The 56080-nt window shown below is 74.0% G+C and carries 53 protein-coding genes (1 of these 53 cut by a window edge); 29 read left to right on the forward strand and 24 right to left on the reverse strand.

Features of this window, described 5'->3' with window-relative positions; genetic code table 11:
• Positions 1–851 precede the first annotated feature (851 nt).
• A complete protein-coding gene (locus CHF16_RS30145) occupies positions 852–1136 on the forward strand; it encodes a helix-turn-helix domain-containing protein (RefSeq protein WP_089329606.1) in 285 nt (94 codons plus the stop codon).
• A gap of 16 nt (positions 1137–1152) precedes the next feature.
• Here the strand turns inward: CHF16_RS30145 and CHF16_RS30150 are convergent, their stop codons facing one another.
• From CHF16_RS30150 to CHF16_RS30160, 3 genes are all read right to left on the reverse strand, one after another.
• Entirely contained in the window at positions 1153–2118 is a 966-nt protein-coding gene (locus CHF16_RS30150) for a YbgA family protein (protein ID WP_089329543.1), read from the reverse strand.
• A gap of 26 nt (positions 2119–2144) precedes the next feature.
• Positions 2145–2642 (reverse strand): RNA polymerase sigma factor, encoded by a 498-nt coding sequence (locus CHF16_RS30155; protein ID WP_089329544.1) that lies wholly within the window; start codon positions 2640–2642, stop codon positions 2145–2147.
• Positions 2643–2750: 108 nt separating this feature from the next.
• On the reverse strand, positions 2751–3686 hold the full coding sequence (locus tag CHF16_RS30160) for a MerR family transcriptional regulator (protein ID WP_245869530.1): 936 nt from the start codon (positions 3684–3686) through the stop codon (positions 2751–2753).
• 126 nt (positions 3687–3812) lie between these two features.
• Here CHF16_RS30160 and CHF16_RS30165 point away from each other — a divergent pair, with 126 nt between their 5' ends.
• The 5 genes from CHF16_RS30165 to CHF16_RS30185 all read left to right on the forward strand — a co-directional run bounded on the left by CHF16_RS30165 (position 3813) and on the right by CHF16_RS30185 (position 9460).
• A complete protein-coding gene (locus CHF16_RS30165) occupies positions 3813–4316 on the forward strand; it encodes a TspO/MBR family protein (protein WP_089329546.1) in 504 nt (167 codons plus the stop codon).
• 72 nt (positions 4317–4388) lie between these two features.
• Positions 4389–5888 carry an SDR family oxidoreductase gene (locus CHF16_RS30170; protein ID WP_245869532.1) on the forward strand — a complete coding sequence of 500 codons (1500 nt, stop codon included), beginning with the start codon at positions 4389–4391 and terminating at the stop codon, positions 5886–5888.
• A gap of 202 nt (positions 5889–6090) precedes the next feature.
• Positions 6091–7560 carry a phytoene desaturase family protein gene (locus CHF16_RS30175; protein ID WP_089329547.1) on the forward strand — a complete coding sequence of 490 codons (1470 nt, stop codon included), beginning with the start codon at positions 6091–6093 and terminating at the stop codon, positions 7558–7560.
• Positions 7557–8468, forward strand: coding sequence for a phytoene/squalene synthase family protein (locus CHF16_RS30180; protein WP_089329548.1), 912 nt, complete (start codon positions 7557–7559; stop codon positions 8466–8468). The genes CHF16_RS30175 and CHF16_RS30180 overlap by 4 nt, the downstream gene beginning before the upstream one ends.
• On the forward strand, positions 8468–9460 hold the full coding sequence (locus CHF16_RS30185) for a phosphate acyltransferase (protein WP_089329549.1): 993 nt from the start codon (positions 8468–8470) through the stop codon (positions 9458–9460). Before CHF16_RS30180 ends, CHF16_RS30185 begins: the two co-directional genes overlap by 1 nt.
• Before the next feature lie 5 nt (positions 9461–9465).
• On the opposite strand, the gene CHF16_RS30190 is transcribed toward CHF16_RS30185, so the two are convergent.
• Positions 9466–10119, reverse strand: coding sequence for a spheroidene monooxygenase (locus CHF16_RS30190; protein ID WP_245869534.1), 654 nt, complete (start codon positions 10117–10119; stop codon positions 9466–9468).
• A gap of 40 nt (positions 10120–10159) precedes the next feature.
• Between CHF16_RS30190 and CHF16_RS30195 the strand changes: the two genes are divergently transcribed.
• Complete coding sequence (locus CHF16_RS30195) at positions 10160–10786, forward strand: glycerol-3-phosphate acyltransferase (RefSeq protein ID WP_245869536.1); 627 nt, start codon at positions 10160–10162, stop codon at positions 10784–10786.
• Here the strand turns inward: CHF16_RS30195 and CHF16_RS30200 are convergent.
• The 5 genes from CHF16_RS30200 to CHF16_RS30220 form a co-directional block, all read right to left on the reverse strand.
• Positions 10737–11861, reverse strand: coding sequence for a glycosyltransferase family 2 protein (locus CHF16_RS30200; protein WP_089329550.1), 1125 nt, complete (start codon positions 11859–11861; stop codon positions 10737–10739). The genes CHF16_RS30195 and CHF16_RS30200 overlap by 50 nt on opposite strands.
• Positions 11858–13309: a phytoene desaturase family protein gene (locus CHF16_RS30205; RefSeq protein ID WP_089329610.1), complete on the reverse strand. Its 1452-nt coding sequence runs from the start codon at positions 13307–13309 to the stop codon at positions 11858–11860. The genes CHF16_RS30200 and CHF16_RS30205 overlap by 4 nt, the downstream gene beginning before the upstream one ends.
• Positions 13297–14139 (reverse strand): carotenoid biosynthesis protein, encoded by an 843-nt coding sequence (locus CHF16_RS30210; RefSeq protein WP_281259413.1) that lies wholly within the window; start codon positions 14137–14139, stop codon positions 13297–13299. Before CHF16_RS30210 ends, CHF16_RS30205 begins: the two co-directional genes overlap by 13 nt.
• A gap of 85 nt (positions 14140–14224) precedes the next feature.
• Positions 14225–14734: a peptide-methionine (S)-S-oxide reductase MsrA gene (gene msrA, locus CHF16_RS30215; RefSeq protein WP_089329552.1), complete on the reverse strand. Its 510-nt coding sequence runs from the start codon at positions 14732–14734 to the stop codon at positions 14225–14227.
• 116 nt (positions 14735–14850) lie between these two features.
• Positions 14851–15537: a YoaK family protein gene (locus tag CHF16_RS30220; protein ID WP_089329553.1), complete on the reverse strand. Its 687-nt coding sequence runs from the start codon at positions 15535–15537 to the stop codon at positions 14851–14853.
• A 245-nt stretch (positions 15538–15782) separates the two neighbouring features.
• On the opposite strand from CHF16_RS30220, the gene CHF16_RS30225 reads away from it, so the two are divergent.
• The 6 genes from CHF16_RS30225 to glgX all read left to right on the forward strand — a co-directional run bounded on the left by CHF16_RS30225 (position 15783) and on the right by glgX (position 23358).
• Positions 15783–16592: an SAM-dependent methyltransferase gene (locus tag CHF16_RS30225; RefSeq protein ID WP_218826911.1), complete on the forward strand. Its 810-nt coding sequence runs from the start codon at positions 15783–15785 to the stop codon at positions 16590–16592.
• 101 nt (positions 16593–16693) lie between these two features.
• The gene (locus CHF16_RS30230) at positions 16694–17242 is read left to right on the forward strand and encodes a DUF4262 domain-containing protein (RefSeq protein WP_089329555.1); all 549 of its coding nucleotides are present in this window, start codon (positions 16694–16696) and stop codon (positions 17240–17242) included.
• Between the two features lie 39 nt (positions 17243–17281).
• Positions 17282–17866: a GNAT family N-acetyltransferase gene (locus CHF16_RS30235; protein ID WP_089329556.1), complete on the forward strand. Its 585-nt coding sequence runs from the start codon at positions 17282–17284 to the stop codon at positions 17864–17866.
• Positions 17867–18125: 259 nt separating this feature from the next.
• A complete protein-coding gene (locus tag CHF16_RS30240; protein ID WP_089329557.1) occupies positions 18126–18803 on the forward strand; it encodes a hypothetical protein in 678 nt (225 codons plus the stop codon).
• A 39-nt stretch (positions 18804–18842) separates the two neighbouring features.
• On the forward strand, positions 18843–21200 hold the full coding sequence (locus tag CHF16_RS30245) for an N-6 DNA methylase (protein ID WP_143228173.1): 2358 nt from the start codon (positions 18843–18845) through the stop codon (positions 21198–21200).
• Between the two features lie 64 nt (positions 21201–21264).
• Positions 21265–23358 carry a glycogen debranching protein GlgX gene (glgX, locus tag CHF16_RS30250; RefSeq protein ID WP_089329559.1) on the forward strand — a complete coding sequence of 698 codons (2094 nt, stop codon included), beginning with the start codon at positions 21265–21267 and terminating at the stop codon, positions 23356–23358.
• Here glgX and CHF16_RS30255 read toward each other — a convergent pair.
• Positions 23355–23756 carry a hypothetical protein gene (locus CHF16_RS30255; RefSeq protein ID WP_089329560.1) on the reverse strand — a complete coding sequence of 134 codons (402 nt, stop codon included), beginning with the start codon at positions 23754–23756 and terminating at the stop codon, positions 23355–23357. The genes glgX and CHF16_RS30255 overlap by 4 nt on opposite strands.
• A 148-nt stretch (positions 23757–23904) precedes the next feature.
• Between CHF16_RS30255 and CHF16_RS30260 the strand changes: the two genes are divergently transcribed.
• On the forward strand, positions 23905–24624 hold the full coding sequence (locus tag CHF16_RS30260; protein WP_089329561.1) for a pyrimidine reductase family protein: 720 nt from the start codon (positions 23905–23907) through the stop codon (positions 24622–24624).
• Here CHF16_RS30260 and CHF16_RS30265 read toward each other — a convergent pair.
• Positions 24606–25304: a dihydrofolate reductase family protein gene (locus tag CHF16_RS30265; RefSeq protein WP_089329611.1), complete on the reverse strand. Its 699-nt coding sequence runs from the start codon at positions 25302–25304 to the stop codon at positions 24606–24608. The two genes, CHF16_RS30260 and CHF16_RS30265, sit on opposite strands and share 19 nt — an antisense overlap.
• Positions 25305–25368: 64 nt before the next feature.
• Between CHF16_RS30265 and CHF16_RS30270 the strand changes: the two genes are divergently transcribed.
• On the forward strand, positions 25369–26460 hold the full coding sequence (locus tag CHF16_RS30270; RefSeq protein WP_089329562.1) for an ATP-dependent DNA ligase: 1092 nt from the start codon (positions 25369–25371) through the stop codon (positions 26458–26460).
• Positions 26461–26511: 51 nt separating this feature from the next.
• On the opposite strand, the gene CHF16_RS30275 is transcribed toward CHF16_RS30270, so the two are convergent.
• Positions 26512–28200, reverse strand: coding sequence for an alkaline phosphatase D family protein (locus CHF16_RS30275; protein WP_089329563.1), 1689 nt, complete (start codon positions 28198–28200; stop codon positions 26512–26514).
• Between the two features lie 217 nt (positions 28201–28417).
• Here CHF16_RS30275 and CHF16_RS30280 point away from each other — a divergent pair, with 217 nt between their 5' ends.
• Positions 28418–30823, forward strand: coding sequence for a HelD family protein (locus tag CHF16_RS30280; RefSeq protein WP_089329564.1), 2406 nt, complete (start codon positions 28418–28420; stop codon positions 30821–30823).
• On the opposite strand, the gene CHF16_RS30285 is transcribed toward CHF16_RS30280, so the two are convergent.
• Positions 30806–31540 carry a FadR/GntR family transcriptional regulator gene (locus CHF16_RS30285; RefSeq protein WP_245869537.1) on the reverse strand — a complete coding sequence of 245 codons (735 nt, stop codon included), beginning with the start codon at positions 31538–31540 and terminating at the stop codon, positions 30806–30808. The genes CHF16_RS30280 and CHF16_RS30285 overlap by 18 nt on opposite strands.
• A gap of 159 nt (positions 31541–31699) precedes the next feature.
• Between CHF16_RS30285 and leuA the strand changes: the two genes are divergently transcribed.
• The gene (gene leuA / locus CHF16_RS30290; RefSeq protein WP_245869539.1) at positions 31700–33454 is read left to right on the forward strand and encodes a 2-isopropylmalate synthase; all 1755 of its coding nucleotides are present in this window, start codon (positions 31700–31702) and stop codon (positions 33452–33454) included.
• 18 nt (positions 33455–33472) lie between these two features.
• Here the strand turns inward: leuA and CHF16_RS30295 are convergent, their stop codons facing one another.
• Positions 33473–33697 (reverse strand): DUF4236 domain-containing protein, encoded by a 225-nt coding sequence (locus tag CHF16_RS30295; protein WP_342750142.1) that lies wholly within the window; start codon positions 33695–33697, stop codon positions 33473–33475.
• Positions 33698–33909: 212 nt separating this feature from the next.
• On the opposite strand from CHF16_RS30295, the gene CHF16_RS30300 reads away from it, so the two are divergent.
• Entirely contained in the window at positions 33910–35844 is a 1935-nt protein-coding gene (locus CHF16_RS30300) for a Xaa-Pro dipeptidyl-peptidase (protein WP_089329565.1), read from the forward strand.
• A 182-nt stretch (positions 35845–36026) separates the two neighbouring features.
• Complete coding sequence (locus tag CHF16_RS30305) at positions 36027–36374, forward strand: hypothetical protein (RefSeq protein WP_143228174.1); 348 nt, start codon at positions 36027–36029, stop codon at positions 36372–36374.
• Positions 36375–36442: 68 nt separating this feature from the next.
• On the opposite strand, the gene CHF16_RS30310 is transcribed toward CHF16_RS30305, so the two are convergent.
• The gene (locus tag CHF16_RS30310) at positions 36443–37525 is read right to left on the reverse strand and encodes a DNA polymerase domain-containing protein (protein WP_089329567.1); all 1083 of its coding nucleotides are present in this window, start codon (positions 37523–37525) and stop codon (positions 36443–36445) included.
• Positions 37526–37590: 65 nt separating this feature from the next.
• Here CHF16_RS30310 and msrB point away from each other — a divergent pair, with 65 nt between their 5' ends.
• Positions 37591–37992, forward strand: coding sequence for a peptide-methionine (R)-S-oxide reductase MsrB (gene msrB, locus CHF16_RS30315; protein WP_089329568.1), 402 nt, complete (start codon positions 37591–37593; stop codon positions 37990–37992).
• A 94-nt stretch (positions 37993–38086) separates the two neighbouring features.
• On the opposite strand, the gene hemQ is transcribed toward msrB, so the two are convergent.
• On the reverse strand, positions 38087–38785 hold the full coding sequence (hemQ, locus tag CHF16_RS30320) for a hydrogen peroxide-dependent heme synthase (protein ID WP_089329569.1): 699 nt from the start codon (positions 38783–38785) through the stop codon (positions 38087–38089).
• Positions 38742–40214 carry a protoporphyrinogen oxidase gene (gene hemG, locus CHF16_RS30325; RefSeq protein WP_089329570.1) on the reverse strand — a complete coding sequence of 491 codons (1473 nt, stop codon included), beginning with the start codon at positions 40212–40214 and terminating at the stop codon, positions 38742–38744. The genes hemQ and hemG overlap by 44 nt, the downstream gene beginning before the upstream one ends.
• Positions 40215–40365: 151 nt before the next feature.
• On the opposite strand from hemG, the gene CHF16_RS30330 reads away from it, so the two are divergent.
• Positions 40366–41463 (forward strand): hypothetical protein, encoded by a 1098-nt coding sequence (locus CHF16_RS30330; protein WP_089329571.1) that lies wholly within the window; start codon positions 40366–40368, stop codon positions 41461–41463.
• A gap of 181 nt (positions 41464–41644) precedes the next feature.
• Complete coding sequence (locus CHF16_RS30335; RefSeq protein ID WP_089329572.1) at positions 41645–42697, forward strand: DUF4349 domain-containing protein; 1053 nt, start codon at positions 41645–41647, stop codon at positions 42695–42697.
• A 30-nt stretch (positions 42698–42727) separates the two neighbouring features.
• On the opposite strand, the gene hemE is transcribed toward CHF16_RS30335, so the two are convergent.
• On the reverse strand, positions 42728–43744 hold the full coding sequence (hemE, locus tag CHF16_RS30340; RefSeq protein ID WP_218826915.1) for a uroporphyrinogen decarboxylase: 1017 nt from the start codon (positions 43742–43744) through the stop codon (positions 42728–42730).
• A 227-nt stretch (positions 43745–43971) separates the two neighbouring features.
• Here hemE and CHF16_RS30345 point away from each other — a divergent pair, with 227 nt between their 5' ends.
• From CHF16_RS30345 to efeU, 4 genes are all read left to right on the forward strand, one after another.
• Complete coding sequence (locus CHF16_RS30345; RefSeq protein ID WP_218826912.1) at positions 43972–44193, forward strand: hypothetical protein; 222 nt, start codon at positions 43972–43974, stop codon at positions 44191–44193.
• Between the two features lie 154 nt (positions 44194–44347).
• Complete coding sequence (locus CHF16_RS30350) at positions 44348–44914, forward strand: DUF3000 domain-containing protein (protein ID WP_089329575.1); 567 nt, start codon at positions 44348–44350, stop codon at positions 44912–44914.
• A 255-nt stretch (positions 44915–45169) separates the two neighbouring features.
• Positions 45170–46369 (forward strand): HRDC domain-containing protein, encoded by a 1200-nt coding sequence (locus tag CHF16_RS30355; RefSeq protein ID WP_218826916.1) that lies wholly within the window; start codon positions 45170–45172, stop codon positions 46367–46369.
• A 99-nt stretch (positions 46370–46468) separates the two neighbouring features.
• The gene (gene efeU / locus CHF16_RS30360; RefSeq protein WP_089329577.1) at positions 46469–47329 is read left to right on the forward strand and encodes an iron uptake transporter permease EfeU; all 861 of its coding nucleotides are present in this window, start codon (positions 46469–46471) and stop codon (positions 47327–47329) included.
• Between the two features lie 23 nt (positions 47330–47352).
• On the opposite strand, the gene CHF16_RS30365 is transcribed toward efeU, so the two are convergent.
• The 5 genes from CHF16_RS30365 to CHF16_RS30385 all read right to left on the reverse strand — a co-directional run bounded on the left by CHF16_RS30365 (position 47353) and on the right by CHF16_RS30385 (position 51234).
• On the reverse strand, positions 47353–47715 hold the full coding sequence (locus CHF16_RS30365) for a hypothetical protein (RefSeq protein ID WP_089329578.1): 363 nt from the start codon (positions 47713–47715) through the stop codon (positions 47353–47355).
• 78 nt (positions 47716–47793) lie between these two features.
• Positions 47794–48987 carry an ABC transporter permease gene (locus tag CHF16_RS30370; RefSeq protein WP_089329579.1) on the reverse strand — a complete coding sequence of 398 codons (1194 nt, stop codon included), beginning with the start codon at positions 48985–48987 and terminating at the stop codon, positions 47794–47796.
• The gene (locus CHF16_RS30375; protein WP_089329580.1) at positions 48984–49691 is read right to left on the reverse strand and encodes an ABC transporter ATP-binding protein; all 708 of its coding nucleotides are present in this window, start codon (positions 49689–49691) and stop codon (positions 48984–48986) included. Before CHF16_RS30375 ends, CHF16_RS30370 begins: the two co-directional genes overlap by 4 nt.
• Positions 49688–50719, reverse strand: a complete 1032-nt coding sequence (locus tag CHF16_RS30380) for a peptidoglycan-binding protein (RefSeq protein ID WP_245869543.1) — start codon at positions 50717–50719, stop codon at positions 49688–49690. The genes CHF16_RS30375 and CHF16_RS30380 overlap by 4 nt, the downstream gene beginning before the upstream one ends.
• Positions 50716–51234: a hypothetical protein gene (locus CHF16_RS30385; protein ID WP_143228175.1), complete on the reverse strand. Its 519-nt coding sequence runs from the start codon at positions 51232–51234 to the stop codon at positions 50716–50718. The genes CHF16_RS30380 and CHF16_RS30385 overlap by 4 nt, the downstream gene beginning before the upstream one ends.
• A 160-nt stretch (positions 51235–51394) precedes the next feature.
• Between CHF16_RS30385 and CHF16_RS30390 the strand changes: the two genes are divergently transcribed.
• Together CHF16_RS30390 and CHF16_RS30395 are read left to right on the forward strand one after the other, a co-directional pair.
• Positions 51395–52057: a response regulator transcription factor gene (locus tag CHF16_RS30390; RefSeq protein WP_089329582.1), complete on the forward strand. Its 663-nt coding sequence runs from the start codon at positions 51395–51397 to the stop codon at positions 52055–52057.
• Entirely contained in the window at positions 52054–53244 is a 1191-nt protein-coding gene (locus tag CHF16_RS30395) for a sensor histidine kinase (protein ID WP_245869545.1), read from the forward strand. The genes CHF16_RS30390 and CHF16_RS30395 overlap by 4 nt, the downstream gene beginning before the upstream one ends.
• Here CHF16_RS30395 and CHF16_RS30400 read toward each other — a convergent pair.
• The gene (locus CHF16_RS30400; RefSeq protein ID WP_342750143.1) at positions 53177–54955 is read right to left on the reverse strand and encodes an AMP-binding protein; all 1779 of its coding nucleotides are present in this window, start codon (positions 54953–54955) and stop codon (positions 53177–53179) included. The two genes, CHF16_RS30395 and CHF16_RS30400, sit on opposite strands and share 68 nt — an antisense overlap.
• A 155-nt stretch (positions 54956–55110) precedes the next feature.
• Between CHF16_RS30400 and rfbB the strand changes: the two genes are divergently transcribed.
• Positions 55111–56080 carry the 5' portion of a dTDP-glucose 4,6-dehydratase gene (gene rfbB, locus CHF16_RS30405; RefSeq protein WP_089329583.1) on the forward strand. The gene runs 14 nt beyond the window's last position, so only the first 970 of its 984 coding nucleotides appear in the window; its start codon is at positions 55111–55113; its stop codon lies beyond the right edge, outside the window.

Consider the following 56080-nt stretch of genomic DNA (forward strand, 5'->3'; position numbering starts at 1 on the left):
CGCTGTTCCTGCCGATGGGCGCCAGCAAGCCCATGCGCATCCAGAACGCCTACGTCTCCGAGAAGGAGATCCACGGGATCGTCGACCACTGCAAGAGGCAGGGGGCGGCCGCGTCCATCTGACGCGCCACCCTCCGAGGTCGGCTGACCTTCCCACGACCGAGGTCACTCGAACACTGCCGCCTTCGCGGTGTCCCGTGAAGCTGGGGGTGTGATCTACGAAACTCTGTAGTGGCCGAGGTAGATTTTCGAAGGAGGAGCGGGTAGCTTAGGTGTCATCGAAGAGAGAAGAGTCCAGAAGGTCCGGCAGAGGACGAACTGCCGGAAGGTACGGAAGACACCGACCCGGCGTGCCGGGGCCAGCGCAGTGAAAGGGGCCCCGGCAGCCGGTCGGCCCGGTGACCCCAGGGTCGCCGGGAGCGGTACACAGCACGAAGAAGTACGCACGAGAACACGTAGTACCGGTAGTGATGTCAAAGAAAGGAGGGTCCGACGCCATCGGGATCGCCCGTTGCAGGCTCCAGTCACGCCGCGCGGGTACCGGAGTTCCACGGATTGGACGGTGGTCTACGGTCACGCTTACGCGATCCCCGCTTCCCCGCCCTCGTCTGGGCGGCCGACGCGGAAGACCGGTTCGCCAGAGCCGGTAGATGGTGTTGTACCTCTGGGCCCCGGCGCCGCGGTAAGGCGCCGGGGCCCCTGTCGTCGTCACTGCCCACCCAAGGCAGTACGGAAGGTTTAGTGAAAGCAACCCAACCGCCTCAGACCGGTGACCGGCAGCACGCGCAGGCCCCGGAGGACGCAGGCGGGCTCGAAGGCAAGCTCGACGATGAGGACTACCCGGCCTACAGCATGGGCCGCGCCGCCGAGATGCTGGACGTCACTCCGGCGTTCCTGCGCAGTCTCGACACCGCCCGCCTGATCGTCCCGCAGCGCTCGCCCGGCGGGCACCGGCGCTACTCGCGCTACCAGCTGCGCCTGGCCCAGCGCGCCCGCGACCTGGTCGACCAGGGCACTCCCCTGGAGGCCGCCTGCCGCATCATCATCCTCGAAGACCAGCTCGCCGAGGCCCAGCGCATCAACGCCCAGCTCCAGCGGGACCGGGCCGAACGGCAGCCGCCTCCGGACACGGCGTAGCGGGGCCGCTCGCCGGTCAGATGTGGTGCCGGAGGCGCAGATCGGCGGGATACGGGTCGAGGTAGGTCTGCTCCGCCAGGTAGGCGAGGTGCTCGCCTTCGGCGTGGTGGCGCAGCAGGGCGATCGGGACGCTGAGCGGCGCCTCGCCGCGCTGGTAGGAGTCGATCGCGGCCAGGATGTCGGCGCGCCGGGTCGGGTCCAGGTGCGCGCTCAGCGGGCTGAAGACGTGGAGGAGCGCGTTGGCGTGCCGGCCGCGTCCGGGACGGACGGCGAACGCCTCGCCGAACGCGCGGCGGTAGTCGTCCTCCAGTTCGGCGCGCGGCCGGGCGCCCGCCTGCGCGACGATGCGGCCCATGTGCCGGTAGGCGGCGGGGTCGTGGGAGAGGACCTGCAGCTTGTGGCGGCTGTGGAAGGCGACCAGGTCGCGGGGCCGCCAGCCGCCGCCGAAGAGTCCGCGGAGCCGTGCCTGGGCGAAGACGCGCTCGACGAAGTGCTCGCGGAGGACGGGGTCGTGGAGCCGGCCGTCCTCTTCGACGGGAAGGTACGGGAGCGCCTCGGTGACGAGGGCGGCGAACACGCCGCGGCCCCGGCGGTCGACCGGCTGCCCGTCGGTGCGCTCCCCCGGCCGCCCGGACGCGTAGCGCGGCAGGCCGAGGAGCCCGCAGCTCGGCGAGCGCGACTTGAACACGTACCCGTCGATGTCCGCGAGGCCGGGGATCCGGTCGCCGGCGAGCGCGGCCATCGCGCCGGTGTGGTCGCGGCCCGGGTCCTTGCCGACGATCCGGCCGTCGCTGAGCAGGTGCAGGCTGTCGCGCGGGGCGCCGAGGCCGATCTCGATCTCCGGGCAGACGGGCACCCAGTCGACGTGGGCGGCGAGGGACCCGGTGAGGAACCGGTCGCGGCTGTGGCCGCCGTTGTAGCGGACGGGCTCGCCCAGCAGGCAGCTCGACACCGCCAGCCGGGGGCGCGGGGCGTCCGGCACCGGGGCGGGCGGCGGTCCGGGAGGGGTCACAGCAGGTCCCTCAGCCGCCGCAGCCCGCGGGTGGTGCGCGCCTTGACGGTGCCGAGCGGGACGGTCAGCCGGTCGGCGATCTCGCGCTGGGTCAGCTGCCCGAAGTGGGCGAGCACGATCGCCTGCCGCTGCGGGGCCGGCAGCCCGGCGAGGGCCTTGCGGACGTCGCACGCGGCGTCCACGGCGGAGGTCGCGTCGGGCACGCCGACGGTGTCCTCCAGCGGCACGGACCGCCGGGAGTGCCGCGCCTCGGCCCGGAGCTGGTCGATGGCCCGCTTCCGGGCGATGGCCAGCACCCACGGTTCCAGCCCGCGCGCCGGGTCGAAGCGGGCGCGCGACCGCCAGACCTCCAGGAAGACCAGCTGGACGACGTCGTCCACGGCGTGGTCGGGCACCAGCCTCCCGGCGTGGCGGCGGACGAGCGGGCCGAGCGCGGTGTAGCACTCGTTCAGCGCCGCCTCGTCGCCTTGGGCGAGCCGCTGTTCCAGGGTCATGCCGCCCCGATGCCCGGGAAAATCGCTTCAAAACTTGTTCATAGTTAAGGCTGGGTGAAGCGGTGACAAGGCAGCGCAAAACGAACGGGCCTCGCGCCGGGTGGCGGCTCAGCGCGTCCCGAGCAGGGACGTCAGCTCCGTGACGGCTTCGGAGAGGGTCGCCACCGGTGCGGCGTGCGGGGGCAGCCGGTCGCGCGACCAGCCGGGTCCACCCGTCATCAGCCGGTAGGGCGGGCGGGAGGCGGGCAGCGCCGCGAGCCATGCGGGGTCGCCGGTCTCGGCGATCCGCGACCAGACGAAGACGGCGTTCGGCCCGGTCCGGCGGATCGCGGCGGCGAGGGCCGCCGGCGGCACGCGCGCTCCCAGGACCAGCGCGTCCACACCCGCCTCGGCCAGGGCGGCGCCCAGCGCGTGCACCGGCAGGCTGTGCTGCTCCTCCGGCGCGCACGCGAGCAGTACCGGGCGGACGTTGAGCGGCCGCTCGGGCGGCGCCGTCTCCGCCAGGCATCCGAGCAGCACCGTGGACAGCAGGTGCTCGACCTCCACGCAGTCGCCGGACGCCTCGTGCTTGCGTCCGATGCCGTCCAGTACGGGCACGATGAGGCCGTCCCACGCCGGGACGACCCCGTCGCGGCGCAGCGCGGTCCGCACGGTGTCGGTCATCGCGGGCCGGTCCAGGGCCATCGCCGCGCGGGCCAGGCCCCGTACCGCCGCCGCCTGCCGCTCGTCCCGCCCGGGGGCGGTCACGGGGACGCGGTTGCCGCCGGCGCCGTGCGCGCGCGGCGGCGGAGGCGCGCCCTCAGGCGTGCCCAGCGCGACCCGGGCGGCCTCCCCCGGCGGCGCGCCGGCGAGGATCCGGCGCTGCATGATCTCCAGCCGCGCCAGGTCGGCGGAGGTGTAGCGGCGGTGGCCGCCGGGGCTGCGCCCGCTCGGGCCGATGCCGTAGCGGCGGTCCCAGGTGCGCAGGGTGGCCGGTGCGACGCCGAGGCGCTGGGCGACCGCGCCCACGCCGAGGCCCGCCTCCCGCTCCGCCGGCCCGCTCATGCGTCCGCTCCCCTTCATCCCGCCCGAGCGTACGATCTGCCAGGTCTTCGCCGGAAGTCGCGGCGCCGGTTGCACCCGGCCGCCCCGGAGGCGTGCAGGCGCCCCCGCCGCGGGAAGGGGCACGCCATGAAACCGACGAAGAGACCGCGGCGGAGGTCCGCCGCCGAAGCAAGGCTGACCTACGCGGCCACGGCGGCGGCCACGGCGGCGGCCGCGGCCATCGGATCCAAGGCCGTCAACGCCAACACCGTCTGGTACCGGTCGCTGTCCAAGCCGGCGTGGCAGCCGCCGTCCTGGGCGTTCGGCCTGGTGTGGACGCCCCTGTACGCCTCGATCGCCTGGGCGGGCGGACATGCCCTGCTACGGGCCGGTGGACGCCGGCACCGGGAACTGGCCGCCGGCCTGGGAGTCAACCTCGCGCTGAACGCCGCTTGGAACCAGCTCTTCTTCGGCAGGCGCAGCACGAAGGCGGGGCTGGTCGGGACGGTGCTGCTCGACCTGAGCAACGCCGACCTGATCCGCCGCACGGCCGCCGTCGACACCGCGGCGGCGGGTGCGCTCGTCCCGTACGCGGCGTGGTGCGCCTTCGCGACGGCGCTGAACGCCGACATCGCCCGCCGCAACCGCTGAGCATGCTTGTGCAGGTCAGGAGGGGGTAGAGCGAACGGACCAAGGGGGGCAAATGATCATTTCGGGGCGATCGTGAACGACCGGGGGCTGTGCCTGGTGACGGGAGCCAGCGGCTACATCGGGGGGCGGCTGGTCCCCGAGCTGCTGGACGCCGGGTACCGCGTGCGGTGCATGGCGCGGTCGGCGCGGCGCCTGCGCGACCACCCGTGGGCCGGGCGGGTGGAGATCGCGGAGGCCGACGCCACCGACCCGGAGGCGACCCGGCGCGCGCTGGACGGCGTCGACGTCGCCTACTACCTGATCCATGCCATCGGCGGCGCGGGCGGCTTCGCCGGCAAGGACCGGGAGGCGGCCCGCGTCTTCGCCCGCGCGGCGCGGGACGCGGGCGTGCGGCGGCTGGTCTACCTCGGCGGCATGGAGCCGGAGGAGGAGCTGTCGCCGCACCTGCGGTCCCGCGCCGAGGTGGGCCGGATCTTGCTCGGCAGCGGGGTGCCGGCGGTGTGGCTGCGGGCCGCGGTGATCATCGGCTCGGGGTCGGCGTCGTTCGAGATGCTGCGCCACCTCACCGAGCGGCTGCCGGTGATGGTCACGCCGAAGTGGGTGCACAGCCGGATCCAGCCGATCGCGATCCGGGACGTCCTGCACTACCTGGTGGCGTCGGCGGGCCTGCCCGCCGAGGTCGACCGCGGGTTCGACATCGGCGGGCCGGACGTGCTCACCTACATCGAGATGATGCGCCGGTACGCCGCCGTGGCCGGGCTGCGGCGGCGGCTGATCGTCCCGGTGCCGGTGCTGAGCCCGGCGCTGTCGAGCCTGTGGGTGGGGGCGATCACCCCGGTCCCGGGCGCCCTCGCGCGCCCGCTGGTGGAGTCGCTGCGCAACGAGGTCGTGTGCCGCGAGAACGACATCGCCCGGTACGTCCCGCCCCCGCCGGACGGGCCGACCGGGTTCGACCGGTCGGTCGCGCTCGCGCTGCGCCGCGTCCGGCAGGCCGACGTCGCCACGCGCTGGTCGTCGGCGAGCGTCCCGGGGGCGCCGAGCGATCCGCTGCCGACGGACCCGGACTGGGCGGGCGGCAGCCTCTACACCGACGACCGGTCGTGCCGGGCGGACGCTCCGCCGGAGCGGCTGTGGGAGGTCGTCGAGGCCATCGGCGGGGATCGCGGCTGGTACTCCTTCCCGCTCGCGTGGCGGGCCCGGGGCGTCATCGACCGGCTGGTGGGCGGCGTCGGGCTGCGGCGGGGGCGCCGGGACCCGCGCCGGCTGCGCATCGGCGAGACCGTGGACTTCTGGCGGGTGGAGGAGATCGAGGCGGGCCGGCTGCTGCGGCTGCGCGCCGAGATGCGGCTGCCGGGCCTGGCCTGGCTGGAGCTGAGAGTGTCGGAGGAGGACGGGCGCGCCGTGCTGGGGCAGCGGGCGCTGTTCCACCCGCGCGGGCTGGCGGGCCACGCGTACTGGTGGGCGTTCCGGCCGTTCCACGACCGGATCTTCGGGACGATGTGCCGCGGCATCGCCCGCGCGGCCGAGCAGGCCCGGCGCGAGAGGCCCGCCGTGGCGGCCGCCCGGTGCTGAAGCCGCCGATCGGCCGCCGATCGGCACGAAACCGGACGACTTACCGCGACAGGGGTGCAACCGGTCGACCGGCGGGTCCCGAAGAAAAGGACAGAACCGTACGGACGACGACGCAGGAGGAGACAGTGCGCTTCCGACATCGTGCGCCGCGGCGCTCCCGGCATCGTGCGCCGCGGGCCGGCGGCCCGCCCGGGCGACGCTGATGGCGGCACGCGGCCCGGTCGTCGTGGTGGGGGCGGGCCTGTCCGGCCTGTCGGCGGCGATCCATCTCGCGGCCGGGGGGCGGGAGGTCGTGGTGGTCGAGGCCCGCGACGGGCCCGGCGGCTGCTGCGGGTCGGCGAACCTGGGGCCCTACCGGTTCGACACCGGCCCGTCGGTGCTGACCATGCCGGACGTGCTGGCCGGCACGTTCGGCGCGGCCGGGCAGGACATCGGCGGCCGGCTGCCCCTCCGGCGCCTGGACCCCTTCTACCGGCTGTCCTTCCATGACGGTTCGCACCTGGACGTCGTGCCGGGCGCGGAGCGGATGGCCGAGAACGTCCGCGGCCTGTGCGGGCCGGACGAGGCGGCCCGGTACCTGCGGTTCCGGCGGCGGCTCGGGGCGATGTTCGAGGCCGAGTGGTCGTCGTTCATCGACGCGGACATGACCCGGCTGCGGAGCATGGCCCGTCCCATGGCGCTGCTCAGGCTGGCGGCGGCGGGCGGGTTCCGGCGCCTGGACCGGTTCGTGGCGGGCCGGCTGACCGACAAGCGGCTGGTCATGGCGCACACGTTCCAGGCGCTGTACGTCGGGCTGCCGCCCGCCAAGGCGCTGGCCATCTACGCGGTCATCGCGCACATGGACACCGTCGGCGGCGTCTACGTCCCGGTCGGCGGCGGCATGAACGCCATCCCGAACGCCTTGGCCGCGACGGCGGAGAAGGCCGGAGCGGCGATCAGGTACGGCGTGCGAGCGGAACGGGTCGAGACCGACACCTCCGGCGTCAGCGCGGTACGGCTCGACACCGGTGAACGTCTCCGCGCCGACCACGCCGTCATCGCCTGCGACCTGATGCACGCGCATCGGGGGCTGCTGCCGGAGGAGGCGGCGGACTGGCGGTTGCGCCGCCCGCACTTCTCGCCGTCGTGCCTGGTGGCGCACATCGGGCTGGACCGGCGGCCGTCCGGCCGGGCGCACCACACCCTGCACTTCGGGCGGGAGTGGAAGGCGGCCTCCGCCGCGCTGGCCGCCGGGCGGCCGCAGCCCGATCCCAGCCTCCTGGTCACCTGCCCCGAGGACGACCCGACCGCGGCACCGTCGGGCCGGGCCACGCTGAGCGTGCTCGAACCCGCCCCGAACACGGCGTCGGGCGCCGACTGGGACCGGCTCGCCCCCCGGCTGGAGCAGCGCCTGCTGGAGCGTCTCGCCGGCCTCGGCTACGGCGATCTCTCGGACCGGCCGCGGCTGCTCTTCGACCCGCCGGCGTGGGAGCGGCTCGGCCACTCCGCCGGGACGCCGTTCGCGCTGGACCACCGGTTCGGCCAGACGGCCTGGCTCCGGCCCTCGGGCCGCAGCCGCCGCGTCCCCGGCCTGCACTTCGCGGGGATGTACACCGCGCCCGGCGTGGGCGTCCCACCGGCTCTGATCTCCGGGCGGCTCGCCGCCGCCCGCATCCTGGAAGGCCGCCGATGACGCTGACCGCGAGCTACGAGCACTGCCGCCGCCTCAACGCCCGCCACGGACGCTCGTTCTACCTGGCGACGCTGCTGCTGCCGGCGTGGAAGCGCAGGCATGTGCACGCGCTGTACGGGTTCACCCGCCACGTGGACGACATCGTGGACGCGAGCGGCGAGACGGCCGCCGGGACCGGCGGACGGGCCGCCGCCCTCGACGAGGTGACGCTGCGGCTGGGCGCGAGCCTGGCGGGCGAGGAGATCGATGACCCGGTCCTGCCCGCGTTCGTGCACACCGTCCGCTCCTTCGGCATCGAACGCACCGACCTCGACGCGTTCCTGCGGTCCATGCGCACCGACCTCACCGTCACCCGGTACGCCACCTACGACGACCTGCTGGTCTACATGGAGGGCTCGGCCGCCGCGATCGGGCTGATGATGCTCCCCGTCCTGGAGACGGTGCCGGGCGCCGCGCGGCAGGCCCGCGAGCCCGCCCGCGAGCTGGGGCGGGCGTTCCAGCTGACGAACTTCCTGCGGGACGTCGCCGAGGACCTGGCGAGGGGCCGGGTGTACCTGCCGCAGGAGGACCTCGCCAAGTTCGGGGTCACCGAGGACGACCTGCGCGGCGGCGGCCGGGAACGGGCGCTGCGCGAACTGGTGGCCTTCGAGGCCGGACGCGCCCGCGACCACTACCGCCGCGCCCTCGACGGCGTGGAACTGCTGACCCCGTCGTCGCGCCCGTGCATCCGGGCCGCGTACGACCTGTACGGCGGCATCCTGGACGAGATCGCCGCGGCCGGCCACGACGTGCTGCGCGCGCGGGCGCGGGTGCCGCGCCGCCGCCGGGCCGCGATCTTCGCGCGGCACCTGCTGGCCGCCTCCGCCGCCGGCCGCGCCGAACGGCGGCGGCCCGCCGGGGTGCGCTGATGGGCGGGTGCGCGCGGCCGGGCGGGACGGCGCATCCGGTGGTCCTGGACGCGATGGGCGGCGACCACGGCCCGGCGGAGACGGTGCCGGCGGCGCTCGCGGCGCACCGCGACCACGGCGTCCCGGTCGTGCTCGTCGGGCGGACCGGTGACGTGCACCGGGAGCTGCGGCGGCACGGCGGCGCCGGCGAGGTCGAGGTGCTGCACGCCGGAGAGGTCGTGCCGATGGCCGAGCGCGGCGCGGGGGCCGCCGCCCGGCGCGATTCGAGCCTGGTGGTCGGGTGCGCCCTCGCCCGGCGGCGGAACGCCGCGCTGGTCTCGGCCGGGTCCACCGGCGCCGTCGTGACCTGCGCGGTCCGCGCCTTCGGGCGGCGGGCGGGCGTGCTGCGCCCGGCGCTGGCCGTGGCGCTGCCGACGCCTGCGGGTTTCACCGTGCTGGTCGACGCCGGCGGGACCGCCGACCCCACCGCGGAGATGCTCGCGCAGTTCGCCGTGCTGGGCGCCTCCTATGCGCGGAACGCCCTGGGCGTACCGGACCCGTCGGTGGGCCTGCTGTCCATCGGCACCGAGCGGGGGAAGGGCAACCGGCTCGCCCGCGAGGCCGCCGAGCTGCTGCCGGGCATGCCGGTCCGCTTCCACGGCAATGTGGAGGGGCACGATGTGCTGTCCGGAAGGGTCGACGTGATCGTGACGGACGGCTTCACCGGCAATGTCGTGCTGAAGAACATCGAGGGCTGCGTCCGGACGACCCTGGACATGGTGGCCGCCGCGGGCATCGCCCCGCCCGGCCGGCTGGCGGAGGTCGCACGGCTCTACACGGCGGACACCCACGGGGGCGCCGCCCTGCTGGGACTGGCGGGCACGGTCGTCGTCGGGCACGGCTCCTCACGCGCCACCGCCATCGCCCGCGCATGCGTGGTCGCGTCCGAGCTGGGCGCGGCGGAGCGGCCCGTGCCGGCGGACGGCCGCGCCTCGGTGGGGCCGGTCGCGTGAGGCGCTCACCCGGGGCGGTGAAGGCTGAGCGGGTCGCGCCCGTCCCAGGTGCCTTCGCTCGCGTACGGGGTGAAGCGGGCGAACAGCTCCTCGGCGTACCAGCCTTCGCCGCGCACCCGGTCGATGACGCTGCGGTGCGCGTCCGTCCGGTAGGCGAACCGGGTCATGGCGGCCTCGTCACGCCACAGCGAGAACGTCGCCTGCCGGGCCAGCGGCCACTCCCCCACCCCGATCGACGCCAGGCAGCCGTCCCGGCGGCGCAGTTCCGCGTCCACCCCCGAGACCGACCGGTAGAAGGCCACCAGCCGGCTGGGACGGATCGACGCCCTGGTCAGCACGGCCACCGGCCCGGCGCGGGGCCGCCGGGCGGGCGGAGCGGCGGCGAACGGGTCGCGGCCGCCCCAGCGGCCGCGGGAACCGAGCGGCGCGAGCCGGACGTGCCACGACTCCTCGGCCTCCTCCCGCCACCGCGCGGCCACCGGCGAGGCCGCGAGGAACTCCTCCAGCGCGGACTCCCCGTCCCACACGGCGAACAGCGCCCAGCGGCGCAGGTCCGCGCCCAGGCTCATGGACCGGCCCCGGCCCGTGCCCAGCAGCCGCCAGAACGGCAGGCCGCGGGTGCGGCGCAGCAGCGGCCGGTCGAACGCCATGTACCGCATGGCGTCCGCACCCGCGTACCGGATGAGGTGGAACGAGGCGATGACCCCGGAACCGATGTCCCTGGAATCGGCGGCTCCCGTGCTCGGCGCGGCCATCGGCGGCTACCTGCTCGGCTCGGTGCCGGTCGCGGTGCTCGTCGGGCGCGCCCACGGCTTCGACCCGCGCGACGTCGGGGACCGCAACCCCGGCTTCTGGAACATGATGGAGCAGCTCGGCTGGAAGGCCGCCGTCCCCGTGTTCGCCGGCGACCTGCTCAAGGGCACGGCGGCGGGCCTGCTCGGGCTGGCCGCGGGCGGCGGCCGGACCGGCGTGCTCGGGACGGTCGACGGCGCCGCCGTCCCGGTCGTGTACGCGGCGGTCGGCGGTGCGATGGCCGGGCACGCCTGGCCCGCGTTCGCCGGACGGCGGGGCGGCCGCTCGATCCTCGCCTTCGCGGGCGGCTTCGCGGTGATCTGCCCGCCGGCGTTCGCGCTCGGCACGGTGGTGCTGGCCGGGGTGGGCCTCGCGTCCCGCTCGTTCGCCCTCGGCGCGCGCGCGGCGGTGTTCTCCCTGCCGGCGCTGCAGCTGCTCTTCGCGCCCGCCCGGCACGTCGCGGGCACCGGAGCGCTGATGTCCCTCATCGGGCTGCGCTTCGGTCAGGCCGCCGTGGCGGCGCGCCGCGCCTGACCGCCGGGCGGCCGTAGGTCCGTCCCCGCCAGGTGCGCGCCGGCCGCAGCACCGACCACGTCAGCCGCGCCGCCGTCAGCAGGTCGAGGAGCGGCGAGACCGCCAGGCCCGTGCGCGGGTCCGCGTAGCTGCCGCGCAGGGCCGCCGCCAGCAGGAGCCGCTGGACGAGCAGGCCGAGGTCCAGCGGCGTCGGACGCCCCGCGGCCAGCCGCGCCGCCGGCAGCGCGAGGGTCAGCCAGACGACCGCGAGATCGGCCGCCAGCCCGCCGGTCCCGGTCACGTCCCGCAGCGCGATCGACCGGCCCCACTCGCGCCAGACGCCGGCGGCCGAGTCGTGCATGTCGACGTCCAGCAGGGCTCCGGCGTCCCGGAAGGCGATCCGCCAGCCGTCTCCCGCGAGCAGCCGGCCGAGGGCGACATCGTCGGTGAGGTGGCCGCGGACCCGCGCGAACCCGTCGGCCCGCAGCATCGCGTCCTTGCGGAAGGCCATGCACTGCCCGTTGACCAGGAGCCGGGCGGGCGACGTGGCGGCCGGGCCGATCGGCCCGAAGCGGTAGACGAGCCCGGCGAGGAACGAGGCGTGCAGCGCCTGCTCGGCCACGCCGCCGCAGACGAACCGCGGTCCGGCCGACACCAGGTCGAAGCCGCCGAGCAGCGCGGCCAGCTCCGCGCACAGCCCCGGCTTGGGGCGCGCGTCGGCGTCCAGCAGCACCACGATCGGCCCCGCGGCGGCGTGCACGCCCTGGTGCAGCGCCCACTGCTTGCCGACCCAGCCGTCCGGCAGCGGTGCCCCGGTGACGACCTTCGCGCCCGACCGCGCCGCGATCCGGGCCGTGCCGTCGCGCGACTCGTCGTCCACGACGATCACCTCGGCCACGCCGGGGTCCGCGAGCAGGGGCCGCACGCAGCCCTCGATCCGGGACTCCTCGTCGCGGGCCGGTACCACCACCGAGACCGGCTCGGGCGGCGGGCCGGAGCGGCCGGGCACCAGGGGCGGGGGACGGTCCCGGCCGCGCGCCAGCCGCGCGGCCGCCACCCCCGCGGCCAGCGCCTGCGGCGGCGTGAGCATCCTCATCGCGCCCGCACCCCCGTCCGGGCCGGGAAGTCCCGCTCGACGAGGGAGGCGACGATCCGGCCGCCCATCGCGACCAGCGGCAGCCCGCCGCCCGGATGCACCGACCCGCCCACCAGGTAGAGCCCGCGGCGCGGCCCCCGGTTGCCCGGCCTGCGCAGCGGCGCGAAGGCGCCCCGGTACGCCGTCCCGTAGATCGCCCCGCCCCACGCGCCGTACCGGTCGCGCAGGTCCGCCGGGGTGAACCGCTCCACGAACCGCAGCCGCCCCGACAGGTCGTGCCCGCGGCTCGCCAGCCGTTCCAGGACCAGGTCGCGGTAGGCGTCCGGGGACATCGGCCAGCGGCCCGGATCACCGGCGGGGACGTTGACGAGCAGCACCCAGTTCTCCGCTCCGGGCGGGGCCTGGGACGGGTCGTCCACCGCCGAGCAGCCGATGTAGACGGTCGGGTCCCGCGGCGGCACCCGGCGCTCGAAGATGTCGCCGAACTCCCGCCGGTAGTCGGCCGAGAAGACGACGGAATGGTGCGGCAGCCCGGCGGTGCGTCCCTCCACCCCGGCCAGCAGCAGGAACGCCGACGAGGACGGGCCCAGCCGGCCGATCCGGCGCAGCCTGCGCCGGTCCGGCGACAGCCGGCCGTACAGCGCGGCCGCGTCGGCGTTCACCACCACCGCGTCGGCGCGCACCCGCTCCCCCGAGTCCAGCACCACGCCCGACACCGCCGACCGGCCGGCGGTCACCTCCGCCACCCCGGTGCCGGTGCGGACGTCCACGCCCGCCTCGGCCAGCAGTCGGGCCAGGTCGTCGGCGAGCCGGGGCAGCCCGCCCGGCACGTACCAGCCGCCGTCCCCGTGCTCGATCGCCGGGACGCAGCCGAGCGCGGCGGGCGCCCGGTACGGGCTCGACCCCGCGTACGTCGCGTACCGGCCGACGTACTGGTGCAGCCGCGGGTCGCGGAAGAACCGGCGGGCCAGGCCGTGCAGGGTCCGGCCCGGCGCGACCGCGAGCAGGTCGCCGACGCGCGCCTCCTCGGGCCGGCGGCCCAGCGGCCCGGCGAAGAACGTCCGCCGCGACGCCTCCAGGCACCGCGCCGCCCACCGGTGGAAGGCGCGCCACGCCTCCCCCTCCCCGGGAGCCAGCCGCTCGACCCGCGCCGCCATCCGGCCGGGGTCGCGGTGCGCGCGCAACTCGGACCCGTCGGCGAAGCGGTAGCGGCACAGCTCGTCCAGCTCCAGCAGTTCCCGCGTCACGCCCAGCTCACGGAAGAGCCCCGGGAGGGTCAGCAGCGACGGCCCCAGCGAGAAGGCGAACCCCTCGCGCTCGCGCTCGGCGAGCTTGCCGCCGAGCCGGTCGAGCCGCTCGTACAGCCCGACCTCGTGGCCGCTCCGCGCCAGCAGCAGCGCGGCGACCATCCCGCCGACCCCGCCGCCGACGACGATCACCTCGGGCATCGGCGCCTCCACGCCCGGACGGCGAACGACCCCGCGGCCGGGACGGCGAACGCCCCCATCGCCGCCCCGCCGGCCGCGGCCACCGCCCGGTCCGGCGGCTCGAAGACCGCCGCGAACGCCAGCGTCTCCATCGCCGCCATCACCCCGTAGATCGCGACGAGCCCGCCGGACGCGGCCGCCTCCGACCGCCCGGCGACCAGGTCGATCATCCCCATGACCAGCAGCGACACCCCCAGCCAGCCCGCGAAGTTGCTGATCGGCACGCCCCGGTACGGGCCCTCGTCCGCCCACTGCCACAGGCCCAATCGGAGCATCTGCGGGTCCAGGAACAGGTCCCACGCCGTCAGCGCGGCGGCTCCCGCCGCCCAGCGCGCGGGCCCGCCCTCCGGGACGATCGCGGTCGCGGCCGCGTGCGCGGCCAGCCCCATGCCGCCCCACGCCACCGCGACGATCACCGGGACGCCGCCGAGCTGCGGACGCAGCAGCGGGGTGTAGGAGTACCGCCCGAACGGCACCCCCGTGCGGACCCCGATCCACTCCGCGGCGTACCCGGTGGCCACCGCGGCCCCGAAGGCCCCGCCCGCGCGGCCGATCCCGTCCCGTCCGGCGGCGAACGCCACGGCGCCCGCGCCCAGCAGCACCACGACCTTGCTCGTCAGGCGGACCGGCTCGGGCCGGATCCCCGACAGCACCTGCGCCCCCACCATCGCGCCGAGGCAGCCGGCCCCGGCGAGCGTCCAAGCCCTCGCCCGCCGCCGGGCGCCGCTCACACGCCGCGCGGCGCCGCTCGCCCGCCGCCCGGCGGTCCGCCGCCCACGCACTTGCCCCATACACCGCATTCGCAGAAAACCGCCACCGCGGATGCATGGGAGCATCCGCGATGGCGGTTCTCAAAGAAGCGGCGTTCCCGCCGGCTCAGGCCGTGGCGGCCCGCTTCGGCAGCTTCCACCCGGGGCGGGGGAAGTGGCAGGTGTAGCCGTTCGGGTACTTCTGGAGGTAGTCCTGGTGCTCCGGCTCGGCCTCCCAGAAGTCACCGGCCTCGGTCACCTCGGTCACGACCTTGCCCGGCCACAGGCCGGAGGCGTCGACGTCCGCGATGGTGTCCTCGGCGACCTTCCGCTGCTCCTCCGAGGTGTAGAAGATCGCGGAGCGGTAGCTCGTGCCGATGTCGTTGCCCTGGCGGTTCAGGGTCGTCGGGTCGTGGATCTGGAAGAAGAATTCCAGCAGCGCCCGGAAGTCGGTCTGGTCGGGGTCGTAGATGACCTCGATGGTCTCGGCGTGGGAGCCGTGGTTGCGGTAGGTGGCGTTGGGGACGTCGCCGCCGCTGTAGCCGACCCGCGTGGAGACCACTCCGGGCTGCCGGCGGAACAGCTCCTCCATGCCCCAGAAACAGCCGCCCGCGAGCAGGGCCCTCTCGGTTGCCATGTTCCTTGTCCCCCCTCCTGTCCTTCGTCGGACAGTACAGCGGGCTCCGCACCGCCATTATTCCGGGGTCCGCCGGGCCCGGCCGCACGGCCGGAAGCGGTCACGGTCGGCGGAGGTCAGCTCCAGTCGCCGGCGCCCGGCCGGCGCGCGGTGATGAAGGCGGCGGCCGCGACCGCGGCGAGAATCACGGCCGCGCACCACAGCGGAGCCGCGATCGAGACATTCCGGATGAGCACGGCGCCCACCGCCGCGCCGCCGAGCAAAGCCGCCACGGACAGGGCGCGGCGCGCGATCCGCTCTTTCGCCTCGGCTTTGTCGGCGACCAGCGAGGTGAGCGTCGTGGTGATCACGACCGTCCGGAAGTCGGGCACGCCGAGCCGGCGGACGATCGCGTACTGCCAGCCCATCGAGAGGGCCAGCACGGCGATGGCCGCCTGGCGCTCCGTCTCGCGGAGATGGCCGGGGCCGGTGACGATCAGCGCGGCCGCGACGAGCGCGCCCGCCTGCGTCGCGGCGGCCGCCCCGAGCAGGCGGCCCCGGTGCCTGATCCGCGCGAAGGCCGCGTGCCCGCCGGTGGCCGCCCCGGCGCTGAAGCACGCGACCGCGAGGGCGATCGAGAGGATCCTCCCCGCCGTCCCCTGCCCGCCGCCAAGACCCAGCCCGAGAAAGATGATGTTTCCGGTCATATTCGCCACGAACACATTGCCCAGGACCAGATAACTGACGGAATCCACCAATCCGGCCATGACCGTGAGCAGTATCAGCAAGGGCGGCAGCGGTCCGTGATCGCGGGCTTCGGGCACGCGTGAATTGTTCCAGGCGGAGAAGTGGAGCCGTGGAGGACGACCATTGGCGTGTCATGAAAGGGCTTTGCGACCGAGTCCTTCGGGGCTCGGTCCGGGGCGGGCCGTACGGGCCGCAGCAACAGCCCGCGCGGGCGGGCGGAAGCGAACCGGGCCGGGCTTTCGCGACCGCGAAGGGCTGCGCGGCGCCGCGCCCGCATGGGATCATGAAGGCCCCTTCCGGATCCATGATCGAGGTGGCTCGAATGGGCGGCGACGGCGTCCTCTCCTCCTATGACACGGGCACGCCCTCGCCCGCGCGCATGTACGACTACTTCCTCGGGGGCAAGGACAACTACGACGTCGACCGCGCGGCCGCCGAGCAGGTCAAGGCCGCCGTCGGTGACATGCTGTGCCACGCCACCGTGTGGGAGAACCGCCGGTTCCTGCAAAGGGTCGTCCGCCATCTCGCCGAGTCGGGGATCGACCAGTACATCGACCTCGGCACGGGGCTGCCCACGCAGGGCAACGTGCACGAGGTCGCGCAGGAGGTCGTCCCGGACGCCCACGTCGTCTACGTCGACAACGACCCGATCGTGCTGGCGCACGGGCGGGCGCTGCTGGCGACCAACGCCACCACGACCGTCATCACCGCCGACGTGCGGGACCCGGACGCGATCCTCGGCCACGAGGACCTGCGCGCCCTGATCGACTTCTCCCGGCCGGTCGCGGTCCTGTCGATCGCGCTGTTCCACTTCATCCCCGACGAGGACGACCCGGCCGGCATCGTGGCGGCCTTCCGGGAGCGGCTGGCCCCCGGCTCGTACTTCGCGCTGTCGCACCTGACCACCGACGGCACGCCCGCCGAGGAGCTGGAGCGCGTCGTCGAGGTGTACCGCAAGGCCACCAGCCCGATCGTGTTCCGGCCGCCGGAGGAGATCGCCTCGTTCTTCGCGGGCTTCGAGCTGGTCGAGCCGGGGCTGACCCGGCCGTGGAAGTGGCGGCCCGAGCTGGGCCCGGAAGGGCCGCAGACCGACTCGCTGTACGCGGGCCTGAGCCGGCTGCCGGTCGACTGACCCACGCGCGGCCGGCGGGCACGCCGGGGGACGGAGCCGCGGCACCCCTCCATCCCGGGACGGGCGCCGACCCTGGGTCGATTGATCGTAAACTGAGGGTCATGTCCGGCGACCGCCCCTCGTGCACGTGCGTCATCTGCCGTGACTACGGCGACCGGGACCGCCTGGACAACTTCCAGCTCCGCACCATCGTCCACATCACGCAGTACGGGTGGAGCGTCGTCCTCGTGCAGCCCGACGCGGACGGGCCCGGCTGGGCGTACACGATCGGCCTGTGGCACAGCCACGGCGCGCCCGAGCTGGCGATGTTCGGCGGCGACGTGTACGAGACCGAGGAGGTCCTCAACGCCCTCGGCCGGCAGACCGCCGAGGGCTCCGCCCCGGCGGACGGCGAGCGCCGCGACGGCGTCGTCCGGGGGCAGCAGGCCGCGTTCCGGGACGTCGACCCGCGCTGGTACGACGGCCTGCTCCCCGGGGCGGTGGCGTTCTACCGGCGGCCGCCGCTGCCCGTCCTGCAGGTCGTCTGGCCCAACCGGGACGGCCTGTTCCCCTGGCAGCCCGGCACCGACCTGCCGTTCCGGCACGCCCAGCCGTGGCTGTGGCTGAACCCGAAGCAGCATCCGGCCGGCATCTGGACACGGCGGCTCTGAAACCGGGCCGGCGCCCGCCGGGCGGCATACGATCGGCGGGTGTACGGGCCGATCGCGGACGCCATCCGGACCCCGCGCCTCCTGCTGGAGCCGCTGGCGGTCCACCACGCGGACGAGATGGCGCCCGTCCTGGACGATCCGCGCCTGCACCGCTACATCGGCGGCGAGCCCCTCACCCGGGACGAGCTGCGCGCCCGCTACGCGCACCTGGTCGCGGGCCCCGCGCCGTTCCACCAGGAGTGGTGGCTGAACTGGATCGTGCGCCGCGCCCGGGACGGGCAGGCCATCGGCTACGTCCAGGCGACGGTCCACCCGGCCCCGCCCGGGTTCGCCGTGGGTCCCGCCTCCACCGGGTCGACGGTCACGCCGGGCCCGCCCCGGCACCTCGCATCTGTCGCCTGGGTCATCGGCATGCCCTACCAGGGGTTCGGCTTCGCGACCGAGGCCGCCCGCGCGGTGCTGGACTGGCTGCGCGCCCACGGGATCGCCGAGATCGTCGCGACCGTCCACCCCGCCAACCGCGCCTCCACCGCCGTCGCGTCCAAGATCGGCATGGTCGCCACCGGCGAGACCCGCGACGACGAGCACGTCTGGCGCCTGCCCCCGGACGCGGACAAGGGTTAACAAAAACACCACCGGCAATGCAGTTGCGAGCTGTGACGCCAAGCCATAGCATCGTCCATGTCGCGGAGACGCGGTGGCCGCCGGACCGACTGGCCGGCCGTAGTACTTCATGAAAAGGCTGTGCCCCGGGCGGCATGCGCAGCAGAGGCGGACCCGGGGCTTCCAGCCACGACTATAGCACCCAGCCTCCACGACACTCGTGGACCAACTGCACAGCCCCGGTCAGCCGCCCCATCGTTCCAGGTGAGAAGGGCACGTCGTGAACGGCCACCCCCCTGTCTGGCTCCCCCAGGCGTTGTCGCAAGCACGCTTCGCGTCCTATGTCACAGCCGCCGCGGGCGATCCCGAGCGAGCGCGGAGGTTGTACTGGTGGAACTTGCAGGCGTCCGCGGCCTTCTATGGCCCGCTGCACTGCCTGGAAGTGGCGTTGCGCAACGCGCTTCACGAACGCCTGCGGGAGAAGTACGGCCGAGAGGACTGGTGGAGCGCTGCCCCGCTCTCCCCGGAGGGGGGACGCAAAGTCGCACGGGCGCGAGCCAACGCGCGCAAGAACTCCGCCCGCCGAGCGGAGATCCGTCCCCTCGTCCCCGACGATGTCGTCGCCGAGCTGACCTTCGGCTTCTGGGTGGAGCTTCTCAGCCGCCGCAACGACCGGTCGTTCTGGGTCCCCTGTCTCCACCGCGCGTTCCCCGGCTACTCGGGCCGTCGCGACGGGCTGCACAGGGACCTGCTCTCCACGGTGCTGCTCCGCAATCGCGTGATGCACTACGAGCCCATCCACCATCGCGACCTGGCGAAGGACCATCAGACCGTCTACCGGCTGATGCAGTACATCTCACCGGAACTTGCCGGAGAGGCACGGCGGCTCGATCGCGTTCCCGACGTACTCTCCCGCAGGACCGACGTGTGCGCGGGCGTCCATTCGTCCAGCTTCTAGGAGGCGCGTGCCGTGATCATTCCGGGAACACTGGTGTCCATGGCCGACATCGCGCGCCGCGCCGGTGTCCAACGGCCGGCGGTGACGAACTGGCGCCGCAGGCACGCCGATTTTCCCGCGCCTACGGAGCGCTCGCCGCGGGAACTGTTCGATGCCGCGGAGGTCGCGCGATGGCTCGACGCACGACGCGTGTCCGCGAAGGTTCTGCGCCCGGACGAGCGGCCGGGCAGCACCTTCGGGGAACGGTTCCGCCGGACGTACGAGGCCGAAAGCCCTGACACCGCCGCTACGGTGCCCCCGGGCCACCTCCAGGATGATCCGGTCGAGGCGCGTACCTTTCACCCTCCACCGCATCGGGACCACGACGAGGAGCAGGCGCGCCGGCTGAGCTCACTTCTCATGAGGCGATCCCGCGCGATGAGCGGTGTCGGCGACCCCGCCGCCTACACCGATGTGGTCCTCATCCTGCTCTACCTGCGGTCCACCGACCCGCAGAGCTGGTCGCGGCTGGCATCGGAGGCACACGGCGCCCGGGACTTCACCGACGTCCTGAGAGAGACGATCGACCGGCACGTCGGTGAGCGGCCCACACACGAGTGGCTCTCGCATCACGCCCTGCGGGTGGCCGATGAGCTGCCTCCGGCCACCCATGGGGATCCGATATCCCTGATCGAGCTGGTGGACTCCCTGGCCCCTGCGCACTCCACACCCTCGGCCACGCTGGTCGCCCGCCTCATCACACGGCTTCTCGATGAGATCGTCCGCCAAGAGGGGCATCGGGGCGGAGAATTCCGCACGCCGCGCTCGGTGACCGAACTCGTGGCCGGTCTCGCGGCGGCGGAGCCGGGCGATCGCATCCTGGACCCGTGCTGCGGATCCGGCGACCTGCTGCTCTCCGTGGCCGAGTCGATCAAGACATCGGCTTCGGCTCCCGTGACCGGACGAGCACTGTCGCCCAGACCGGCGCTGTGGGCCGGCATCAACCTCACTCTGCACGGCATCCCGGCGCATCTCTCATCCGATGCTCTGGACGATCTGCGCCACCCGGCCGACCCCGGCGAGTCCTACGACCTGATCGTTTCGAATCCACCGTTCGCGATGCACTGGGCCGAACAGGTGGCGCCGGCGGACCCGCGCTGGGTCTACGGCACGCCGCCCGGCAACAACGCGACCTTCGCCTGGCTCCAGCACATCGCCGCCCGGCTGGCTCCGGGCGGCAGAGCCGTCGCCGTCATCCCGCCGAACGCGACCTTCTCGACGCGGAAGGCCGAAGGCGCCATCCGTGCGGGAATGATCGAAGCCGGGCTCGTGGCGTGCGTGATCCTGCTGCCCGGGGGCCTGTTCGCCAGCACCGGCATCCCGGTCGCCATCTGGGTCCTCGAGAAGGACCGCGGTTCGCGCCAGGACGTTCTCATGATCGACGCCGGCGGTGCCACCGAGAGCGATTTCCCGGAGATCGTCCGCATCTACCAGGAGTGGCTCGGGGGCCGGGGCTCCGGCACCCCCGCGATGCCGGCGCGGGCGGTCGGCTTGGACGAACTCCGCACCGCGGGATACTCCCTGAGCCCCGGGCAGTACCTGTCTTCGGGGAAAAGCGGCATCGACCGGGAGGAGTCCGCTGCGCTACTTCGGCACTCAGCCGCACACATCGCTCATCTTGCCGCGTCCGCCAGACGCATCGACGAGGAGGTCGCGGCGCTCACCGACGCCTTCGTCGCCCAGGGGCCCGAAGAGGGCGGCCAAGACGGCGCGTGGGACCGGTCCCCGCTCGAAGAACTCTGCACCGTCCAGCCGGGCCCGCCCAGGACAAGGCTCCCGGACGGGGATCCGTCCGTCCCCGTCGTCACCGCGAGGCAGATCCGGAACCGCCGCATCGATGACGAGGGCGTCGAGTACACGACGGCGGAGTTCGCGGCCTCGGTACCGCAATGCCGCCTGAGGCCGGGTGACGTCGTAGCCGTACGTACGGGGACGATCGACCGCGTGGCGCTGGCGGACGACCGGCACACCGGCTGGCTGATCGGAAGCGGCTGCGTCCTCCTCCGTCCGCGGGGCGGGATCCTCCCCAGCTACCTGCTGCACTACCTGAGCCACCCGCAGGTGGTCGAATGGGTCCGCCGCTCGGCCACGTCCGCGGTGCTCCCCACGATCAGCATCCGGAGGATCCGCGAGCTTCCGGTGCTCCTGCCGCCCATCGAACGGCAGCGGGAGATCGTCGGCCTTCTGGACTCGCTCGACGAGGCGATCGGCGCCCACGACGCCATCGTGGGGGCGGCGCGCGAGATGCACACCACCGCTCTCGGCGCCCTGCTCGGCGACATCGGGCCCGGGCCGGACCGGCCGACCCGCCGTGACACTCTGGTATCGGATCGTGGCAGGCGAGGAGGACACGGGTAAGCCAGAATCGGTGGGGAACACGCTGCGCGGCAGGCGGCATCCGTCGGTCCAGGGAGGGGATGGCATGCGGGAGGTCTGGCCCGGGGACGCCTATCCGCTCGGCGCCACCTGGGACGGGACGGGCACCAACTTCGCCCTGTTCTCGGAGGTGGCGCGGCGGGTCGAGCTGTGCCTGTTCGACGCCGACGGGACCGAGACGCGGCGGGACCTGCCGGAGGCCGACGGGTTCGTGTGGCACGGCTACCTGCCGGGAATCGGGCCCGGCCAGCGGTACGGGTACCGGGTGCACGGCCCGTTCAGCCCGCGGGACGGGCACCGCTGCAACCCGTCGAAGCTGCTGCTCGACCCGTACGGCAAGGCCGTGGAGGGCGGCGTCCGGTGGCACGAGTCGCTGTTCTCCTACCGGTTCGACGACCCCGACGCGCTGAACGAGGACGACAGCGCCCCCTACATGCCGAAGAACGTCGTCATCAACCCGTTCTTCGACTGGGCGGACGACCGGCCGCCGCGGGTCCCTTACCACGAGAGCGTCATCTACGAGGCGCACGTGAAGGGCCTGACCCGGCTGCATCCGGCCATCCCGGAGGAGCAGCGCGGCACGTACGCGGGCCTCGCGCACCCGGTGATGATCGACCACCTGCTCGACCTCGGCGTGACGGCCGTGGAGCTGATGCCGGTGCACCAGTCGGTCCCCGAGCACGCGCTGGTGGCGCGGGGCCTCGCCAACTACTGGGGCTACAACACGATCGGGTTCTTCGCGCCGCACAACTCCTACAGCTCGTCCGGGCAGGCCGGGGAGCAGGTGCTGGAGTTCAAGGCGATGGTCCGGGCGCTGCACGAGGCCGGCATCGAGGTCATCCTGGACGTCGTCTACAACCACACCGCCGAAGGCGACCACCTGGGGCCGACGCTGTCGTTCCGGGGCATCGACAACGCGTCCTACTACCGGCTGCGCGACGACGACAAGCGGTACCACCTCGACTACACCGGCTGCGGCAACTCGCTGAACGTCCGCAACCCGCACGCGCTGCAGCTCATCATGGACTCGCTGCGCTACTGGATCCTGGAGATGCACGTCGACGGGTTCCGGTTCGACCTGGCCTCCGCGCTGGCCCGGGAGCTGCACGACGTCGACCGGCTCGCGGCGTTCTTCGACCTCGTCCAGCAGGACCCGGTGGTCTCGCAGGTGAAGCTGATCGCCGAGCCGTGGGACGTGGGCGAGGGCGGCTACCAGGTCGGGAACTTCCCGCCGCTGTGGACGGAGTGGAACGGCAAGTACCGCGACACGGTCCGCGACTTCTGGCGCGGGTCGTACGCGACCATGCCGGAGTTCGCGTCCCGGCTGACCGGCTCGTCGGACCTGTACGAGCACAGCGCGCGGCGGCCGTTCGCGTCCATCAACTTCGTCACCTGCCACGACGGGTTCACGCTCACCGACCTGGTCTCCTACGACCACAAGCACAACGAGGCCAACGGCGAGGACAACCGGGACGGCACCGACGACAACCGCTCCTGGAACTGCGGTACCGAGGGCCCGACCCGCGACCCGGCCGTCCTGGAGCTGCGCGCGCGCCAGCGCCGCAACTTCCTGGCGACGCTGTTCCTGTCGCAGGGCGTGCCGATGCTCTCCCACGGCGACGAGCTGGGCCGCACCCAGCGGGGCAACAACAACGCCTACTGCCAGGACAACGAGACCGCGTGGGTGCACTGGGAGGACTCCGACGACATGGAGTTCGTCCGGATCCTGTCGCGGCTGCGGCACGACCACCCGGTGTTCCGGCGGCGCCGGTTCTTCACCGGGCGGGGCACCGGCGCGGCCGCCGACATCGCCTGGCTCACCCCGGCCGGCGACAGCATGACCGACCAGGACTGGAACGTCGGGTTCGCGAAGTCCCTCGGCGTGTTCCTCAACGGCGACGCCATCACCGAGCCCGACCCGCGCGGCCGCCGCGTCCGCGACGACTCGTTCCTGCTGCTGGTCAACGCCGGGTCGGAGCCCGTCGAGTTCATCCTGCCCGGCGCCGAGTACGGCGAGCGCTGGGAGTTCGCCCTCGACACCGCCGAGCCCGGCTCGGTGGGCGAGCGGCCCCGGGTCAAGGCCCGCGACGCCGTCCCCCTCACCGACCGCGCCCTCCTCGTCCTGCGGAGGCTGCCCTAGGCGCGGGCGGTCTGGAGCGCGGTCAGGAAGACCAGCACGACCGTGGTGACCGCCACCAGGCCGTGGACGGTGACCGCCGCGGCCGGGAACGCCTGCTCCGCGCCGCGCGCGTGCCGGCCGCCCCGCCCGACCAGCCAGCGGGTGAACAGCATGAAGCCCTGCAGGACGACCGCCAGCAGCCCCGCGAAGGCGATCCACGCGTATACGGCGTCCCCGGTGGCCAGGTAGGCGATCCACACGGCGAGGCCCGCCACGGCCGCGAGGGGGTGCCCCACCACGACCAGGATCGGGAACCGCGTCACCTTCGTCGAGCGCCCCCCGTTCAGAAACCAGATGACCAGCAGGTAGCCGCCCGCCGCGGCGGCGAGGATCCACGCGCACAGCGCCGCGTACTCCACCCCCCGCTCCCTTCTGTGGAATTCTCGTCCCCGTCCCCCGCGGGCAAGTGTTACCTCCCGACGGGCCCGGCATGACGGATTTCTACAGATTGGTACACAAGCGGTCATCCGGCCGGTCGAACGGCGCGTGCAGTAGCGTGAAAGATCTATGCGGATCCTGTCTCCGGAGCCCGGCGAAGCCGACCTCGCCGCGCGCTACGCGTACCCGCCCGACGGAACCTGGCTGCGGGCCAACATGGTGGCCAGCCTCGACGGGGCGGCGCAGCGCGACGAGCGCAGCGGCGGCCTCGGCAACGCGGCCGACCGGCACCTGTTCCTGCTGCTGCGCGGTCTCGCCGACGCCGTCATCATCGGCGCGCAGACGGTGCGTGCCGAGGGCTACGGCCCGGTCAGGCGCAGCGAGGGCTGGGACGCCGTCCGGGACCGGAACTCCCCCGCCCCGCCGATCGCGATCGTGTCCCGCAGCCTCGACCTGGACTTCGGCGCCCCCATCTTCACCGAGGCCGAGGTGCCGACGATGGTGCTGGCGCCCGCGTGCGCCGACCCGGCCCGGGTGGAGGCCGCGCGGGAGCACGCCGACGTCATCATCGCCGGGCAGGACTCGCTGGACTTCTCCGTCGCCGTCCGGGAGCTCGCCGAGCGCGGCCACCGGCGGCTGCTGTGCGAGGGCGGGCCGTCGGTGCTCGGGCAGGTGGTGGCGGCCGGGCTGCTGGACGAGCTGTGCCTCACGCTGAGCCCGATGCTGCTCGGCGGGAACCCGACGCGGATCCTGGACGGGCCGCCGGTGCCCGTCCCGCCGGAGTTGAAGCTCGCCCACGCCCTGCAGGACGAGGACTTCCTGTTCCTGCGCTACACCCGCAACCGGTAGCGGACGAAGAGCACGCCCTCGTCGATGTAGAGGGCGGTGGGGTCGAGCGGTACCTCGGTCTCCAGGCCGTCCAGGAGGCGGGTGTGGCGGGGGCTGCCGAGCAGGGTCGGGGCGATGCTGAGGCACAGCTCGTCGACGAGCGACTCGCGGATCAGCGCGGTCGCCAGTGCGGGGCCGCCCTCGCAGAGCAGATGCTCGTAGCCGAGGTCTTCGCGGAGCGTCTTGACGGCGGCGGCGAGGTCGACGCCGTCTTCACCCGCTGAGACCACCTGGATGCCCTTGGGCACGTTCTGCCGACCGCTCTGCGACGTCACCACGATGGTTGGGGTCTCGGCCTTGGTGAACAGCGGGAGCGTCCAGTCGAGGTCGGCGGAACCCGTCACCACGACGATGGGCGCGGGCGGGCGTCCGCGGCGCGCGCGCAGATCCCGGCGCAGGCGGGCCGGGCCGAGGCGCCCGGTCCGGACGGTGCCGGCGCCCACGAGGATCGCGTCGGCCAGCGCGCGCAGGCTGCGCAGGACGCGGAAGTCGGCGTCGCCGCCGAGGCCGTCCGTCCAGCCCTCGGCGTCGGTGGCGGAGCCGTCCACGCTCACGACCATGCCGAGCCGCAGCCCGGGGAGGTCGCCGTAGGCCTCGTAGGGGTCGACGCCGGTGGGGGGCTCTGGCAGCAAACGGCGCATGACCTGCACGTTATCGGACCCCCCGGGCTGTCGTTCTGTCAGTGCCGGGGCGCAAGATGGGGGGATGGACCTGCCGATCAGCCCGCCGCTGCCGCCGATGCTGGCCAAGGCGGTCAAGACCATGCCCAAGGGCGACCTGCTGTACGAGCCGAAATGGGACGGCTTCCGCTGCATCGTCTTCCGCGACGGCGACGAGGTGGAGCTGTCCAGCCGCGGCGAGAAGCCGCTCACCCGCTACTTCCCCGAGCTGGTCGAGGCGGTGAAGCGCGAGCTGCCCGAGCGGTGCGTGGTCGACGGCGAGATCGTGCTGCCGAGGGGGACGCGCCTCGACTTCGACGCGCTCCAGCAGCGCATCCACCCGGCCGCGTCCCGGATCAACCTGCTGGCGGAGCAGACACCCGCCTCGTTCGTGGCGTTCGACCTGCTGGCGCTCGGCTCCGAGTCGCTGATGGAGGTGCCCCTCGGCGAGCGCCGGAGGCGGCTCACCGAGACGCTGGCAGGCGTCAAGGCGCCCATCCACGTCACCCCGGCGTCCGACTCCTACGACCTGGCGCTGCGCTGGTTCGACGAGTTCGAGGGCGCCGGGCTGGACGGCGTCATCGCCAAGCCCCGCGACACCGTCTACGAGCCCGACAAGCGCGTCCTGTTCAAGGTCAAGCACGAGCGCACCGCCGACTGCGTGGTGGCGGGCTTCCGCTGGCACAAGTCGGGGCCGATCGTCGGGTCGCTGCTGCTCGGCCTGTACAACTCCGCGGGCAAGCTCCAGCACGTCGGGGTCGCGGCGTCCTTCACGATGAAGCGGCGCGCCGAGCTGGTCGAGGAGCTGCAGCCCTACCGGCTGGAGGACCTCTCCGCCCACCCGTGGGGCGAGTGGGCGCGGCAGAGCGAGGCGACGGCCGACCGGATGCCCGGCGCCGTCTCCCGCTGGACGGGCAAGAAAGATCTCAGCTGGGTGGCGCTGCGCCCCGAACTGGTGGTGGAGGTCGCGTACGAGGCGATGGAGGGCGACCGGTTCCGGCACACCGCCCGGTTCCGCAACTGGCGGCCCGACCGCACCCCCGAGTCGTGCACGTACGAGCAGCTCGAGGTTCCCGTCGCCTACGACCTGGCCGACATCCTCTCCGGCCCGGCGACGAGCCCGCGCGTCGACCGCTGAGGCACCGCCCTGGGGACGCGCCGCCGGGCACGTCCCCAGGGGGTGGCGGGATCAGGGCTGGGTCTCCTTGGCGATGGTCTGCTGGATCAGCTCGCCGTCGGGCTGCGGCGTGGCCTTCGCCGACACGAACGGCCGCAGGTAGGTCTGGTTGACGCCGGGGACGCGGTCCTCGATGACGAACGTGGCCTTGGTGGAGATCTCGGCGCCCGGGGTGCGGACGGTCGGCAGGGTCTTGAAGTCGGCCCTCATCTCGTCCTTGCCGATCGTCGTCATGACGTAGCCGCGCTGGTCGTTGTAGAAGCGCAGGTGCGGGTTGATCTTGAGGAAGGGGTGGTCGGCGGGGTTCGAGTCCTTCCCGTCGCCGGTGCTGGTGATGGACGTGCACACCAGTTCCGAGCCCACGGTCTTCGAAGACGGGTCGTCGTAGTCGGCCTTCAGGTCGCTCGCCCAGTGCGCGTGGACGTCGCCCGTGAGCACGACGGGGTTGCGGACCTTCGCGTCCAGCCACCCCTGGGTGATGCGGTCGCGGGACGCGACGTAGCCGTCCCAGGCGTCCATCGAGGTCTTCTTCACCGGCCCCTCGGTGTTGTCGCGCTGGGCGAAGAACACCTGCTGCCCCAGGACGTCCCAGCGCGCGCGTGAGCGGCGGAAGCCGTCCAGCAGCCATGCCTCCTGCTGGTCGCCCGTGATGGAGCGCTTCGGGTCCGTGGCCTCGGGGCAGTCCTTGTAGCCGTCGCCGCAGCCCTGGTCGTCGCGGAACTGGCGGGTGTCGAGCATGTGGAAGGTGGCGAGCCTGCCCCACTGGACGCGCCGGTAGATCTGGATGTCCGGCCCCTTCGGGACGGACGCGCGGCGCAGCGGCATGTTCTCGTAGTACGCCTGGAAGGCGGCGGCCCGGCGGGCGCGGAACGCCTCGGAGGACGGGGTGTCGGAGTCGGCCTCGGGGATGTCGCCGGCCCAGTTGTTCTCGATCTCGTGGTCGTCGAACACGACGAGCCACGGCGCGGCCTCGTGCGCGGCCTGCAGGTCGGGGTCGGACTTGTACTGGGCGTGCCGCAGCCGGTAGTTCGCGAGCGTGACCGTCTCGGGCCCCTCGTGGTCGCGGACGTTGCCGCCCGGGACGGTGTAGACGCCCTTCTTGTACTCGTACTGGTAATCGCCCAGGTGCAGGACGAGGTCGGGGTGCTCCTCGGCGAGGCGCCGGTAGGCGGTGAACCAGCCGTGCTCGAACTGGCTGCACGAGACGAACGCCATCGCGAGCGCGGGTCCGTAGGCGGCGGGGTGCGGGGCGGTGCGGGTCCGGCCCGCCGGGGAGATGTGCGCGCCGGCGCGGAACCGGTACCAGTAGTCGCGTCCGGGGCGCAGGCCGTCGAGCTCGACGTGGACGGAGTGCGCGGCCTCGGGGCGGGCGGCGGCGGTGCCGCGCCGCACGACGTGGCGGAAGCGCTCGTCGGACGCGACCTCCCAGCGGACGGGGACGGTACGGGACGGCATGCCGCCGAGGCCGTCCTCGGCGAGCGGATTCAGGGCGAGCCGCGTCCACAGGACGAACCCGCCGGGGCCTGGGTCGCCGGACGCGACGCCCAGAGTGAACGGGTCGCCGGGCAGGGTGCGCGGGCGCGGGGCGGCGGCGCGGGCGGTGCCGGGGAGGAGCGGCCCGGCGGCGGTTGCGGTGGCGGCGGCGAGACCGCCGGCGATCAGGAACGTTCTCCGGTTCAGCGGGTGCGCGGAGTCGGCCATGGAGGAGCGACCTTTCGGAGGGTCCGGCAGTGATCGCCGGAAAGCCTCACGAAGATCGGTGACCGCGGGGCGGCGGGCGGATGACGCCCGGCCCAACAAAGACGATCTTTTGATCGCGACCAGAAGATCATCCGGAGTGCGGGAAAGGATGCTAGGCTAGCGACTTACGACCTGCGCACAAGAAACCTCATCCTATGAATAGGAGTGTAGTCGAGGCATGGGACTCCGTCAAGCGGATGCTGTCAACCCCGACCGCGAGAATTCGGTTCGCGAGGACTCCGCCCCCGCGAGCGCGCCGCTGCGCACCGAGCAGGCGCAGGTGTCCCGGATCTACGCGCGCCTCGACGCCGAGCGCGAGAAGGCCGAGGCCGCGCTGCGCGACGGGCCCGCGGCGGGCGGCGGCTCGGCGTTCCAGGCGCGGGTGGAGAGCGCCGTCGTGACCGACGAGGCGGCCCGCCGCCTCGCGCGGCTGAGCGCGGTGGAGCACGCCCTGTGCTTCGGCCGGATCGACCACCGGGGCGGCGCGGACGGCCCCGGCGACACGTTCTACATCGGCCGCATCGGGCTGCGCGACGCCGACCACGAGCCGCTCCTCATCGACTGGCGCGCCGCAGCGGCGCGGCCCTTCTACACCGCCACGCCGGGCTCCCCGGGTACCCTCGCGCGCCGCCGCCACCTGCACCTGCGGCAGCGGGAGGTCGTCCGGCTGGACGACGAGGTCTTCGACCTGGAGGGGCTCGCGGAGCCGGAGCGGCGCTCCGTCGTCGGCGAGGCCGCGCTGCTCGCCACCCTGCGCCGCGGCCGGACGGGACGGATGAGCGACGTGGTCGCGACCATCCAGGAGGAGCAGGACCAGGTCATCCGCTCCGGCCTGCACGGCGTGCTCGTCGTCCAGGGCGGCCCCGGCACGGGCAAGACGGTCGCCGCCCTGCACCGCGCCGCGTACCTGCTCTACACGCACCGGGACGTCCTCGAACGGCGGGGAGTGCTCGTCGTCGGCCCGAACGCCACCTTCCTCCGCTACATCGAGCAGGTCCTGCCCGGCCTGGGCGAGACCGACGTCGCCTTGGCCACCGTCGGCGAGCTCTACCCGGGCGTCAAGGCGACGGCCCGCGACACCCCCGAGGTCGCCGTCATCAAGGGCGACCACCGCATGGTCGACCTGGTGCAGGCCGCCGTCCACGACCGGCAGCGCGTGCCCGCGGACGGGCTCCGTCTCGACGTCGACGGCCTCGCCCTCGTCGTGGACGCCGAGAAGTGCGAGCAGATCCGCGACCGTGCGCGCGCTCTGCGCCGCCCGCACAACATCCAGCGGCGGCGCTTCGTCCACGACATGCTGGAGGCGCTCGCCGTCAACAGGGCCGAGCAGTACGACCGCCTCATGGACGAGCCCCTGGAGGAGCTCGCGAAGTCCGGCGGCATGCCCGAGTGGCTCCAGGAGCTCATCGACGAGGCCGAGGACGAGCCCCTCCTGGACGAGACGGACCTCCGCCTGGCCAAGGAGGCCCTCTGGCAGGAGCCGGCCGTCAAGAGGGCCCTCAACAGGCTCTGGCCGGAGTTGACCCCGCAGCGTCTCCTGAGCGATCTCTACGCCTCCCCCGGCACTCTCGCCCGCATCGGCGAGCAGATCGGCATGGACTGCGCGCCCCTGCACCGCCCGGCCGACTCCCCGTGGACCGTCTCGGACGTCCCGCTCCTCGACGAGGCCGCCGAGCTGCTGGGCCGGGACGACTCCGCCGAGCGGGCCCGGCAGCGTGCGGCCGCCGCCGCACGCGCGGAGGAGGAGCGCTACGCCCGCGAGGTCATCGAGTCCGTCGGCACCACGAACCTGCTCTCGGCCCGCGACGTGATCTCCGCGAGCGAGCTGGCCGACCGCCACGACGACGGCGGCCCGCCGCTCACCACCGCGCAGCGCGCCCTGGCCGACCGCGAGTGGGCCTACGGCCACGTGATCGTGGACGAGGCGCAGGAGCTCTCCGAGATGGCCTGGCGGACCGTGATGCGCCGCGTCCCGACCCGCTCCCTGACCGTCGTCGGCGACATCGCGCAGACCGGCAGCGCCGCCGGCGCCGCCTCCTGGGGCCAGATGCTCGACCGCTACGTCCCGGGCCGCTGGCGGGAGCAGCGCCTGCTCGTCAACTACCGGACCCCGGCCGCGATCATGCGGGTGGCCGCGGGCGTCCTCGCCGCGGTCGACCCGGGCCAGACGCCTCCGGAGCCCGTCCGCGACGACGGCCCGCCGCCCGCCGCGATCGCCCTCCCGGTCGCGGAGCTGCCCTCGCTCGTCGCCACCGAGCTGTCACTCGTCACCGACGAGGCGTCCACCGCGGGCCGCCTCGCCGTCATCTCCTCCGGCGCCCGCCGCGCCGAGGTCCTCGCGGCCCTGCCGGACGCGCCCGCCGGCGCGACGCCCGAGGCGCTCGACTCCCCCGTGGTCGTCCTGACCGCCGAGGAGGCGAAGGGCCTGGAGTTCGACTCCGTCGTCATCGTCGACCCGGCCGGCATCGTCGCCGAGTCGCCCAAGGGGGGCCAGGACCTCTACGTGGCCCTGACCAGGGCCACCCGGCGCCTGACGATCGTCCACGACAACGACCTGCCGCCCCTCCTAGCGTCCCTGGAGTAGGGCCCGCAGGGTCCGGGTGAGCTCGGCCCTGATGATGCGGCCGGCGGCCTCGGGGTCGCCGGCCGCGACGGCGTCCACCAGGGCCGCGTGGGCGGCGCGGCCGTGGGCGGTGTCGGAGGCGCGGACGTCCACCAGGGTCGCGAGGTCGAGGAGGCCGTCGCGCAGGACGGGGACGAACTCGGCGAACAGGTCGGCGAGGACCGGGTTGTGCGCGGCGGCCACGACGGCGGTGTGCAGGGCGATGTCGGCGTCGATGAACCCCTCGGTGGAGGGGCCGGCGAAGGCCGCGTCGCGGGCGCCGAGGGCCGCGCGCAGGGCGTCGAGGTCGGCGTCCGTGCGGCGCTCGGCGGCCAGCTCGGCGGCGCGGACCTCCAGCATCATGCGGATCTCGTAGACGTCGGCGACGGAGGCGCGGCGCAGCCGGGCGGGCCAGTCCTCGTCCGGCTCGGTCGCGATGACGAACACGCCGGCGCCCTGGCGGGCCTGGACGAGGCCGGCGCCGGCGAGGGCGCGCAGGGCCTCGCGGACGGTGGAGCGGCCGACGCCGAGCTCGCGCGCGAGCGTCGTCTCGCCCGGCAGCCGCGTCCCGACCGGCCAGGAACCGTCCGCGATCTGCTCGCGGAGGCGCTGGGCGGCCTGCTCGACGAGCGGGCTGGGGCGGAGCCGGCCGAGCGGCGCCATGCGGATCCCTTCGTCGCGGGGCGGGGCGATCAGCATATCCGCTCAGCTTGTCTGAGGAGCTGAGGTGTGATTGAGTGGCGGGCATGTCGTGGCGGGCGCTTCTCCTCGGTCGCCGCGGCGGGGCCTGATCCGACCGGCACCCCGCCGCGGGGTCCGGTGCTGCCGGTCGTCCCGGCGATCGCGAGGAAACGCCCCATGAACTTCCCGACCCTGCGCACCCCGTCCGGCCCCGCGGCCGGACCCTTCTGGAATCCGCAGCGCGGCAGCTCCATGCCGTTCGACCGCTACCGGTCCGTCCACGACCGGGTCCCGTCGCCCGTGCCGGACGTCGAGCGCACCTGGCCGTCGGCGCGCATCGAGGAGGCGCCGCTGTGGGTGCCCGTCGACCTGCGGGACGGCAACCAGGCTCTGGCCGAGCCCATGGACACGGCGCGCAAGCGCCGCATGTTCGACCTCTTCGTGGCGATGGGCTACAAGGAGATCGAGGTCGGCTACCCGTCGGCGAGCCAGACCGACTTCGACTTCGTCCGGCACCTGGCCGAGGCGGGCGTCCCGGACGACGTGACCCCCGTGGTCTTCACTCCCGCACGCCCGGAGCTGATCGAGCGGACGTTCGCGTCCATCGAGGGGCTGCCGCGGGCGGTCGTGCACCTGTACACGGCGACGGGCCCGGTGTGGCGGGACGTCGTGCTCGGCGCCGGACGGGACGGGGTGAAGCGGCTGATCCTGGACGGCGCCGCCGACGTGGCGCGGCTCGCCCGGCCCGGCGTGCGGTTCGAGTTCTCCCCCGAGACGTTCAACTTCACCGAGCCGGACTACGCGCTGGAGGTGTGCGACGCGGTCACCGCGCTGTGGGACGCCTCCCCCGACCGCCCGGTGATCCTGAACCTGCCGGCCACGGTCGAGATCGCCACCCCGAACGTGTACGCCGACCAGATCGAGTACATGCACCGGCATCTGGCGCGGCGGGACGCGGTGATCCTGTCGGTCCACCCGCACAACGACCGCGGCACGGGCGTCGCCTGCGCCGAGCTGGCGGTGCTCGCGGGCGCGCAGCGGGTGGAGGGCTGCCTGTTCGGCAACGGCGAGCGGACGGGGAACGTCGACCTGGTCACGCTCGCGCTGAACCTGCACGCGCAGGGCGTCGACCCGCGGATCGACTTCTCCGACATCGACGAGATCCGCCGGACGGTCGAGTTCTGCAACCGGCTGCCCGTCCACGAGCGGCACCCGTACGCGGGCGACCTGGTCTACACGGCGTTCTCCGGGACGCACCAGGACGCGATCGGCAAGGGCATGGCGCGGCACGCCCGGCTCGCGGAGGAGGCCGGTGTGCCGCCGGGGCGGCTGCCGTGGGACGTCCCGTACCTGCCGATCGACCCCGCCGACGTGGGCCGCGGGTACGAGGCGGTCATCCGCGTGAACAGCCAGTCCGGGAAGGGCGGCATCTCCTACCTGCTGCGCACCGGGTTCGGGCTCGAACTGCCGCGCCGCCTGCAGATCGAGTTCTCCCGCGTCGTGCAGCGGGAGACCGACGGCAGCGGCGCGGAGATCACGGCGGCCGAGCTGTGGGAGCTGTTCCGCGCCGAGTACGTCCGGCCGGCGGGCCCGGTGTCGCTGACCGGCTGGAGCACCTCCAGCACCGGCCCGGCGCGGCACGACTTCACCGGCGTCGTCCGGGTGGACGGCGACGAGTGCGCGTACACCGGGTCGGGCAACGGCCCGATCGACGCGCTCACCGACGCGCTGGCCGCCGCCGGGATCAAGGTGGACGTCCTGCACCTCGCCGAGCAGTCCACCGGTGAGGGCAGCGACGCCATGGCCGTCGCCTACGCCGAGTGCCGCGTCGGCGGCACGGTCATGTGGGGCGCGGGGCGCGACACGTCCGTGCTGGCCGCCTCGGTGGAGGCCGTCCTGTCGGCGGTGAACCGCGCCGGACGCTCCGGTTAGCGGTGCCGGACGCTCCGCTCAGCGGCGTCGGCCGAGCGAGCGCCGCCAGGACAGGCCCGTCCCGGGGATCCGGAACGTCATGTGGCGGCGGCCGTCCGCCCCGCGCGTGTAGCGGGCGCCGCGCCCGCCGACGCTGTGCCCGACGCCCTTCTTTGACAGGTTGATGCGGAACGGTCCCATCCTGAGTGCTTTTCGATAACTCCAACCCATGCGCAGGGGGATGCCCGGGGTAGCGCCGGGCATCCCCCTCGCCCGTCTCGGACGGACCGAGACCCTAGTTTCGGTCTGACCGTGTGACGCAAGGGCAGGAGGTGACCAAATCCGGGCGGAGTTCGTCGCGCACCGCCCTTTACCCGGCCGCGCCCGGCGAGGAGCGTGGCCGGCGTAGAGATCGTTTTCTCAGCTCCCGGAGGTGCGGGTTGGCCAGGCGACCCCTGAGACGGACCCGGCGGACGATGACGCTGGCCGTGCTGACCGGCGCGGCGCTCGCGGGCGGCGGCACGGCGGCGCTGGCGCAGCCGTCCCCCAAGATCGTGGTGAAGGACGGCGTGACCCAGCCCGTCTTCTCCTACAAGGACGCGATCCGCGAGCACGTGTACGTCGAGTCCGCCGTGGACAGCGACGGCGACGGACGCAAGGACCGCGTCAACGTCGACATCATCCGGCCCAAGGAGACCGAGCACGGCCTCAAGGTCCCGGTGATCATGGACGAGAGCCCGTACTACGACAACGCGGGCCGCGGCAACGAGAGCGAGCTGAAGACCTACGACGCCGCCGGGAACCCGGTGCGGTTCCCCCTGTACTACGACAACTACTTCGTCCCGCGCGGGTACGCGTTCCTCGCCGTGGACATGGTCGGGACGACCCGCTCCGACGGCTGCCCCGTCAGCGGCGGGCCCACCGACGTCCTCGGCGGCAAGGCCGTGGTCGACTGGCTCAACGGCCGGGCGAAGGCGTACCGGGCGGACGGCACCCCGGTCCGGGCGACCTGGTCGACCGGCCGCACCGGCATGATCGGCAAGTCGTACGACGGGACGCTCGCCAACGGCGTCGCCGCGACCGGCGTCGAGGGGCTGGAGACGATCGTCCCGATCTCGGCGATCAGCAGCTGGTACGGCTACAGCCGGATGAACGGCGTGAAGTACTGGACGGACGAGCAGCCCTGGCTCGCGAGCTACGTCGACACCGACCCGCCCGAGAAGTGCGCCGCCGTCAACGCCGCCCTGGACGCGGGCGAGGACGACGCCACCGGGAACTACAACGCCTACTGGAAGACCGCCGACTACCGGGACGGGACGATCGCCCGCGCGTCCCGGGTCCGGGCGAGCATCTTCGCCGCCCACGGCGTCAACGACCTGAACGTCAAGGACGACCATTTCGCCGAGTGGTGGAGCGCCCTCGCGCGGCGCGGCGTGCAGCGCAAGGTGTGGCTGTCGCAGCGCGGCCACGTCGACCCGTTCGACACCCGCCGCGACGCGTGGGTGGCGACGCTGCACCGCTGGTTCGACCACGAGCTGCAGAAGATCCCCAACGGGATCATGCGGGAGCCCCGCGCCGACATCGAGATCGGCCCCGACCAGTGGATCACCCAGCGGGACTGGCCGTCCCGCGACGCCCGGAGCATCGTCCTGCGCCCCGGCCCCGAGGGCGCTCTCGGCCTGGAGCGCGCGCCGCACGGCGCGACGGCCGCCTTCACCGACGCCCCCGGCCCGCGCGGCGGCGGCACCTCCGAGAGCGCGATGGTCGCCGACCCGACGGCCGCGCAGCCGTACCGGGCCGCGTTCGTGTCCGCTCCCCTGCCGCGGACGGGTCGCCTCTCCGGCACCCCCGAGGCCACGCTCCGCATCAAGCTGGACAAGCCCACCGCCAACCTCACGGCGCTGCTCGTCGACTACGGCGAGGACACCCGGGTGAACTACCTCGGCTCGGGCTCCGGGATCCGGACCCTCGACACCGAGGACTGCCACGGCGAGAGCACGCCCTCCGACGACGCCTGCTACAAGAAGACCGAGGTCACGACGGTCACGTCCCCGGTGAACGTGATCGCCCGCGGCTGGCTCGACGCCCAGAACGCCCATTCCCTGAGCCGCCCGAAGCCGCTGAAGCCGGGCCGGTACCACACCGTCCGCTGGGAGACGCTCAGCCAGGAGTACCTGCTGAAGAAGGGCCACCGCCTGGCGCTCGTCCTGGCCGGGACGGACGCCGACTACAACACCGAGACCCCCACCGGCGCCCAGGTCACGGTCGACCTGCGCGGCTCGTCGGTCAGCATCCCGGTGGTCGCCGCCGAGGACGACCCGGCCGCCCTCGTCGCCCCGCCGGAGCGCTCCGCCACCTGGCGCGGCCCGACACAGGTCACCCTCCCCGTCCAGGAACGCGAGCTGTACTGACCACCCCGGCCCGCCGCCCGCAACCCCGGGCGGCGGGCCGCGCCCCGTTTCGACCCACCCCAGCCCAGGGGAAGGCACAGTAAGTATCCGAATCATCACACACCGAACCGCGTTGTGCGCCATCATGCGAACCACAAGGAGGCTGGGCAAAGAGGGGCCGCGTGCTGGAAGGGGTGAGCCGCATGACCTTCTACCTCAGGGCCGATCTCACCTTCGTCTGCGTGGACCCGACACGCGACACGGACGATGATTTCGACACCTTCACCGACGCCGTCACCGATGCCCTCTACGATCTGGCCGATGTCGACGAGGGGATCATCGACCCGGACATCACCGTGAAGATCACTGAGCGGTGGGCGGGCATTCTCATGGGCATCACGGCCGATACCGAGGCGGACGCCGTGCGCCTCTTCTCGGCCAATGTCCGCGCCGCGCTGCACGCCGCCGGATGCGGTACCCCCGACTGGCCCATCTTCAGGCCGACCAACCCGGTGCCCGAGGTCCAGCCGGCCGATTTCACCCGCACCTGAGCCCCGCCGAGAACCGCCCCGCCTCCTTCCGGGCGGGACGGGTCGCGGGTGCGCCCGGTCGTCGGAGGTCAGCGGTTGTCGGTGTTCTTGCTGGGTTGGACGCGCTTCGGCTCGCCGGGCATCTTGGGGTAGTTCGGGGGGTACGGCATGTCGCCGAGGCCGTGGTCCTTCTCGTCGCGGTCGGCCAGGTCGAGCAGGCCGTCGAGGGAGAAGGACGCGTCGTCGATGGACGCGTGGAGGTCGCCCAGTTCGGCGAACCGGGCCGGCATGGTGGCGATGGTGAAGTCGCGCGGATCGGCGTCGGCCAGCTCATCCCAGGTCAGGGGGGCCGAGACGGGGGCGTGCGGGGCCGGCCGGACGCTGTAGGCCGAGGCGATCGTCCGGTCGCGGGCGTTCTGGTTGAAGTCGATGAAGATCTGCTCGCCGCGCTCCTCCTTCCACCACTTGGTGGTGACGTCGGCGGGGGCGCGCCGCTCGACCTCGCGGGCGAAGGCGAGCGCGGCGCGGCGGACCTCGGTGAACGTCCAGCGGGGCTCGATCCGGACGTAGATGTGCACGCCCGCCTTGCCGGAGGTCTTGACGTAGCCGGTGTAGCCCAGCTCGTCCAGCAGCTCGCGGGCCGGGCCGAGCGCGACCCGGACGGCGTCGGAGAAGTCGGTGCCGGGCTGCGGGTCGAGGTCGATGCGCAGCTCGTCGGGGTGGTCGACGTCGCCCTTGCGGACGGGCCACGGGTGGAAGGTCAGCGTGCCGAGGTTGGCCGCCCAGGCGATCACGGCGGGCTCGGTCGGGCACACCTCGTCGGCCGAGCGCCCGCTGGGGAACGCGATGCGCGCCGTCTGCACCCAGTCGGGCGCCCCCTTGGGGATGCGCTTCTGGTAGAACGCGTCGGACTTGCCCGCGCCCATGCCCGCCTGGCCGCGCGCGTAGTCTTCGCGGGTGGCCATCTTCGCGCCCTCGAAGACCCCGGCGGGCCACCGCTCCAGCGTCGTCGGGCGGTCGCGGGTCGCGCGCAGGATGCCGTCGCCGACGGCCAGGTAGTACTCCACCAGCTGCCGCTTGGTGTAGCCGTGCTCCGGGAAGTAGACCTTGTCGGGATTGGTCACCTTGACGAGCCGATCCCCGACCGGGATCTCGATGTAGGGCGAGGCCATGACTGCACGTTAACCCACGTGCACGACAGTCCTCCGGAGCGTCCCCGCCGGGTACCGTCGGAGGCATGGAGAAGATCCGCAAGAGCGAGGACGAGTGGCGGGCGCAGCTCAGCCCCGAGGAGTACCGCGTGCTGCGGGAGGCCGGTACGGAGAAGCCGTTCACCGGCGAGTACACCGACACCAAGACGGTCGGCGTGTACCGGTGCCGCGCCTGCGGGACGGAGCTGTTCCGGTCGGAGACCAAGTTCGAGAGCCACTGCGGCTGGCCGTCGTTCTACGAGCCCGCCGACTCCGACAAGGTCACCCTGATCGAGGACCGCTCCCTCGGCATGGTCCGGACGGAGGTGCGCTGCGCGGTGTGCGACTCCCACCTCGGGCACGTCTTCCACGGTGAGGGCTACGACACCCCCACCGACGACCGGTACTGCATCAACTCGATCTCGCTGACCCTCGAACCCGCCGAGTAGCGGGCCCGCCCGCACTCCGGTGCGGGCGCGTTGCCTCGCGGCGTGTTGCCCTCCATGAGCGCGCCGGGAAGGGCAACACGCCGGTGAGCGCCGCTCAGGCCAGGCCGGCGACCAGTTCGGCGACCGGCTTGCGGCGGCCGGTGTAGAACGGGATCTCCAGGCGGGTGTGCAGCCGCGCCTTCGCGCCGCGCAGGTGGCGCATCAGGTCGACGATGCGGTGCAGCTCGTCGGCCTCGAACGCCAGCATCCACTCGTAGTCGCCGAGCGCGAACGCCGAGACCGTGTTGGCCCGGACGTCGGGGTAGTCGCGCGCCATCCTGCCGTGCTCGGCGAGCATCGCGCGGCGCTCGTCGTCCGGCAGCAGGTACCACTCGTAGGACCGCACGAACGGGTACACGCACACGTAGGCGCGGGGCTCCTCATCGGCGAGGAACGCCGGGATGTGGCTCTTGTTGAACTCGGCCGGGCGGTGCAGCGCCATCTGCGACCAGACCGGCTCGCTGGCGCGCCCCAGCGCCGTCCGGCGGAACCGGGTGTAGACCTCCTGCAGGTCGTCGGACGTCGGGGCGTGCCACCAGAACATGTAGTCGGCGTCCGCGCGCAGCCCGGCGACGTCGTAGGCGCCGCGGGTGGTGACGTCCTTCTGCGCGGCCTGGTCGAGCAGGTCCTGCACCTCGGCGGCGTCCCGCTCGCCGAGCGTGCCGGGCTTCGCGACGCGGAAGACCGACCACATCGTGTAGCGGATGACGTTATTGAGTTCGCGTGCCTTCGGCTTGCCCGCCTGATCGGCCATGTTCCACTCCTTCTCGACTGCGCAGATGGTCCAGCACCCGGGTCGCCGCCGCGCGCGCCGAGGCGATGCACGCGGGGATGCCGAGCCCGTCGTAGGCGGCGCCCGCCACGGCCAGCCCCGGCGTTCCGGCGACCGCGGCGCGGACCCTGGCCACGCGGTCGGCGTGGCCCACGTTGTACTGCGGGAGGCCGCCGCCCCACCGGGTCACCCGGCTCTCGACGGGCAGTTCCGTGACGCCGCACGTCGCGGCGAGCTCGGCCATGGCGCTGGCGGCCAGTTCCTCGTCGGGCCGCTGGAGCGTGCGCTCCTCGCCGAGCCGCCCGATGGAGCAGCGCACGGCGATGACGCCGGGGTCGCGGTCGCGCAGGTGCGGCCATTTTACCGAGCTGAACGTGACGGCCTTGACGCCCCGCCCGCCGCGCCCGGGGTCGCTCTCCACGGCCGGGACGAGGTAGCCGCTGCCCTTCGGCAGCCGCGGGAACGCGGTGGTGCGGTAGGCGAGCGTGACGATCGCCATGCTGGCGTACTCGATGGCCGCGAGCTCCCGCGCGGCGGCGGGCACGTCCGGCTCCAGCAGCCGGGACGCGGGCGCGGCCGGGACCGCGACGACCACGGCGTCGGCGTCCAGGTACTCGGGGTCGCGGGTCGGGCCGACGGTGAGCCGCCAGCCGTCCTCGCGGCGGCGCAGCTCGCGGACCGTCGCGCCGGTGCGGACCGTCCCGCCGGCGGCGGTGATGTCGGCCGCGACCAGGTGCGGGAGGGTGCCGAGGCCGTCCGGCAGCGTGGCGAACACCGGGCCCGCGTCGGCGGGCGCGGCCTTGCGGATGCCCTGGACGGCGCTGATCAGCGACCGCTGGCCGCGCGCGGCGGCGGCGACGGCGGGCAGCGTGGCCTCGAACGACAGCAGCTCGGCACGGCCCGCGTACACGCCGCCGAGCAGCGGCTCGACGAGCCGGTCGACGACCTCGCGGCCGACGCGGGCGCCGATGTAGGCGGCGACGGACACGTCCCCGCCGCGCGGCGTCTCCGGCAGCACGAGGTCGAGCGGGACGCGCGCGAGCCCGGCCGGCGAGAGCACCCCGGCGGCGGCCAGCGCGCGCAGGTCGGACGGGACGCCCATGACCTGCCCGGACGGGAGGCGGCGCAGCGCGCCGCGGCTGAGGATGGCCGACGAGGCGGTGCCGGGGTTCACCAGGTCGGCGGCGCGGCCGAGACCGCGCACGAGGTCGAGGCCCTCGGGGCGGCGGGCCAGCATCGACTCGGCGCCCTCGTCCACCGGGACGCCGGCGATCTCGCTGACATGGAGCTTGCCGCCGATCCGGGGGGAGCCCTCCAGCACGGTCACCCGCACACCGTCCCGGGCGAGCGTCCGGGCGGCGGCGAGGCCGGCGATGCCGCCCCCGACGACGACGGCATGGGACGTGGTCATGCCTCCAGCCTTCCAGACGGTCCGGCGGATCGCGCACCGGGGCGGCCGGAGCGTCGCGCGTCACACCGGCCCGGCCCGGACCGCCGCCGGGCCCCTTTTTATCGGAGAAGTGACAAGATCTCCGACACCATGCCAGTGAATACTGGCATGCATGATCTCCTGGAAGGCTCCTCTGGCCGCCGCCGCGGCGCTCCTGCTGGCCGCCGGGCTCGCGTCCCCGGCCGAAGCCGCGACCCGCGGCGACTTCAGGCCGGTCCCGCTGCCGTTCTTCTGGCCGAACAACTCCCTCTACGACGTCGACGCCGCCTCGCCCGACAGCGTCTGGATCTCCGGGCACCAGGGCGAGATCGTCATTCCCGGCCCCATCCCCGGGACCGGGCAGTCGATCCCCGGCAACCCCGTCGTGCGGCGCTGGAAGGAGGGGCGCTGGGTCGAGTACGAGCTGCAGAACCTGCCCAACCACGCCTCGGTCACCGACGTCGACGCCGTCGCCCCCGAGGACGTCTGGATCGGCGCCAGCAGGCTCGGCGACGGGGCGCGCGGCCCCTACCTGGGCCACTTCACGGGAACGCGGTTCGAGGAGGTGGCCCTGCCGTCGGCGTCCAGGACCCTGGACGTCCACGCGGGCACGGACGGGGTCTGGGTGACCGTGGACAGCGGCGTCTACCGCCGGACGGGCGACACGTGGACGCACATCACCACGCCTCCGGACACCTACCTGGAGGAGTTCACCATCCGCGCCGACGACGACATCTGGGTCCTCGGCAGCACCGAGCAGAACGGCCGGACGGTGGAGGCGCACCATTGGGACGGGAACTCCTGGACGGAGGTCCCGGTGAACCAGCCGCCCGAGGGCATCGGCGGCATCAGCGACATGGTGGCCGTCTCCCCCACCGAGGCGTGGGCGGTCGGGATCGACTACCGCACGTCCCCGGCCACGTCCCGCATGCTGCACTGGGACGGCACCGCGTGGAGCAGCGTCACCCCGCCGCCCGGCTACAACGCTCTCACCCGGATCGTCAAGGGCGAGGACGGGACGCTGTGGGCGCTCGGCCACAACCTCGACGAGCCCGCCAAGCCCGGACTGATCCACTACAGCGGCGGCACGTGGGAGCGGGTCCCGACCACGGCCGTGCCGAACCGCAGCAACATCTACGCGGACGCCCTCGCCGTCGTCCCCGGCACCGGCGCCCTGTGGACGCTCGGGTCGGTGAACATCGGCGGCCCCGTCGTGCTCACCGACGGCTGACCCGGAACGGGTGACCGGAGACAGGTGACCGACGCGCGCCGGGCGGCCGGTGCGGTCACGGCCCGCGCGGGGGACGGGCCGTGGCCGCGCCGCACACCCTGTGCCCCGAGTGACCGCGCTTCGTGGCCTGATCGTGATTCGGCCCCCGGAACGGTGACCCTCGCCACCCCGTCCAAACGCCATGCGGAACGTCAGGAACGTCACATGCGCGCTGGTCGTCCTGCTGCTGGCCGGGGTCCTGGCCGCCTGCGGAGGCGGAGGCGGGGGCGGCGACTCGTCGGAGACCGTGGACCGGGGCGGATCGGCGGCCGGCCCCGCGGCACCGCCGCGGGCCGAGACCGGGGGCACCGGCAACAACGCCCGGCAGGGCGGCGCCAAGGGCACGCGGGCGCCGCTGCCGAACGGGCAGGAGGTCGTCCGCACGGCGCGCCTGCGGGTCCGCGCCGGCGACGTGGAGGACGCCTCCGCCAAGGCCAAGCAGATGGCGGAGGCGGCCGGCGGCTACGTCGAGCAGGAGTCGAGTTCGAGCGAGCCGCCCCGCTCGGAGATCACGCTGAAGGTCCCCACCGCCCGCTACTCCGACGTGCTGAACCGGCTTGGCACGCAGCTCGGCACGCGGCTCTCGCTCTCCCAGGAGGCCGAGGACGTCACCGGCGAGGTCGCCGACGTCGACGCCCGCGTCCGGTCGGCGAAGGCCGCCCTGGAGTCGTTCCGCAAGCTGCTCGGCCGCGCGAAGTCCGTGGGCGAGGTCATCCAGGTCGAGCAGGAGATCGCCGAGCGCGAAGCCGACCTGGAGGCCATGCAGGCCCGGCTCAACTCGCTCAAGCACCGCACCCAGTACGCGACCGTGACGCTGACGCTGGTCACCAAGGCGAACGCGCCGAAGAAGGACGACGACGAGCGCGGCGGGTTCGTCGGCGGCCTGCAGAACGGCTGGGACGCGTTCACCGCGTTCGTGACCGGACTCGCCGTCGTCGTCGGCTGGCTGCTGCCGTTCCTGCTCGCCGCCGCCGTGGTGGGCGTGCCGCTGTTCCTGCTCCGGCACCGGCTCCGCGCCCGCTTCGGCGGGCTGCTCGGCGGCCGCCGCGGGCCCGTCCCGCCCCGGGCGCCCGCGCCGCAGCACGGCCCGCAGCACGCCCCGCAGGGCCCGCAGCGGCCCGCCCAGCAGGACAAGGCGGTCGCCGGCCCTGGGGCCGCCGGCCCGGGGGCGTCGCAGCAGCCGCCGCCCGCCTAGTTCCGGTCCGTGCTCAGCTCCGGTCCGTGCTCAGCTCCGGTCCGTGCTGCTCGCCTCGTGGACGAGGTCCGCGAGGCGAGCCAGCACGTCGGGGTCGGTGGACGGCAGGACGCCGTGGCCCAGGTTGAAGATGTGGCCCTCGGCGGTGCGGCCCCGGGCGAGGACGTCGCGGGCGCGGGCCTCCACGGTCTCCCACGGCGCGAACAGGATCGCCGGGTCGAGGTTGCCCTGCAGGGCCTTGCCGGGCTCGACCCGGCTGACGGCCTCGTCCAGCGGGACGCGCCAGTCGACGCCGACGACGTCGGCCCCCGCCTCGCCCATCGGGCCGAGCAGCTCGCCCGTCCCGACGCCGAAGTGGATGCGCGGCACGCCGAGCCGCTCGATCTCGGCGAAGATGCGGCGGGTGTGCGGCAGCACCGACTCGCGGTAGTCCTGCGCGGCGACCGCGCCCACCCACGAGTCGAACAGCTGCACGGCGCTCGCCCCGGCCTCGACCTGGAGCCTCAGGAACGCGATGGTGAGGTCGGCGAGGCGGTCCATGAGGCTCGCCCACAGCTCCGGCTCGCCGTACATCACGGCCTTGGTGCGCTCGTGGTTCTTGGACGGGCCGCCCTCGATCAGGTACGCGGCGAGCGTGAAGGGCGCGCCCGCGAAGCCGATCAGCGGCGTCGGCCCCAGCTCGCCGACCAGCCCCCGCACGGCCTCGGTGACGTACGGGACGTCGTCCGGGGCCAGGGGGCGCAGCACGTCGAGGTCGCGCGCCGACCGGACGGGGTCGGCGATGACCGGCCCGACGCCCGGCTTGATGTCGAGGTCGACGCCGATCGCCTTCAGCGGCACCATGATGTCGCTGTAGAAGATCGCCGCGTCCACCGCGTAGCGGCGCACGGGCTGCATCGTGATCTCCACGATCATGTCCGGGCGGGTGCAGGACTCCAGCATCGGGACGCCCTCGCGGATCCGCAGGTACTCCGGGAGGGAGCGGCCCGCCTGCCGCATGAACCACACGGGCGTGTGCGGCACCGGGCGCCGGCGGCAGGCCAGCAGGAAGGGGCTCTCGGCGAGGGCGCCGTCGCCGGGCGCCTGCGCGGTGTCGTCGTTCGGACGGGCAGCGTCAGCGGTCACCCTGCGATGGTCCCATGAAACCCAGGTGGGGAAGGCACCGGAGTGACGGCCGAGGCGGAACGAACTTCCGGACACGCCGAGCGAAGTCCCGCATTCTGTCACCGGCGCGTGCGAACGTGATGCGTGTCATAGCCGAGGGAGGTTCCCCCTTGTACTGCTCCACCTGCGGTGATGAACGCGTGTTCGAGCAGCCGCCGTGTTCCGACGGGCACGGCGCGGAGTGCCCCGAGCGGGCGTGCACCGAGTGCGGCACGGCCGTCCTGGTCGGTCTGCCGCCGGTGACCGCCGCGCCCGTCGCGCCCGTCCGCGAGACCGCCCACGCGACCGTCCCGGCGCCCCGCGGCGCCGCCACCGCGCGGGCCGTGGCCTGAGCGGCCCGGCCCCCGAGACGAAACCACCTGTGCCGTGCCCGTTTCCCCTCCGCGTCCCCCCGTCGCCGCGTGCGGCGGGGCACCGCCCCGGCAGCATCCGCCCGCGCCGTCCGGCGGCGCTCCGCCACCTCCCCGCGACCAGGCCGGTCCATCCATGAACCCACCTGCCTTCCAGCGGGCGGTCGACACGCTCCGCGCGTTCCTCGACGGCCCCGCCGTCCGGCCGGAGCTCGACCTGGAGGACATGCCCGCCCCGCAGCGCCTCGCGCCCTACGCGGCGGCCATGTCCGGCAGCGTCTTCCGCGACGACGACACCGAGGTCGCCACCGGGCGGCTCATCGTCCTGTACGACCCGGACGGCAGACCGGGCTGGACGAACGGGTTCCGCGTCGTCGCCTACATCCGCGCCGACCTGGAGCCCGACATCGCCGCCGACGAGCTGATCGGCTCCGTCGCCTGGGACTGGCTGCTGGAGGCGCTGGAGCCCGCCGGGTACGCGAACGTGTCCGGGACGATCACCCGCGCGGTGTCGGAGAGCTTCGGCGACAAGCAGGGCGAGCCGTCCACCACCGAGCTGGAGCTGCGCGCCTCGTGGTCGCCGACGGGCGATGACCTCGCCGGCCACGTCGCGGCCTGGTGCGAGGTGATGTGCACCACGGCGGGGCTGCCGCCCTCCGGGGTCGCCGCGCTGCCCGACCGGCCCGGCGGCGGAGGGGGTTGACCGCGGGGCGGTCCAGGCGGTTGAAAGACGTACGGTAGGGGCGTGAGCAGAGCGCCCGGAACCGGATCCGGCATCGAGCAGGCGGCGGGGGAGAACACGGAAGCAGTGGGAGTGTCCGAAACGCGCGCCACCGGCCCCCAAGGGGAGTCCGGTGCGGAGGAGACGGCCGTCGATCAGCGGTCCGGGACCGTTCCCCAAGGGGCGGAACAGGGCCGGCAGGGCGCGGAGGACGACACCGGCCCCCCGGCGGTCCCCCTGCTGGAGCCGCGCGAGGGCGTCCCGCCGGTGGTCGCCACGGCCGCCGGGCTCGAGCGCGTCATCGCGGCGTTCGCCGCGGGCACCGGCCCCGTCGCGGTCGACGCCGAGCGGGCCTCCGGCTACCGGTACGGCCAGCGCGCCTACCTGATCCAGCTGCGCCGCGCGGGCGCCGGCACCGCGCTGATCGACCCGATCGCCTGCCCCGACCTGTCCGGGCTGGACGCGGCGCTCGCCGACGCCGAGATGGTGCTGCACGCCGCCAACCAGGACCTGCCGTGCCTGGCCGAGGTCGGGCTCGTCCCGCGCCGGCTGTTCGACACCGAGCTGGCCGGGCGGCTGCTCGGCTACCCCCGCGTCGGGCTCGGCTCCATGGTCGAGAACGTGCTGGGCTTCGTGCTGGAGAAGGGCTACTCGGCGGCCGACTGGTCGACCCGCCCCCTCCCCGAGGACTGGCTCCGCTACGCCGCGCTCGACGTCGAGCTGCTGGTCGAGCTGCGCGACGCCCTGCAGGAGGAGCTGGCCGCCGCCGGCAAGCTCGACTGGGCGCTGGAGGAGTTCGCCGCGATCCTCGCGACGCCGCCGAAGCCGCCGCGCCCCGACCCGTGGCGCCGCACGTCCGGCATCCACCGGGTCCGCAACCGGCGGGCGCTCGCGACGGTCCGCGAGGTGTGGACGGCCCGCGACAAGATCGCCCAGGAGCGGGACCTGTCCCCCGGCCGGGTGCTGCAGGACGCCGCGATCATCGAGCTGGCGCAGCAGGCCCCGAAGACCCCCGCCGAGCTGCAGGCCCTGCCCACCATGCGGGGCCGCGGCGCCCGCCGGCACCAGTCGGCGTGGCTGCGCGCGGTCGCCCGCGCCCGCGAGCTGTCGGACCGGGCGCTGCCGGAGTCGAACCTGCCCGGCGACGGGCCGCCGCCCGCGCACCGCTGGGCCGACCGCGACCCGGAGGCCGCCAAGCGGCTCACCGCGGCCCGCGCCGTCGTCGCCGCGCTCGCCGACGAGCACTCGATGCCGTCGGAGAACCTGCTCCAGCCCGACTCCGTCCGGCGCCTGGCGTGGACGCCGCCCGCGGAGTCGTCCCCGTCGGCGATCGCCGCCGCGCTCCGCGACCTCGGCGCACGGAACTGGCAGGTCGGGCTGACCGCCCAGCCGATCGCCAAGGCGTTCCTGCGGCTGGAGACCAAAGGCGAGCTCTGAGCGCCGTCCCCGGCGCCTTGCCGGGGGCGGGCGCGGAGGCGCAGACTGGCTTAGGTTAGCTTTGCCTAAAACACCTGTGCCTTCCCGAGGAGTGCGGCGATGCTACTGGGCAACTTCCTCATCGGACTGCGCGAGGGGCTCGAGGCCGCGCTGGTCGTGAGCATCCTCATCGCCTATCTGGTGAAGACCGGCAACCGCCGGGCCCTCCTTCCGGTGTGGACGGGGATCGGCGCCGCCGTCGCGCTGGCGTTCGCGTTCGGCATCGCCCTCACCGCCGCGTCCTCGGAGATGCAGTTCAAGACGCAGGAGCTGTTCGGCGGCGTCCTGTCGATCGTCGCGGTGGGGCTCGTCACCTGGATGGTCTTCTGGATGCGCAAGACCGCGCGGTTCATGAAGGCGGAGCTGGAGGGCAAGCTGGAGGGCGCGCTGGACGTCGGGCCGCTCGCCCTCGCCGCCGTCGCGTTCCTCGCCGTGGGGCGCGAGGGCCTGGAGACCGCCCTGTTCCTGTGGACGAACATCTCCAACTCCTCGGAGGGCTCCACCCAGCCGATCATCGGCGCGGTGCTCGGCCTCGCCGTCGCGGTCGCGCTCGGCTACCTGCTCTACCGCGGCGGCCTGAAGATCAACCTGAGGCGGTTCTTCACCTGGACGGGCGCCGCGCTCATCGTCGTCGCCGCGGGCGTGTTCGGCTACGGCTTCCACGACCTGCAGGAGGCCGAGGTCTTCCCCGGCCTGAACGCCGTCGCGCTGGAGCCGCACCTGTTCTTCGCCAAGTTCGGCTCCGCGGGCGACTGGATGCAGACGGTGTTCCAGGGCGTCCTGAACGTCACCCCGCAGATCACCTGGCTGCAGCTGGTCATGTGGGCGGCGTACCTGGTCCCGGTGATGGCGCTGTTCCTGCGGAACCCGTCCACGCCGCGCCCGGCGCCCGCGCCCGCCACCGGCGCCGCGGCCTCCTAGGAGCGCGGCCTCCTAGCGGCGCCCTAGAGGTCGGGGAGCGGGTCGCGGGGCAGGCTGTCCCGGTCGAAGATCTCGGCGTCGGCCGCGTTCACGACCGGGACGTACTCGTCGTCCACCTCGAACACCGCGCCCCCGAACTCGAACGACGCGCCGGCGCCGGTCTCCACCGGCCCGATCCGGGTGCCGCGCGGGTAGCTGCCCCAGACCGTCCGCGGCGTGCTGCGGCTGAGCGAGCCGGTGGTGATCACGGCGATCTGGTCGTCGGTGACGACGAAGATGAACGCGGCGCCGCCGCCGTAGGCCATCGCGGGGAAGATGTAGCGGATCTCCCCGTCGATCCCGAGGAACTCCCTGCAGCGCTCACGGAGCGGACGTGTCACCGGCATGGCTGCGAGGCACCTCCCCCGGGGGCGGAACACGGCGATGTCCCCATCATGCACCGGCCCGCGGCGGCGTGGCCAGAGTCAGACCGACGCGAGCGCGGCCGTCGGCGGCAGCCGCGCGGCCCGCACCGCCGGGTACAGCCCGGCGGCCGTGCCGATCAGCAGCGTCGCGGCGAGCGCCCCGCCGAGCGCCCAGACCGGCACGACGGGCGGCCATCCCTTCCACAGCGCGAACCCGCCGGTCACCGCCGCGCCGAGGACCGTCCCGGCGGCGCCGCCCGCCACCGACAGCAGCAGCGACTCGGCGAGGAACTGGACGCGGACCTGCCCGCGGGTGGCGCCGAGGGAGCGGCGCAGCCCGATCTCGCGGCGCCGCTCCAGCACCGAGATCACCATCGTGTTGGCGACGCCGACCCCGCCGACCAGCAGCGCGACCGCGCCGAGCCCGAGCAGCAGCCCGGTGAGCGCGCCGGTCGCCGCGGCCTTGGCGGCCAGCGCGTCCGAGGGGCGGCTGACCTGGACCTCCTCGGGCCGCTCGGGGTTGACCGTGCGGGCCAGCACGGCCCGCACGTCCTCCACCGACGCGTCCGCGGACCGCTCGTAGACCGTGGTCGGGTGACCGTCGAAGGCCAGGTGGCGGCGGGCCGCGTCCCAGCCGACGAGGGCGGAGCGGTCGATCTCCGGGGCGAGCTCGGCGGGCCGCAGCACGCCGAGGACGACGAACCAGCGCCCGCCGATCCACACCCGGCCGCCGGCCCGGTCCATGCCGAGGCGGCGCGCCGCCTCCGCGCCGAGCACGACACCGGGGTAGCGGGCGGTGCCGGCGTTCAGCCAGCTCCCGCTCGCGGTCTCCGCGCCGAGCGTGCCGAGCAGCCCGGTCGTGGCGGCCTGCACGGCGATGCCCTGGGTGACCTCCGCCGGGATCCGGTCGGTGCGCCGGACGGTCGCGTCCACGGACCCGGTCGCGCCGACCGACGTGACCGGCCCGATCCGCCGCACCATCTCCGGCGCCGACTCGGGCAGCTCGGCCGTGTCACCGAACAGGGTGTCGCCCGGCTTGGCGGTGAGCAGGTTGGTGCCGAGCCGGTCGAGCCGCCGCAGCAGGTCCTCCTTGCCGGACGAGGAGATCCCGATGACCGCGACCATCGTCGCGATCCCGAGCGCGATGCCGAGCGCGGACAGCACGGCCCGCGCCGGGCGGGCCCGCAGCCCGGCGAGGCCGACGCGCAGCACGTCGCCGGGGCGCAGCCGCGCGGGCGCCAGTGCCGCCCTCACCGCCGGGCCGCCTTCGCCCGCTCGTCCGCGACGATCAGCCCGTCCCGGACCCGGACCCGGCGCGGCGCGGCGTCCGCGACCTCCGCGTCATGGGTGATGATCACGACGGTGGTGCCGGCGGCGTTCAGCTCGTCCAGCAGGGCGAGCACCTCGGCGCCCGCCGCCGAGTCGAGGTTGCCGGTGGGCTCGTCGGCGAGCAGCAGGTCCGGCTCCCCCGCGGCGGCCCGCGCCACCGCGACCCGCTGCTGCTCGCCGCCGGACAGCTCGTGCGGCCGGTGCCCGGTCCGGTGCCCGAGCCCGACGCGGCCGAGCGCGGCCCGCGCCCGCTCCCGCCGCTCCTTCGGCCCGGCGCCGCCGTACAGCAGCCCGTCGGCGACGTTGTCGAGCGCGGTCACGCCCGCCGCCAGGTGGAACTGCTGGAACACGAACCCGATGTGCCGCGCCCGCAGCGCCGACAGCTCCCGGTCGCCGAGGTCGGCGACCTCGTGCCCGGCCACCCGCACCCGTCCCGCGGTCGGCCGGTCCAGCGTCCCGACCATGTGCAGCAGCGTCGACTTGCCCGACCCGGACGGCCCGGCGATCGCGACCAGCTCCCCCGGCGCGATCCGCAGGTCGACGCCCTTCAGCGCCGCGACGCCGCCCGCGTACTCCTTGGTGACCCCGGTCAGCTCGACGATGGGCGCACCCTCCTCCGCGAAGCTCATCGGGCCGGCACCCCGACCTTCAGGCCCGCGTGCACGCCGGTCCCGCTGATCTCGACCCGGCCGCCGCCGAACGCGCCGACCCGCACCGGCAGCAGCCGCCGGTCGGCGGTCTCGACGCCGAAGCCGCCCTCCCGCAGCGCCAGCAGCGCCTCGACCGGCACCGACAGGACGTCCTCGCGCCGCTCGCTCTCCAGCTCGACGCCGACCGGGGCCTCGTCCAGCCGCCCCGTGCCGTCACCGCCGACCGAGATGTCGACGCCGACCGTCGTCTTCTTCTCCTGGCCCGTCCCGGTGCTCTCCGCGACCCGGCTCACCTTGGTGATCTTCCCCTTGACGGTCTCGCCGCCGGGCAGCTCCACCGTGACCGCGGCGCCCTCCTTCGCGAGGTCCTGCTTGTCGGCGTCCAGGTCGACATGGACGACGCGCCTCGTCCCGGCCACCGTCAGCGCGGGCTGCCCCCGCCCGACGCGCTTGCCCTCGGGCGCCTTGACGTCCCTGACCCGCACGGCCCCGTCCAGGAAGACGACCTGCTCCGGCCCCACGGCACCGGTCACGTCCAGGCCGCGGTCGTCCTGCCACTCCTTCACCGCGGCCTCGGTCGCGCCGGTGAACTCGCGGTCCACCGTCATCCCGCCGTACCCGAGCGCCCGCAGGTTCTCTTCGAGCTGCCGGACGTCCTTGCCGGACGCGCCGTTCCGCAGCGTCCGGTACATGGGGCTGCCGCCGTACATCAGCGTGACCGGCTCGGCCGCCACCTTCAGCAGCGTCCCGCCCCGCTTGACCACCGCGCCCCGCTCCGGCGCCCACGTCACCACACCGGACACGCCGCTCCACACCTCCCGGACGTCGGCGTAGGTGAGCTTGCCGTCCACCTTCTCGGTGTCGACGAGGTCGCCCTTGGTCACGACGGCGGTGCTCAGGGCCGTGGGCGCGCCCTGCGCCTCGCCCCCGCCCGTCGTCCAGGCCAGCGCTCCCCCGCCGGCGGCCACCACCGCGACGGCGACCCCGCCCGCGACCGCGCGCCTCACTGCCGGGCCCCCGGCAGCTCGCCCTTGCACGCCTCCCGCGCCTTCTCCAGCGCGCCGCGGTCGATACCGCCCGTCGGGAGCTTGACCTGCCCGTCGGGCCCGGGGTCGGGGATGTCCACCCCGTGCTCGCGCATGCACTGCGCGAACTTGACGTACTGGTCGCGCACCTTGGGGTCCTTGAGGTCGGGCATCTGCCCGCCCGCCTGCAGCCACTGCCGGCACTTCTCCAGCGCGCCCTGCAGCTTCTTGCGGTCGACCCCCTTGCCGAACCGCAGGGCCTTCTCGTCCGCCGCGCCCGGGTCGGGGACGTCCACCCCGTTCTCCCGCATGCACTGCGCGAACTTCAGCCGCGCGTCCTCTGGCGAGAGCGACGCACTCGCCGACGCCGACGCGGACGCCTCCGCCGCCGCACCCCCGGCGGTCGCGACCCCGCCGCCGTCGTCACTCCCGCCGCACGCCGCCAACCCCAGGACCAGCGGCACCGCCAACCCGGCGGCCCACACTCGAATCGCCATGACTCCCTCTCCACCGAGGCGCCCTTCACCCCGACGAGAAGCCATGAGACCGACGCCCGGGTTAAACCCGCATTAGCCGTGTGGGCTCCGGGCGGAGCGGGGTTGGGGACGGGGGGCGGGGCTTATTCGGGTTTAACCCCTGGGGCGGGATGCTCTGGGTATGCGTGTTCTGATCGTCGAGGACGAGCGGGTGCTCGCGGACGCCGTCGCGGAGGGGTTGCGCGAGGAGGCCATGGCCGTCGACGTCGTGTACGACGGCGATGAGGCGCTGGAGCTCGCGTCCTACAACGAGTACGACGTGGTCGTGCTCGACCGGGACCTGCCGACGGTGCACGGCGACGACGTGTGCCGGGAGCTGGTGGCGCGGCGGAGTCCGGGGCGGATCCTGATGCTGACGGCGGCGGGCGACGTCGACGACCGGGTGGACGGGCTGACGCTCGGCGCCGACGACTACCTGCCGAAGCCGTTCGTGTTCAGCGAGCTGGTCGCGCGGGTGCGGGCGCTGGCGCGCAGGTCGGGGCCGCCGGTGCCGCCGGTGCTGGAGCGGCGCGGCATCCGGCTCGACCCGCACCGGCGGAAGGTGGCGCGGGACGGGCGGGAGCTGCGGCTCACGAGGAAGGAGTTCGCCGTGCTGGAGGAGCTGATGCGCGCCGAGGGCGGGGTGGTGAGCGCCGAGCGGCTGCTGGAGCGGGCGTGGGACGAGAACATCGACCCGTTCAGCAACATCGTCCGGGTGACGATGGCGACGCTGCGCCGCAAGCTCGGGCAGCCGCCGGTGATCGAGACGGTGACCGGGGCCGGGTACCGGCTGGAGGCGCGGTGAAGAGGCTGAGCGTCCGGACGCGGCTGACGCTGGTGTACGGGTCGCTGTTCCTGGTGACGTCGGCGGTGCTGGTCGCGGTCACCTACGGGCTGACCGTCCGGACGATGGACGACCGGTTCTCCGGGCGCCGCGACCTGGACGCGGAGACCATCGCGCGACTGCGGGCGCTGGCGCTGGACGGCGACCTCGACCAGCTCGCGGGGCTGAAGGCGGAGGCCGACCGGCAGCTCGCGCAGCAGAAGCGGGACGTGCTGGAGCAGCTCTTGCAGAGCTCGCTGGTGACGATGCTGGTGCTCGGCGTCCTCGCGGTGGTGATCGGGTACGTGGTGGCCGGGCGGATGCTGCGGCCGCTGCACACGGTGACGGCGACGGCGCGGCGGCTGTCGGAGAGCACCATGCACGAGCGGATCGCGCTGGACGGCCCGCAGGACGAGATCAAGGACCTGGCCGACACCTTCGACCGGATGCTGGACCGGCTGAACCGGGCGTTCGACGCGCAGCGCCGGTTCGTCGCGAACGCCTCGCACGAGCTGCGGACGCCGCTGACGATCAACCGGACGGTGTTGGAGGTCGCGATGGCGAGCAAGCGGAACCCGCCGGAGACCAAGGCGCTCGCCGAGGTGCTGCTCGGCAACACCGCCCGCCACGAGCGGCTCATCGAGGGGCTGCTGCTGCTCGCGAAGTCCGAGCGGGAACCGGCCACGAGGGCGGAGTGCCCGCTGCCGGACGTGGTCCGCAGCGCGCTCGACCAGCTCGGCGACCCGGGGGTGGACGTGGAGTCGCGGCTCGACCCGGCGCTGGTGCGGGGGGATCCGGTGCTGCTGGAGCGGTGCGCGGTGAACCTGCTGGAGAACGCGGTGAAGTACAACGTGCCGGACGGCCGGGTCTGGGTCCGCACGGGCGCCCGGGACGGCGGGGCGTTCCTGCAGGTGGTCAACACCGGGCCGCCGGTCCCGGCCTACGAGGTGGCGGCGATCTTCGAGCCGTTCCGGCGGCTGCGCGCCGACCGGACGGGGTCGCGGGACGGCGCGGGGCTCGGCCTGTCGATCGTGCGGGCGGTGGTGCGCGCGCACGGCGGCGCGGTCGAGGCCGAGGCGCGCCCGGACGGCGGGCTGGCGGTCACCGTCCGGCTGCCCGCGGCCATTCCACACGCCCCTCCGGAAGCGGCCGCCCTGGCCGCGCGCTGAGCCAGCGGTGCACGACCTTCCCGGTGGCGTTGCGCGGCAGCTCGGGGATGAAGTACACGTCGCGGGGCACCGCGTACCGGGCGACCTGGGCGTGCACGTAGTCGCGGACGGCCTCGGCGTCGAGTGAGGCTCCCGGGCGGAGCACGATATAGGCGGCGAGCCGCTGCCCCCACTCGTCGTCGGGGACGCCGGTCACCGCGACCTCCTGGATCTCGGGGAGGCGGAGCAGGGCGTCCTCCACGTCGCGGGGGACGATGTTCTCGCCGCCGGACACGACCACGCCGTCGCGGCGGCCGTCCACGAACAGCAGCCCGCGGTGGTCGATGTGGCCGAGGTCGCCGGTGGCGAGCAGCCCGTCGCGGACCTCCATCGGCTCGCCGCCGGTGTAGCCCTCGAACAGCAGCTCGTTGGCGGCGAAGATGTGGCCGCGGGTGGAGCGGCCGAGGCGGCGCCCGTCGGCGTCGAGGACGGCCAGCGCGGTGTTGCGCGGCGGCCGCCCGGCGGTGCGCGGGTCGATCCGCAGGTCGCGCGGGGTGGCGATGGAGACCCAGGACACCTCGGTCGAGCCGTAGACGTTGTAGAGCCGGTCGCCGAAGGCGTCCATGAACCGGGTGGCGAGGTCGCCGGCCAGCGCGGCGCCGCTCACGGCGAAGATGCGCAGCGAGGACGTGTCGTACCGGGCGCGGACTTCTGGGGGCAGCTCCAGGATGCGCTGGCACATGACGGGGACGGCGAACACCGTGACGTCGCGGTGCGCGGTGATGGCGCGCAGGGTCTGCTCGGGGTCGAACCGGCGGTGCAGGACGACCGGTGCCCGCAGCGCCCACGCCATCTGCATCGCGGCGTAGCCCCAGGTGTGGAACAGCGGCGCCTCGACGATCATCGTCTGCCGGGCGCGCAGCGGGATCCGCGACGTCATCGAGGCGAGCGGCCACAGGCCCGGCCGGGGCGGGCGGCGGGCGCCCTTGGGGCGTCCGGTGGTGCCGGAGCTGAGCATGATGGTGCGGCTCTGGATCTGGGGCGGGCCGGCCGCGGCGGCGGTGGCGTCCGCGGAGGCGATGAGCTCGCCGATGCTCGGGTTGCCGTCGGTGGGGTGGTGGGCCGGGTCGGCCGGACGCGGCGGGGGCGGCGCCGTCGCGAGCGCGACGGGCGCGGCGAGCGGCATGGCGGCGGGCGGGCGGCGGTCGGCCCACAGCACGTTGCGGCGCAGCGCGATGGGGACGCCGGCCAGCAGCGGCGCGAACTCGGCGTCGGCGACGATGAGGGCGGGGCGCAGCTCGCCGAGCACGGCGCGGATCTGGCCGGTGCCGAACCCGGTGTTGAGCAGCACGACCTCCGCGCCGCGCCGGGAGCAGGCGACGAGCGTCAGCGCCATCCCGCGGTGGTTGCGGCACAGCACCCCGACGCGGGGGCGGGGCCCGTGCAGGGGCAGCGCGGCGGCGAGGCGGGCGGCCCGCTCGTCGAGTTCGGCGAAGGTGAGCACGCCCTCGTCGTCGATCAACGCCGCCCGGGACGGGGAGCGGGCGGCGGACGAGGCGACGAGCCCCGCGAGGGTGGTGCCCCAGTGCCGCAGCGTGCCGAGCTGCCGGACGATGCGGCGCGGCCCGCCGCCGAACAGCAGGCCGGTGCGCAGCAGGAGGGCGGTGAGATCGCGGATGTGGCCGATCCGCCGGCGCATCCCCGGCCGGTACGCGGGCCTCGCGTGCGTCACCGTGCCTCCTCCCACGTCACGGTACTCACCCCCCAGGGGCCGAACAAGGCCGCCGCCGCGGGCGGCCACCGCAATATCGAAGTCTCCGCGCGGGCCGTGCGCGCCTAGGCTCGAAACGTCCTGGTGTCCGGTCGCTCGACAGGTCGGGAGCAGCGGTGAGGCGAGTTCTGGTCGCGGGCGGTGCCGGTTTCATCGGCTCGTGCTACGTGCGGGGTCTGGTGTCGGGCGCGTACGGCTGGGGCGACGCCGAGGTCACGGTGCTCGACAAGCTCACGTACGCGGGGAACCTCGCGAACCTCGCCCCGGTCGAGGGCGGGTACCGCTTCGTGCGCGGGGACATCTGCGACGCGGATCTGCTGTCCCGGGTGCTGCCCGGCCACGACGTGGTGGTCAACTTCGCCGCCGAGACGCATGTCGACCGCTCGATCCGGTCCGCCGGCGGCTTCGTCCGCACGAACGTGCAGGGCGTCCACACCCTCCTGGAGGGCTGCCTCGGCGCCGGGGTCGGCCGGGTGCTCCAGGTCTCCACGGACGAGGTGTACGGCAGCATCGACACCGGCTCCTGGGACGAGGAGGCCCCCCTGGCGCCCAACTCCCCGTACTCCGCCGCGAAGGCCGGCGGGGACATGCTCGCGCGCGCCTACGCCCGCACCCACGGGCTGCCGGTGACCATCACCCGCTGCGGCAACAACTACGGCCCGTACCAGTTCCCCGAGAAGGTCATCCCGCTCTTCATCACCCGTCTGCTGGACGGGCTCACCGTCCCGCTTTACGGGGACGGCGCGAACGTCCGCGACTGGATCCACGTGGAGGACCACTGCCGCGGCATCCAGACCGCGATCGAGCACGGCGGGCCCGGCGAGGTCTACCACATCGCCGGCACCGCCGAGTTGACGAACGTCGAGCTCACCCGGCGGCTCCTCGACGCCGTGGGCGCCGACTGGACGAGGGTGGAGCGCGTCCCCGACCGCAAGGGCCACGATCGGCGCTACTCGCTCGACGACGGGAGGCTCCGCGCGCTGGGCTACGCGCCCCGCGTCGCGTTCGGCGACGGGCTCGCGGCGACCGTCCGCTGGTATGCCGGGAACCGCGCCTGGTGGGAGCCGCTGAAGGAGCGCCTCGCCT

It is taken from the genome of Actinomadura meyerae (genome assembly GCF_900188445.1).
Lineage (GTDB): Bacteria > Actinomycetota > Actinomycetes > Streptosporangiales > Streptosporangiaceae > Spirillospora > Spirillospora meyerae.

Bases quoted from the DNA above. Each gene is read 5' to 3' on its own strand.
- CHF16_RS30155 (WP_089329544.1), bottom strand. From the start codon at position 2,642: ATGACCCTGGAACAGCGGCTCGCCCAAGGCGACGAGGCGGCGCTGAAC.
- hemQ (WP_089329569.1), bottom strand. From the start codon at position 38,785: ATGGCCGATCAGGCGGGCAAGCCGAAGGCACGCGAACTCAATAACGTC.
- msrB (WP_089329568.1), top strand. From the start codon at position 37,591: ATGGAGAAGATCCGCAAGAGCGAGGACGAGTGGCGGGCGCAGCTCAGC.
- CHF16_RS30375 (WP_089329580.1), bottom strand. From the start codon at position 49,691: ATGAGCTTCGCGGAGGAGGGTGCGCCCATCGTCGAGCTGACCGGGGTC.
- msrA (WP_089329552.1), bottom strand. From the start codon at position 14,734: ATGGCAACCGAGAGGGCCCTGCTCGCGGGCGGCTGTTTCTGGGGCATG.
- CHF16_RS30230 (WP_089329555.1), top strand. From the start codon at position 16,694: ATGTCCGGCGACCGCCCCTCGTGCACGTGCGTCATCTGCCGTGACTAC.
- CHF16_RS30385 (WP_143228175.1), bottom strand. From the start codon at position 51,234: ATGGCGATTCGAGTGTGGGCCGCCGGGTTGGCGGTGCCGCTGGTCCTG.
- CHF16_RS30165 (WP_089329546.1), top strand. From the start codon at position 3,813: ATGAAACCGACGAAGAGACCGCGGCGGAGGTCCGCCGCCGAAGCAAGG.
- CHF16_RS30275 (WP_089329563.1), bottom strand. From the start codon at position 28,200: ATGGCCGACTCCGCGCACCCGCTGAACCGGAGAACGTTCCTGATCGCC.
- CHF16_RS30175 (WP_089329547.1), top strand. From the start codon at position 6,091: ATGGCGGCACGCGGCCCGGTCGTCGTGGTGGGGGCGGGCCTGTCCGGC.
- CHF16_RS30160 (WP_245869530.1), bottom strand. From the start codon at position 3,686: ATGAGCGGGCCGGCGGAGCGGGAGGCGGGCCTCGGCGTGGGCGCGGTC.
- CHF16_RS30285 (WP_245869537.1), bottom strand. From the start codon at position 31,540: ATGCTGATCGCCCCGCCCCGCGACGAAGGGATCCGCATGGCGCCGCTC.
- CHF16_RS30200 (WP_089329550.1), bottom strand. From the start codon at position 11,861: ATGAGGATGCTCACGCCGCCGCAGGCGCTGGCCGCGGGGGTGGCGGCC.
- leuA (WP_245869539.1), top strand. From the start codon at position 31,700: ATGAACTTCCCGACCCTGCGCACCCCGTCCGGCCCCGCGGCCGGACCC.
- CHF16_RS30180 (WP_089329548.1), top strand. From the start codon at position 7,557: ATGACGCTGACCGCGAGCTACGAGCACTGCCGCCGCCTCAACGCCCGC.
- CHF16_RS30190 (WP_245869534.1), bottom strand. From the start codon at position 10,119: ATGCGGTACATGGCGTTCGACCGGCCGCTGCTGCGCCGCACCCGCGGC.
- CHF16_RS30260 (WP_089329561.1), top strand. From the start codon at position 23,905: ATGCGGATCCTGTCTCCGGAGCCCGGCGAAGCCGACCTCGCCGCGCGC.
- efeU (WP_089329577.1), top strand. From the start codon at position 46,469: ATGCTACTGGGCAACTTCCTCATCGGACTGCGCGAGGGGCTCGAGGCC.
- CHF16_RS30295 (WP_342750142.1), bottom strand. From the start codon at position 33,697: ATGCCCGGCGCTACCCCGGGCATCCCCCTGCGCATGGGTTGGAGTTAT.
- CHF16_RS30210 (WP_281259413.1), bottom strand. From the start codon at position 14,139: ATGGGGCAAGTGCGTGGGCGGCGGACCGCCGGGCGGCGGGCGAGCGGC.
- CHF16_RS30145 (WP_089329606.1), top strand. From the start codon at position 852: ATGGGCCGCGCCGCCGAGATGCTGGACGTCACTCCGGCGTTCCTGCGC.
- CHF16_RS30300 (WP_089329565.1), top strand. From the start codon at position 33,910: ATGACGCTGGCCGTGCTGACCGGCGCGGCGCTCGCGGGCGGCGGCACG.
- CHF16_RS30185 (WP_089329549.1), top strand. From the start codon at position 8,468: ATGGGCGGGTGCGCGCGGCCGGGCGGGACGGCGCATCCGGTGGTCCTG.
- CHF16_RS30195 (WP_245869536.1), top strand. From the start codon at position 10,160: ATGACCCCGGAACCGATGTCCCTGGAATCGGCGGCTCCCGTGCTCGGC.
- CHF16_RS30225 (WP_218826911.1), top strand. From the start codon at position 15,783: ATGGGCGGCGACGGCGTCCTCTCCTCCTATGACACGGGCACGCCCTCG.
- hemG (WP_089329570.1), bottom strand. From the start codon at position 40,214: ATGACCACGTCCCATGCCGTCGTCGTCGGGGGCGGCATCGCCGGCCTC.
- CHF16_RS30335 (WP_089329572.1), top strand. From the start codon at position 41,645: ATGCGGAACGTCAGGAACGTCACATGCGCGCTGGTCGTCCTGCTGCTG.
- CHF16_RS30205 (WP_089329610.1), bottom strand. From the start codon at position 13,309: ATGCCCGAGGTGATCGTCGTCGGCGGCGGGGTCGGCGGGATGGTCGCC.
- CHF16_RS30305 (WP_143228174.1), top strand. From the start codon at position 36,027: ATGACCTTCTACCTCAGGGCCGATCTCACCTTCGTCTGCGTGGACCCG.
- CHF16_RS30365 (WP_089329578.1), bottom strand. From the start codon at position 47,715: ATGCCGGTGACACGTCCGCTCCGTGAGCGCTGCAGGGAGTTCCTCGGG.
- CHF16_RS30330 (WP_089329571.1), top strand. From the start codon at position 40,366: ATGATCTCCTGGAAGGCTCCTCTGGCCGCCGCCGCGGCGCTCCTGCTG.
- CHF16_RS30270 (WP_089329562.1), top strand. From the start codon at position 25,369: ATGGACCTGCCGATCAGCCCGCCGCTGCCGCCGATGCTGGCCAAGGCG.
- CHF16_RS30245 (WP_143228173.1), top strand. From the start codon at position 18,843: ATGGCCGACATCGCGCGCCGCGCCGGTGTCCAACGGCCGGCGGTGACG.
- CHF16_RS30280 (WP_089329564.1), top strand. From the start codon at position 28,418: ATGGGACTCCGTCAAGCGGATGCTGTCAACCCCGACCGCGAGAATTCG.
- glgX (WP_089329559.1), top strand. From the start codon at position 21,265: ATGCGGGAGGTCTGGCCCGGGGACGCCTATCCGCTCGGCGCCACCTGG.
- CHF16_RS30390 (WP_089329582.1), top strand. From the start codon at position 51,395: ATGCGTGTTCTGATCGTCGAGGACGAGCGGGTGCTCGCGGACGCCGTC.
- CHF16_RS30310 (WP_089329567.1), bottom strand. From the start codon at position 37,525: ATGGCCTCGCCCTACATCGAGATCCCGGTCGGGGATCGGCTCGTCAAG.
- CHF16_RS30350 (WP_089329575.1), top strand. From the start codon at position 44,348: ATGAACCCACCTGCCTTCCAGCGGGCGGTCGACACGCTCCGCGCGTTC.
- CHF16_RS30265 (WP_089329611.1), bottom strand. From the start codon at position 25,304: ATGCGCCGTTTGCTGCCAGAGCCCCCCACCGGCGTCGACCCCTACGAG.